54 protein-coding genes (2 of these 54 cut by a window edge) are annotated in these 55,655 nt (G+C 64.0%); 32 read left to right on the top strand and 22 right to left on the bottom strand.

Annotated elements, in window-relative coordinates:
- Positions 1 to 968, top strand: the 3' portion of a protein-coding gene (locus IVA75_RS18750) for a lysozyme inhibitor LprI family protein (RefSeq protein WP_247283268.1). The gene continues 157 nt to the left of window position 1, outside the view; 968 of the gene's 1,125 nt are visible here — the last part of the coding sequence; its start codon lies off the left edge, out of view; the stop codon is at positions 966 to 968.
- A gap of 185 nt (positions 969 to 1,153) precedes the next feature.
- On the opposite strand, the gene IVA75_RS18745 is transcribed toward IVA75_RS18750, so the two are convergent.
- The 6 genes from IVA75_RS18745 to IVA75_RS18720 form a co-directional block, all read right to left on the bottom strand.
- Complete coding sequence (locus IVA75_RS18745; protein WP_027570084.1) at positions 1,154 to 2,353, bottom strand: ABC transporter substrate-binding protein; 1,200 nt, start codon at positions 2,351 to 2,353, stop codon at positions 1,154 to 1,156.
- A 79-nt stretch (positions 2,354 to 2,432) separates the two neighbouring features.
- The gene (locus IVA75_RS18740) at positions 2,433 to 4,271 is read right to left on the bottom strand and encodes an AMP-dependent synthetase/ligase (RefSeq protein WP_247283267.1); all 1,839 of its coding nucleotides are present in this window, start codon (positions 4,269 to 4,271) and stop codon (positions 2,433 to 2,435) included.
- A 149-nt stretch (positions 4,272 to 4,420) separates the two neighbouring features.
- Complete coding sequence (locus IVA75_RS18735) at positions 4,421 to 5,209, bottom strand: ABC transporter ATP-binding protein (RefSeq protein WP_247283233.1); 789 nt, start codon at positions 5,207 to 5,209, stop codon at positions 4,421 to 4,423.
- Positions 5,210 to 5,213: 4 nt separating this feature from the next.
- The gene (locus IVA75_RS18730; RefSeq protein ID WP_247283231.1) at positions 5,214 to 5,972 is read right to left on the bottom strand and encodes an ABC transporter ATP-binding protein; all 759 of its coding nucleotides are present in this window, start codon (positions 5,970 to 5,972) and stop codon (positions 5,214 to 5,216) included.
- Positions 5,969 to 7,120, bottom strand: coding sequence for a branched-chain amino acid ABC transporter permease (locus tag IVA75_RS18725; protein WP_247283228.1), 1,152 nt, complete (start codon positions 7,118 to 7,120; stop codon positions 5,969 to 5,971). The genes IVA75_RS18730 and IVA75_RS18725 overlap by 4 nt, the downstream gene beginning before the upstream one ends.
- A 4-nt stretch (positions 7,121 to 7,124) precedes the next feature.
- Positions 7,125 to 8,000: a branched-chain amino acid ABC transporter permease gene (locus IVA75_RS18720; RefSeq protein ID WP_027570079.1), complete on the bottom strand. Its 876-nt coding sequence runs from the start codon at positions 7,998 to 8,000 to the stop codon at positions 7,125 to 7,127.
- A 263-nt stretch (positions 8,001 to 8,263) separates the two neighbouring features.
- Between IVA75_RS18720 and IVA75_RS18715 the strand changes: the two genes are divergently transcribed.
- From IVA75_RS18715 to IVA75_RS18690, 6 genes are all read left to right on the top strand, one after another.
- Positions 8,264 to 9,013, top strand: a complete 750-nt coding sequence (locus tag IVA75_RS18715; RefSeq protein WP_027570078.1) for an ABC transporter ATP-binding protein — start codon at positions 8,264 to 8,266, stop codon at positions 9,011 to 9,013.
- The gene (locus IVA75_RS18710) at positions 9,010 to 10,536 is read left to right on the top strand and encodes a permease (protein WP_247283226.1); all 1,527 of its coding nucleotides are present in this window, start codon (positions 9,010 to 9,012) and stop codon (positions 10,534 to 10,536) included. Before IVA75_RS18715 ends, IVA75_RS18710 begins: the two co-directional genes overlap by 4 nt.
- Positions 10,537 to 10,645: 109 nt before the next feature.
- Positions 10,646 to 11,458 (top strand): MBL fold metallo-hydrolase, encoded by an 813-nt coding sequence (locus IVA75_RS18705; RefSeq protein ID WP_027570076.1) that lies wholly within the window; start codon positions 10,646 to 10,648, stop codon positions 11,456 to 11,458.
- Between the two features lie 69 nt (positions 11,459 to 11,527).
- On the top strand, positions 11,528 to 12,472 hold the full coding sequence (locus tag IVA75_RS18700) for an EamA family transporter (RefSeq protein WP_247283224.1): 945 nt from the start codon (positions 11,528 to 11,530) through the stop codon (positions 12,470 to 12,472).
- A 75-nt stretch (positions 12,473 to 12,547) separates the two neighbouring features.
- Entirely contained in the window at positions 12,548 to 13,069 is a 522-nt protein-coding gene (locus IVA75_RS18695) for a hypothetical protein (RefSeq protein ID WP_247283222.1), read from the top strand.
- Between the two features lie 116 nt (positions 13,070 to 13,185).
- The gene (locus IVA75_RS18690) at positions 13,186 to 14,235 is read left to right on the top strand and encodes an amidohydrolase family protein (protein WP_247283221.1); all 1,050 of its coding nucleotides are present in this window, start codon (positions 13,186 to 13,188) and stop codon (positions 14,233 to 14,235) included.
- Between the two features lie 98 nt (positions 14,236 to 14,333).
- Here the strand turns inward: IVA75_RS18690 and IVA75_RS18685 are convergent, their stop codons facing one another.
- Positions 14,334 to 14,789 (bottom strand): cupin domain-containing protein, encoded by a 456-nt coding sequence (locus tag IVA75_RS18685; protein WP_247283219.1) that lies wholly within the window; start codon positions 14,787 to 14,789, stop codon positions 14,334 to 14,336.
- A gap of 235 nt (positions 14,790 to 15,024) precedes the next feature.
- On the opposite strand from IVA75_RS18685, the gene IVA75_RS18680 reads away from it, so the two are divergent.
- Positions 15,025 to 15,579: a hypothetical protein gene (locus IVA75_RS18680; RefSeq protein ID WP_247283217.1), complete on the top strand. Its 555-nt coding sequence runs from the start codon at positions 15,025 to 15,027 to the stop codon at positions 15,577 to 15,579.
- 159 nt (positions 15,580 to 15,738) lie between these two features.
- On the opposite strand, the gene IVA75_RS18675 is transcribed toward IVA75_RS18680, so the two are convergent.
- A complete protein-coding gene (locus tag IVA75_RS18675; protein ID WP_027570071.1) occupies positions 15,739 to 16,995 on the bottom strand; it encodes an aminopeptidase in 1,257 nt (418 codons plus the stop codon).
- Between the two features lie 113 nt (positions 16,996 to 17,108).
- A complete protein-coding gene (locus IVA75_RS18670; RefSeq protein ID WP_247283215.1) occupies positions 17,109 to 18,470 on the bottom strand; it encodes an adenylosuccinate lyase family protein in 1,362 nt (453 codons plus the stop codon).
- A gap of 420 nt (positions 18,471 to 18,890) precedes the next feature.
- On the opposite strand from IVA75_RS18670, the gene IVA75_RS18665 reads away from it, so the two are divergent.
- A complete protein-coding gene (locus tag IVA75_RS18665) occupies positions 18,891 to 20,450 on the top strand; it encodes a winged helix-turn-helix domain-containing protein (protein WP_247283213.1) in 1,560 nt (519 codons plus the stop codon).
- Positions 20,451 to 20,498: 48 nt separating this feature from the next.
- Here IVA75_RS18665 and IVA75_RS18660 read toward each other — a convergent pair whose 3' ends face one another.
- Both IVA75_RS18660 and mddA read right to left on the bottom strand, forming a co-directional pair.
- Positions 20,499 to 20,921 carry a GFA family protein gene (locus IVA75_RS18660; RefSeq protein ID WP_247283211.1) on the bottom strand — a complete coding sequence of 141 codons (423 nt, stop codon included), beginning with the start codon at positions 20,919 to 20,921 and terminating at the stop codon, positions 20,499 to 20,501.
- Positions 20,922 to 21,151: 230 nt separating this feature from the next.
- Positions 21,152 to 21,937 (bottom strand): methanethiol S-methyltransferase, encoded by a 786-nt coding sequence (gene mddA / locus IVA75_RS18655; RefSeq protein ID WP_027570067.1) that lies wholly within the window; start codon positions 21,935 to 21,937, stop codon positions 21,152 to 21,154.
- 134 nt (positions 21,938 to 22,071) lie between these two features.
- On the opposite strand from mddA, the gene IVA75_RS18650 reads away from it, so the two are divergent.
- The gene (locus IVA75_RS18650) at positions 22,072 to 23,622 is read left to right on the top strand and encodes a winged helix-turn-helix domain-containing tetratricopeptide repeat protein (RefSeq protein ID WP_247283209.1); all 1,551 of its coding nucleotides are present in this window, start codon (positions 22,072 to 22,074) and stop codon (positions 23,620 to 23,622) included.
- Positions 23,623 to 23,629: 7 nt separating this feature from the next.
- Here the strand turns inward: IVA75_RS18650 and irrA are convergent, their stop codons facing one another.
- Complete coding sequence (irrA, locus tag IVA75_RS18645) at positions 23,630 to 24,112, bottom strand: iron response transcriptional regulator IrrA (protein ID WP_247283207.1); 483 nt, start codon at positions 24,110 to 24,112, stop codon at positions 23,630 to 23,632.
- Positions 24,113 to 24,289: 177 nt separating this feature from the next.
- Here irrA and IVA75_RS18640 point away from each other — a divergent pair, with 177 nt between their 5' ends.
- The 5 genes from IVA75_RS18640 (at position 24,290) to IVA75_RS18620 (ending at position 29,891) form a co-directional block, all read left to right on the top strand.
- Complete coding sequence (locus IVA75_RS18640; protein ID WP_027570064.1) at positions 24,290 to 24,601, top strand: hypothetical protein; 312 nt, start codon at positions 24,290 to 24,292, stop codon at positions 24,599 to 24,601.
- Between the two features lie 218 nt (positions 24,602 to 24,819).
- Entirely contained in the window at positions 24,820 to 26,370 is a 1,551-nt protein-coding gene (locus IVA75_RS18635) for an ABC transporter substrate-binding protein (protein ID WP_027570063.1), read from the top strand.
- Positions 26,371 to 26,461: 91 nt separating this feature from the next.
- Positions 26,462 to 27,433 (top strand): ABC transporter permease, encoded by a 972-nt coding sequence (locus tag IVA75_RS18630; RefSeq protein ID WP_027570062.1) that lies wholly within the window; start codon positions 26,462 to 26,464, stop codon positions 27,431 to 27,433.
- Positions 27,430 to 28,269 carry an ABC transporter permease gene (locus tag IVA75_RS18625; RefSeq protein ID WP_247283205.1) on the top strand — a complete coding sequence of 280 codons (840 nt, stop codon included), beginning with the start codon at positions 27,430 to 27,432 and terminating at the stop codon, positions 28,267 to 28,269. The genes IVA75_RS18630 and IVA75_RS18625 overlap by 4 nt, the downstream gene beginning before the upstream one ends.
- 2 nt (positions 28,270 to 28,271) lie before the next feature.
- Positions 28,272 to 29,891 carry an ABC transporter ATP-binding protein gene (locus IVA75_RS18620; protein WP_247283202.1) on the top strand — a complete coding sequence of 540 codons (1,620 nt, stop codon included), beginning with the start codon at positions 28,272 to 28,274 and terminating at the stop codon, positions 29,889 to 29,891.
- 15 nt (positions 29,892 to 29,906) lie between these two features.
- Here the strand turns inward: IVA75_RS18620 and IVA75_RS18615 are convergent, their stop codons facing one another.
- Complete coding sequence (locus tag IVA75_RS18615) at positions 29,907 to 30,176, bottom strand: hypothetical protein (RefSeq protein ID WP_247283201.1); 270 nt, start codon at positions 30,174 to 30,176, stop codon at positions 29,907 to 29,909.
- A 339-nt stretch (positions 30,177 to 30,515) separates the two neighbouring features.
- On the opposite strand from IVA75_RS18615, the gene IVA75_RS18610 reads away from it, so the two are divergent.
- Together IVA75_RS18610 and IVA75_RS18605 are read left to right on the top strand one after the other, a co-directional pair.
- A complete protein-coding gene (locus IVA75_RS18610) occupies positions 30,516 to 30,680 on the top strand; it encodes a hypothetical protein (protein ID WP_197031214.1) in 165 nt (54 codons plus the stop codon).
- Positions 30,677 to 30,886: a hypothetical protein gene (locus IVA75_RS18605; RefSeq protein WP_027570060.1), complete on the top strand. Its 210-nt coding sequence runs from the start codon at positions 30,677 to 30,679 to the stop codon at positions 30,884 to 30,886. The genes IVA75_RS18610 and IVA75_RS18605 overlap by 4 nt, the downstream gene beginning before the upstream one ends.
- A 133-nt stretch (positions 30,887 to 31,019) precedes the next feature.
- Here IVA75_RS18605 and IVA75_RS18600 read toward each other — a convergent pair whose 3' ends face one another.
- A complete protein-coding gene (locus IVA75_RS18600; RefSeq protein WP_247283199.1) occupies positions 31,020 to 31,310 on the bottom strand; it encodes a hypothetical protein in 291 nt (96 codons plus the stop codon).
- 42 nt (positions 31,311 to 31,352) lie between these two features.
- Positions 31,353 to 32,120, bottom strand: a complete 768-nt coding sequence (locus tag IVA75_RS18595) for a helix-turn-helix transcriptional regulator (protein WP_247283197.1) — start codon at positions 32,118 to 32,120, stop codon at positions 31,353 to 31,355.
- A 115-nt stretch (positions 32,121 to 32,235) separates the two neighbouring features.
- On the opposite strand from IVA75_RS18595, the gene IVA75_RS18590 reads away from it, so the two are divergent.
- From IVA75_RS18590 to IVA75_RS18570, 5 genes are all read left to right on the top strand, one after another.
- Positions 32,236 to 32,640, top strand: a complete 405-nt coding sequence (locus tag IVA75_RS18590) for a Rid family hydrolase (protein WP_247283195.1) — start codon at positions 32,236 to 32,238, stop codon at positions 32,638 to 32,640.
- A gap of 84 nt (positions 32,641 to 32,724) precedes the next feature.
- Positions 32,725 to 33,045: a hypothetical protein gene (locus IVA75_RS18585; protein WP_247283193.1), complete on the top strand. Its 321-nt coding sequence runs from the start codon at positions 32,725 to 32,727 to the stop codon at positions 33,043 to 33,045.
- Between the two features lie 223 nt (positions 33,046 to 33,268).
- Entirely contained in the window at positions 33,269 to 33,994 is a 726-nt protein-coding gene (locus IVA75_RS18580) for an outer membrane beta-barrel protein (protein WP_027570056.1), read from the top strand.
- Between the two features lie 164 nt (positions 33,995 to 34,158).
- The gene (locus tag IVA75_RS18575) at positions 34,159 to 36,312 is read left to right on the top strand and encodes a methyl-accepting chemotaxis protein (RefSeq protein WP_247283191.1); all 2,154 of its coding nucleotides are present in this window, start codon (positions 34,159 to 34,161) and stop codon (positions 36,310 to 36,312) included.
- 94 nt (positions 36,313 to 36,406) lie between these two features.
- The gene (locus IVA75_RS18570) at positions 36,407 to 37,468 is read left to right on the top strand and encodes an MBL fold metallo-hydrolase (protein WP_027515291.1); all 1,062 of its coding nucleotides are present in this window, start codon (positions 36,407 to 36,409) and stop codon (positions 37,466 to 37,468) included.
- A gap of 88 nt (positions 37,469 to 37,556) precedes the next feature.
- Here the strand turns inward: IVA75_RS18570 and IVA75_RS18565 are convergent, their stop codons facing one another.
- Positions 37,557 to 37,823, bottom strand: a complete 267-nt coding sequence (locus IVA75_RS18565; protein WP_247359435.1) for a hypothetical protein — start codon at positions 37,821 to 37,823, stop codon at positions 37,557 to 37,559.
- Positions 37,824 to 37,879: 56 nt separating this feature from the next.
- Between IVA75_RS18565 and IVA75_RS40015 the strand changes: the two genes are divergently transcribed.
- The 3 genes from IVA75_RS40015 to IVA75_RS18550 all read left to right on the top strand — a co-directional run bounded on the left by IVA75_RS40015 (position 37,880) and on the right by IVA75_RS18550 (position 43,175).
- Positions 37,880 to 38,101 (top strand): HEAT repeat domain-containing protein, encoded by a 222-nt coding sequence (locus IVA75_RS40015; RefSeq protein ID WP_247359433.1) that lies wholly within the window; start codon positions 37,880 to 37,882, stop codon positions 38,099 to 38,101.
- Positions 38,102 to 38,291: 190 nt separating this feature from the next.
- Positions 38,292 to 39,521: a 5-aminolevulinate synthase gene (gene hemA, locus IVA75_RS18555; protein ID WP_247283189.1), complete on the top strand. Its 1,230-nt coding sequence runs from the start codon at positions 38,292 to 38,294 to the stop codon at positions 39,519 to 39,521.
- A gap of 144 nt (positions 39,522 to 39,665) precedes the next feature.
- A complete protein-coding gene (locus tag IVA75_RS18550) occupies positions 39,666 to 43,175 on the top strand; it encodes a PAS domain-containing hybrid sensor histidine kinase/response regulator (protein ID WP_247283188.1) in 3,510 nt (1,169 codons plus the stop codon).
- Positions 43,176 to 43,185: 10 nt separating this feature from the next.
- On the opposite strand, the gene IVA75_RS18545 is transcribed toward IVA75_RS18550, so the two are convergent.
- The 3 genes from IVA75_RS18545 to IVA75_RS18535 form a co-directional block, all read right to left on the bottom strand.
- Complete coding sequence (locus tag IVA75_RS18545; protein WP_247283186.1) at positions 43,186 to 43,737, bottom strand: cytochrome P460 family protein; 552 nt, start codon at positions 43,735 to 43,737, stop codon at positions 43,186 to 43,188.
- A gap of 76 nt (positions 43,738 to 43,813) precedes the next feature.
- Positions 43,814 to 44,845: an alpha/beta hydrolase gene (locus tag IVA75_RS18540; protein WP_247283184.1), complete on the bottom strand. Its 1,032-nt coding sequence runs from the start codon at positions 44,843 to 44,845 to the stop codon at positions 43,814 to 43,816.
- A gap of 37 nt (positions 44,846 to 44,882) precedes the next feature.
- The gene (locus tag IVA75_RS18535; protein ID WP_027570050.1) at positions 44,883 to 45,302 is read right to left on the bottom strand and encodes an organic hydroperoxide resistance protein; all 420 of its coding nucleotides are present in this window, start codon (positions 45,300 to 45,302) and stop codon (positions 44,883 to 44,885) included.
- Positions 45,303 to 45,502: 200 nt separating this feature from the next.
- Between IVA75_RS18535 and IVA75_RS18530 the strand changes: the two genes are divergently transcribed.
- Entirely contained in the window at positions 45,503 to 48,343 is a 2,841-nt protein-coding gene (locus IVA75_RS18530; protein WP_247283182.1) for a winged helix-turn-helix domain-containing protein, read from the top strand.
- A gap of 400 nt (positions 48,344 to 48,743) precedes the next feature.
- Here IVA75_RS18530 and IVA75_RS18525 read toward each other — a convergent pair whose 3' ends face one another.
- A complete protein-coding gene (locus IVA75_RS18525) occupies positions 48,744 to 49,415 on the bottom strand; it encodes a response regulator transcription factor (RefSeq protein WP_247283180.1) in 672 nt (223 codons plus the stop codon).
- Between the two features lie 343 nt (positions 49,416 to 49,758).
- Between IVA75_RS18525 and IVA75_RS18520 the strand changes: the two genes are divergently transcribed.
- Positions 49,759 to 51,384, top strand: coding sequence for an MFS transporter (locus tag IVA75_RS18520; protein WP_247283177.1), 1,626 nt, complete (start codon positions 49,759 to 49,761; stop codon positions 51,382 to 51,384).
- Between the two features lie 127 nt (positions 51,385 to 51,511).
- On the opposite strand, the gene IVA75_RS18515 is transcribed toward IVA75_RS18520, so the two are convergent.
- Together IVA75_RS18515 and IVA75_RS18510 are read right to left on the bottom strand one after the other, a co-directional pair.
- Complete coding sequence (locus IVA75_RS18515; protein ID WP_247283175.1) at positions 51,512 to 51,982, bottom strand: secondary thiamine-phosphate synthase enzyme YjbQ; 471 nt, start codon at positions 51,980 to 51,982, stop codon at positions 51,512 to 51,514.
- 122 nt (positions 51,983 to 52,104) lie between these two features.
- A complete protein-coding gene (locus IVA75_RS18510) occupies positions 52,105 to 52,641 on the bottom strand; it encodes a hypothetical protein (RefSeq protein WP_247283173.1) in 537 nt (178 codons plus the stop codon).
- A gap of 399 nt (positions 52,642 to 53,040) precedes the next feature.
- Here IVA75_RS18510 and IVA75_RS18505 point away from each other — a divergent pair, with 399 nt between their 5' ends.
- The 5 genes from IVA75_RS18505 to IVA75_RS18485 form a co-directional block, all read left to right on the top strand.
- Positions 53,041 to 53,415 (top strand): AtpZ/AtpI family protein, encoded by a 375-nt coding sequence (locus IVA75_RS18505; RefSeq protein ID WP_007599457.1) that lies wholly within the window; start codon positions 53,041 to 53,043, stop codon positions 53,413 to 53,415.
- 114 nt (positions 53,416 to 53,529) lie between these two features.
- Entirely contained in the window at positions 53,530 to 54,279 is a 750-nt protein-coding gene (locus IVA75_RS18500) for a F0F1 ATP synthase subunit A (protein ID WP_018459993.1), read from the top strand.
- A gap of 52 nt (positions 54,280 to 54,331) precedes the next feature.
- Positions 54,332 to 54,562: a F0F1 ATP synthase subunit C gene (locus tag IVA75_RS18495; RefSeq protein ID WP_007599451.1), complete on the top strand. Its 231-nt coding sequence runs from the start codon at positions 54,332 to 54,334 to the stop codon at positions 54,560 to 54,562.
- A gap of 60 nt (positions 54,563 to 54,622) precedes the next feature.
- Positions 54,623 to 55,186, top strand: coding sequence for an ATP synthase subunit B (locus tag IVA75_RS18490; RefSeq protein ID WP_027570044.1), 564 nt, complete (start codon positions 54,623 to 54,625; stop codon positions 55,184 to 55,186).
- Positions 55,187 to 55,191: 5 nt separating this feature from the next.
- Positions 55,192 to 55,655: the 5' portion of an ATP F0F1 synthase subunit B gene (locus tag IVA75_RS18485; RefSeq protein ID WP_027570043.1), read on the top strand. 22 nt of this gene lie beyond the right edge of the window; 464 of the gene's 486 nt are visible here — the first part of the coding sequence; its start codon is at positions 55,192 to 55,194; the stop codon falls past the right edge of the window.

The raw sequence follows: 55,655 nt of genomic DNA, 5'->3' as shown, positions 1-55,655 counted from the left end.
TCTGCGGTGATGCCGAGCTTGCCGCCGCCGCCGAGAAGCTGAGTACCGGAATCGAGGCGCGGCTTGCCCGCCTGCCCGATCGCCTGCCTGGGATCGAGGAGAACGCGATCTGGGTTCGCCAGCGCAACCTCGGTTGCGGCATCGTCGGCCAGACCGCGATCCGCACCGACGATTTCGACCGGGTGAAGGCATGTCTTCTCAAGGTGACCGATGAGCGCGCCGCGATCGTGCGCGATCCGGATTTCGACTGTCTCGCCGCCAACACCGCCGCGGGCGCGCTGATCTGCGCGGACCCTTCGCTGGCCCTTGCCGAGACCGAGTTGAACAGCCAGGTTCTCGGCCTGATCGGCAAGCTCGATCCGACCGCGGCCCGCTTTGCCTTCGCCGAATATGGCCGGTGGACGCGGGAGCGCGATCGCAAATGCAATCTGGTCGGCAAGGAGAACGTGCCGCTCGGGGAGCTCGAGTCCGCGGAGGACTGTCTCGCCGGCTATCTGAAGCACAAGGCCGACGAGATTGGCGCGGCGAAAGGCGATCCGAAGAAGGTGTTTGGCCGGCAGGTCGCAGCCCGCGCGCCCGACACCGATGCCATCGATTTCTGCGCCGCGCGAATCCACGCGGCCAATTCCTGCGGCAACTTCCTCCGCATCAACCGCGTCTACGCGCTCGACAGCCAGGTGGGCGAGCAGGAGGCGCAGGTCACGGGCGAAATCGAGATGGCCGTGCTGGCACCCTTCGCCACCTGCAGCAAGATCGCCACGACGTGCACTGGCACTTGCTGGAACGCCACAACGGGTCGTCCGCAGCCTGGCGTCGGCAACAAGGAGCGCTCCGCAGACGCCTTCAACGTCACACGCCGCCTGCGGATCCAGCGCACCTTTGCGTTTGTCAGAGCCGCCGACGGCTGGCGCTGCCGGGAAGACGAACTGGCCCCGGTGAATTCAGGCACCGCGGGTGGGGGATCGTAGGGGCTGTGTGCTCTCCCTCTCCCGGTTCTTAGGGGGTCGCGACGAGCTTCGCTCGCGCTGAGAGGGTTGGGGTGAGGGGCTGCTTCAGCGAATCCGGTGACAGTTGGACGCGCGGAGAGCCCCCTCACCTGGAATTTGCTGCGTAAATTCCGGCCTCTCCCCGCATGCGGGGAGAGGCAAAGAAATCAAAACATCAGATTGTCCTTCACCAGAACCCAGCGGCCGCCCTTGACCTGCTGCACCTGGGTGATGGTGTTGGCGAGGTGGTCGGTCTTGGAGAATTTGGTGGGCGGCGAGTTGAAGATGTCGAGGAATTTGTCGCCCGATTCCAGCGCGTCCAGCATCTTCTGCCCGGTCAGATCCTTGCCCGCCTTGTTGGCGTAGAACGCAAACGTCGTCACCGCGTTGTAGCCGATGATCGCCTGGGTGTTGGCATCGGTGTTGAACATCTTCTTGTAGTTGATGAGCCAGTCGTGGACCTTGCCCTTGGCGGTGTCCTCGTAGGGGATCTCGAAGCCGCTCGCCGCATAGAGGCCCTCGACGGCGTCCTTGCCGAGCGCCGGCACTTCCAGCACGTTGGTCGGCGTCGCCCCCAGGAAAGTAACGTCCCAACCGAGCTTCTTCGCCTCTGTCATCGCTCCGATGGTCTCGCGGATCACGGTGCCGAGCACGACGAGGTCGCAGCCGTCGGACTTCATCTTGGCGATCTGCGCGCTGAAATCGGAGGCGCCGCGCTTGTAGCTCGTCACCGATGCCGGCTGCAGCTTCATGGCCGTCAATTGCTGGGTGAAGCCGTCGAGCACGTTCTTTCCGTACTCGTCATCCTGATGCATGATGCAGGGCTTCTGGAAGTTCTTCCACTCCACCATGTATTTCAGCGCGGCGCGCGTGCTCTCGACATAGGGCAAGAGGTTGTTGAACTTCAGCCGCTCCTGCGGCTTGGCCGGGTCGAATTTGAAGGTGAACTCGGCGGCGGTCAGCGGGAAGAGCTGGAGCACGCCGGCATCGAACAGGATATCCTGCGCGGCGAGCGTCGGCGCCGATCCCATCGAGCCGATCATTGCAAATATCTTGTCGCGCTCGACCATCTTCTGGGACGCCAGCACGCCCTTCTTCGGATCGTAGCCGTTGTCCTCGAGGATCATCCTGATCTTGCGGCCATTGATGCCGCCGGCCGCGTTGATTTCCTCGACCGCCATCTTCATGCCGTTGGAGACCGGCACGCCCCAGACCTTGATCGGCCCCGACAGATCCTGATGGGTGCCGATGACGATCTCGGAGGCCGAGATGCCTTCATTGGTGACCTTGGTCTGCGCCGCGGCAGGCAAACAGGTGAGCACCACCGCGCCTGCCGCAAAGCCGAACGTTCTCAACGATCTCGACATTGACGTCTCCTCTCCTTGGGGCCCTTATGATGCGAAGGGTGGGGCCATCACTCCTTCGCTGTTATTCAAACAGGATTGTTCAAGCCACCGCCCGCGTCGGATACATTGCGTCGATCTCGGCGGCATAGCGCTTGTTCACGAAGCCGCGCTTCAGCTTCATGGTCGGCGTCAGCTCCTCGTCCTCCGGAGTGAGTTGCCGTTCGATCAGATAGAATCTCTTGATGGTCTCGACGCGGGCGAAATTGGCATTGACCGCTTCGATCTCGCGCCAGATCAGGTCCTGGATCTCCGCCGCGCGGCACAGGCTGGCATAATTGGTGAAGGGGATGTCGTGGTCCTGCGCGAACTTCTCGACATTCTCCTGGTCGATCATCACGAGGCAGGTGAGGTATGGCCGCTTGTCGCCAATCACCACGGAATCCGAGATGTAGGGCGAGAATTTCAGCTGATTCTCGATCTCGGACGGCGTGATGTTCTTGCCGCCCGAGGTGATGATGATGTCCTTCATCCGGTCGGTGATGCGGACGAAGCCCTCATTGTCGATGGTGCCGACGTCACCGGTATGCAACCAGCCGCGATGGTCGATGGTCTCTGCTGTCCTCTCCGGCTGGTTCAGATAGCCCATGAACAGGAAGTCGCCCCTGATCAGGATCTCCCCGTCGGGCGACAGCGCCACTTCACCCCACGACACCGCCTTGCCGACCGAGCCGAGCTTGATCCGCTCCGCCGGCATCATGGTGGCGACCCCGCAATTCTCGGTCTGGCCGTAGACCTCATGAATGTCGATGCCGAGCGCGAGATACCAGCGGATCAGCTCCGGCGCGATCGGCGCCGCGCCGGTGAAGGCGATGCGGCAACGGTCGAGCCCGATCATGCGGCGAATGTTGCGGAATGCGAGCCGATAAGCGATGCCGTTCGCGATACGCAACGACAGCGGCGGCGGTTTCCCTTCGATCCTGCAATCGACCATGCGATAGCCGATATCGATGGCGCGGCGGTAGACCCATTGCTGCAGCGGCGTCGCGTCCTTTAGGGCGATGGTGATCGCGGAATAGAATTTCTCCCAGATCCGCGGCACCGCGAGGAAGATGGTCGGCTGCACCTCGCGCAGATTGTCCGGCACGGTCTCCGGACTCTCGGCAAAATTCATCACCGAGCCGAGCGCGACCGAGATGTAATAGCCGCCAATCCGTTCGGCGACGTGGCAGAGCGGCAGGAAGATCAGCCGGTCCTCGTTCTCGCGCGCCGGAATGAAATCGTTGGCGTGCCGCATCTGGTGCGTGACGCTGCGATTGGCATGCATGGCGCCCTTGGGCGGGCCCGTGGTGCCGGATGTATAGACGAGGACCGCGAGATCGCTCGCACTGCGACTGTCGACCATTTCCTGCCATAGCGCGTCACGGCCGGCCATGTGGTTACGCCCGAGCGCGCGGAACTCTTCGAGCGACATCACCATGTCGTCGGAGAAACCGCTGAGGCCCTCCATGTCGAACACGATGATCTTTCGCAGAGAGGGACAGCGTGCGCGGCAGGCCAGGACCTTGTCGAGCTGCTCCTCGTCCTCGGCGAAGATCACTTTCGTCCGGGAATCGTTGACGAGATATTCGACCTGGGATGAGGCATCGGTCGGATAGATGCCGGAGGAGACGCCGCCGGCGCACAGAATGCCCATGTCGACATGGACCCATTCCGGCACTGCGTTGGCGATGATGGAAGCGACGTCGCCGGGACTGAAGTCGATGGCGTGCAGCGCGTAGGCGATCTCCTTCGAGATCTCCAGCCATTCGCGCCAGCTGGTCGGCTGCCAAATCCCGAATTTCTTCTCGCGTATAGCCGGCCTGTCGCCCCGCGTTTCCGCGGCGCGCAAAAAGCTCTTCGCGATCGTGTCAGCGACCGTCAGCACCGCCGGTCGGGCCATTCACGTCTCCTCCTTGTCGCATTCCCCTCCGCTGCCTGCCTTGCCGGCGGTCTATTGTTTCGGACGGGTCTCCCGATCTAACGCCAATTCTTCCTTCAACGCCAAGTCTTGCTTAAACGCCAAGTCTTGCTTCAACACCAAGTCTTGCTTCAACGCCAAGTCTTCTTCTTTTTCCAGCGCCGCTCGCCTCGTGCGCCCGCTTCCTTGGCGCCAAGGTAGAATTCCTGGATGTCCTTCGAATGCATCAAACGGTCGCAGCTGTCGTTCATCACGATCCGGCCGATCTCCAGCACATAGCCATAATGCGCCGTCTCCAGCGCCACCTTGGCGTTCTGCTCGACCAGCAGGATCGACATGCCCTGCTCCTCGTTGACGCGGCGTATGATGGCGAAGATCTCCTTCACCAGGATCGGCGACAGCCCGAGCGAGGGCTCGTCGAGCAGCAACAGCGTCGGCCGGTTCATCAGCGCGCGGCCGATTGCGAGCATCTGCTGCTCGCCGCCGGAGAGCTGTCCGGCCGGCTGGTTGATGCGCTCCTTCAGCCGCGGGAAATAGCCGTAGACGCGCTCCAGATCCTCGGCAACGCCGTCACGATCCTTGCGCGGATAGGCACCCATCATCAGGTTCTCGCGCACGGAGAGGAACGGGAACACCTCGCGTCCCTCCGGCACGTGGCTGAGGCCCAGCCGCACGATCCTGTCCGCCTCCATGCGCTGGATCGACTTGCCCATGAACTCGATGGCGCCCTTCTGCGGATCGAGAATGCCCGAGATCGTCTTGAGCACCGTGGTCTTGCCGGCGCCGTTGGCGCCCAGCAGCGTGACGATGCGGCCGCGCGGCACTTCAAGCGAGATGCCGCGGATCGCCATGATCGGCCCGTAATAGCTCTCGATGTTGGAGAGTTTCAGGATGATGTCTGGTGTCACCACGGCATCCATCGCGTCAGGCTCCCAGATAGGCGGCGACGACGTCGGGGTGCTCTTGCACTTCGGCGGGCGAGCCCATCGCCAGCACCCGGCCGTAGTTCAGGGCGATGACGCGGTCGGAGACGCGGTTGACCAGTGACATGTCGTGCTCGACCATGAGCACGGTGACGCCGAGCTCGCTCTTGAGGTCGCGGATCCAGAACGACATGTCGTCGGTCTCCTCCACGTTGAGGCCGGAGGACGGCTCGTCGAGCAGGATCAGCTTCGGCTCCGAGCATAGTGCGCGCGCCAGCTCGATCACCTTGCGCACGCCGTAAGGCAGACCCGAGATCAGCTTGTCGCGGTAGGGTTCGAGATCGAGGAATTCGATGACCTGCTCGACCCTGCGGCGATGCACCTTCTCGTCGGCCCGTACGCCCGGCAGGAACAACAGCTCCTGCCAAAGCTGCGTGGTCGAATGCCGGTGGCGTCCGACCAGCAGGTTCGACAACACCGTCGCGTTCTCGAACAGCTCGATGTTCTGGAACGTGCGGGCGATGCCGAGCCTTGCGATGTCGTGGGGCGGCTGCTCCGTGATGTCCTGATCCTCGAAGAGGATGCGGCCGGAGGTCGGCCGGTAGATCCGCGAAATCAGGTTGAAAATCGAGCTCTTGCCGGCGCCGTTCGGCCCGATGATCGAGAGGATCTCGCCCCTCTCGACCGCGAACGACACCGCATCGACGGCCTTCAGCCCGCCGAAATGCAGCGACAAGCTCTCGGCGCGAAAATAGCTCATCGGTTGCGCTCCGACTTCACGTAGATCTTCTGCCGCTTGAAAGTGGCGCGTTTGTAGAGCGGGAACAGCTGGAAGAAGAGTTTGATCTTGAGCCAGCGGCCGTAAAGCCCGAGCGGCTCGAACAGCACGAACAATACGATGATGATGCCGTAGATCGCTCCTTTCAGGCCGTTGAGTGAAGCAAAGGCCGCGACCTTGGACTGGACATTGGCGGCGGTCTGCGTGCCCGCTCCGAAGGTCGCGGCAATGCCGGCGATGATGCCGGGCATGTCGTCCTTGAGGTAGGTCAGGAACGGATCGATCATCACGATGAAGATCGCCCCCAGCACCGCGCCGTGCAGGCTGAAGGTGCCGCCGATCAGGATTACGATGATGAACTCGATCGAGAGTTGGAGCGTGAACATCTCCGGCGAGATGAAGGAGAGCTTGTGCGCGAACAACACGCCGGCGAAGCCGGTGATCGCCGCGGAGATCGCAAAGGACTTCACTTTGTAGAGCGCGACGTTGACGCCCATGCTGCGCGCCGCCGTCTCGCTGTCGCGGATCGCGACGAAGGCGCGCCCCGTGGGCGAGCGCAACAGGTTGAGCGTACCGACGATGGTCAGCACCAGCACCGCGAGGCAGAGGAAATAGAAAGTGGGACTGTCGCGCGAGACTGCTACTCCAAACAGCGACACCGCCTTGATCCGCATGCCCTCGTTGCCGTTGGTGACGCTCTCCCAACGCGCCAGAATCTCCTCGACGATGAAGGCGAAGGAGATGGTGGCGATGACGAGATAAATGCCTTGCAGCCGCAGCGCGGGGAAGCCGACCAGCGCACCGATCAGCCCGGTCAGGAGCCCGGCGGCGAGAAAGTAGACCGGGAACGGCACACCATATTTCTGCAGATAGGCCGCCGTATACGCACCGATCGCGAGAAACGCCGCATGCCCGAGTGAGGCCTGCCCGGTGAAACCCGTCAAGATCAACAACGCCACGCCGACCGTCGCGTAGATACAGACGAAGACGAGCTGGCTCATCAGATAGCTGGAGAGCACATAGGGCGCGATCAGCAGCACGGCCAGCAGGAGACCGTACGAGACGTAATAGCCCGAATGCGGAAACAGCCTGATGTCGTCCTCGTAGTCGGTCTTGAACAGGAAGCGCATGCGTTCAGACCTTCTTGCGGACGTGAAGGCCGAACAGGCCTTCGGGCTTGAGCAAGAGCACGGCGAGCAGCACGATATAGGGCGCGACGTCCTTCCAGCCCTCGGCCAGATAGAAGCCGGCCATGCTCTCGATGACGCCGATCAGAACGCCGCCGACGACGGCGCCGGGGATCGAGCCGAAGCCGCCGAGCACGGCGGCCGGAAACGCTTTCAGGCCCAGCACCAGACCGACATTGGAATGGATGAAGGTGATCGGCGCCAGCAGCACGCCGGCGCAGGTCGCAACCGCCGCGCTGATCGCCCAGACGATCGACACCACGCGCTTGACCGGGATGCCCATGTAATAGGCCGCCAGCATGTTCTCGGAACTGGCGCGCATCGCGGTGCCGAGCGTGGTCTTGTTGAAGAACAGCCAGAGCAGCGCGCAGAGGATGACCGTCGCCGCGATCACCGAGAGCTTGTCATGGGCGAGCACCAGCGAACCGATCCGCAGCACGCCCTGGCTGAAGGGCGTGTCGATCTTGAAATCGTCGGTGCCCCAGATCATGCCGGAGACCGAGCGCAGGAAATAGCCGAGCCCAATGGTGGCCATGATGATGGAGAATTGCGGATAGCCGAGGATCGGCCGCACCACCACGCGCTCGGCCAGCATGCCGAACAGCGCCATCGCCGCCACCGCGCCGGCAAAGCCGATCCAGTAGTTCAGGCCCATCATACCGATGAAGGTGAAGGCAAAGAAGCCGCCCAGCATCATCAGATCGCCCTGGGCGAAATTGACGACCTCGGTGGCCTTGTAGACGAGCACGAAGCCGAGCGCGATCAGGCCGTAGACGCAGCCGAGCGCAACACCGCTGACCAGCTGCTGAACGAAATCCAGCATCGTCGCGCATCCTCCCGATACAACCGGCGGTTCGTCCTGACCGCCTTGCCGCATCTTGTGTTCAGTCGCTACGCAGTCGTTTCGCTGCGTTCGCGCCATTCGTCCCTTCGCCAATTCAGCCTGAACCGCCAAGCGCTGTCAACAAACGGTGACTTGCCATTAGTCCAGTCCGGATGACGGAATTTGCCGCAGCGCGATTCACGGTGCCGAAACATCTTCGGGGCATGGTCGCGAGCGATGCAAAACCGCAAGGTGTGGCCGTGATGAAGCGGGACGATTCGGCGCTCGAAGTCCTGGGGTTAACGAAGCGTTTTGACCGTCTGGCGGTCGATAACCTCGATCTCACCATCCATGCCGGCGAATTCTATGCGCTGGTCGGCCCCAACGGCGCCGGCAAGACCACCACTTTGCGCATGGTTGCGGGCCTTTTGCGGCCCGATGCCGGCGCGGTCTCCATCTTCGGCATCGATGCGCTCCAAAACCCCGTTGCCGCCAAGCAGGTGATGGCGTGGGTCTCCGACGAGCCCATGATCTATGACAAGCTCACGCCGCTCGAATATCTCGAATTCGTGGCCGGTCTGTGGGGCATCGCACCATCGGCCTCGGAACCGGTCGCCGCGGAGCTCCTGAACTCGCTCGGGCTCGAGCCGCACCGGCACGAACGCTGCGAGGGTTTTTCCAAGGGCATGCGCCAGAAGGTCGCCCTCGCCGGCGCCCTGGTGCACGATCCCCGCCTCATCATCCTCGACGAGCCGCTGACGGGACTGGATGCTGTCTCCGCCCGCCATGTCAAGGGACTCCTCAGCGAGCGCGTCCGCGCCGGCTGCACCGTCATCATGACCACGCATATCCTCGAGGTCGCCGAACGCATGGCCGACCGCATCGGCGTGATCGCAGCCGGCCGGCTGGTTGCGGAGGGCACGCTGACCGAGCTGCGGCAGCAAAACGGGCATGCCGATACCAGCCTGGAAGATCTCTTCATCGCACTGGTGACGCTCCAGGAAGCCGCATGAGCTCGGCCACCGCGCTGTCCTGGTTCGCCCGCCACGAGCTCCGGCTCGCCTGGCGCGAATGGCTCGCCATGATGACCGGCGGGCGGCGCAAACGAACGCGTGCCGCGGTAATCGGCCTGCTGTTCTTCGCGGCGCTGCTGCACGTGCCGGCCTGGGCGGTGATCGGCCGCTTCGCGGACCTGCAATTGCCGCTCGACAAATCCTCGCTGATCGTGATCTCGGCGACGATTTTTCTGGCCTGGACGCTGATGCTGTCACAGGCGATCGAATCGGTGACCCGGGTGTTTTACGCCCGCGCCGATCTCGACCTCATCATGTCCTCACCCGCGACGCTGGCCAATCTGTTCTCGGTGCGCATCGCCGCGATCGCGCTCACCGTCACGGTAATGGCGCTGCTGTTCTCCACGCCTTTTATCGACGTGCTGGTGTTCGGGGGCGGCGCGCGCTGGCTCGCAGCGTTCGGCGTCGTCGTCGCCATGGGCCTGTCGGCCGCAGCGGTCGCGATCGCCGTCACTATCCTGCTGTTCCGCCTGATCGGTCCGGCGCGGACACGGTTCGTCGCCCAGATCCTCGCCGCGATCATCGGCGCCGGCTTCGTGATCGCGCTCCAGGTCGCGGCAATCATGTCCTACGGCACGCTATCGCGCTTCACCATCCTGACTTCGGGTAGCCTGGCCGCTTACGCGCCCGATGCCGACAGTATCTGGTGGTGGCCGGCGCGGGCGGCGATGGGGGACGCCGAGGCGCTGCTGCTGCTCCTGGCACTCGGGCTCGTGCTGCTCGGAAGCGTCATGGCTATCTTTTCGAGCCGCTTTGCAGACACGGCGATCGATGCCGCCGCCTATGGCACGTCCGGCCGTCGCAGCGCGAAGGAGCGCCCGTTTCGCGGCGGATCGCGGCAGCATGCCCTGCGGCGCAAGGAGTTTTCGCTGCTCTGGCGCGATCCCTGGCTGATCTCGCAGACGCTGATGCAGCTGCTCTATCTGGTGCCACCGGCGCTGCTGCTCTGGCGCAACTTTGCCGACAGCTCCGCGGCACTGACGCTGATCACGCCCGTCATCGTCATGGCGGCTGGACAACTCGCCGGCGGGCTTGCCTGGCTGACGATCTCGGGCGAGGACGCGCCCGACCTGGTTGCGACCGCGCCGCTGACGCCGTCCAGCGTCGTCCGCGCCAAGATCGAGGTGGTGCTGATCGCGATCGCCGTCATCTTCTGCCCGCTGATCGCGGCGCTCGCTTTCGCCTCGGCGTTCCAGGCCGCGGTCAGCGCCGGTGCGGTCATCGTCAGCGCGGCCTCCGCCACCGCAATCCAGCTCTGGTTCCGGGTGCAGGCCCGGCGCAGCCAATTTCGCCGCCGCCAGACCTCGTCGCGGCTTGCGACCTTTGCCGAGGCGTTCTCCTCGATCGGCTGGGCTGCCAGCGCTGCCCTGGTGCTCACGCTGCCCATCGTCGGTCTCGTCAGCGGCCTGATCACCGCGAGCCTCGTCGCCATCACCTGGAAGTTCAGCCCGCGGCGGGAGTGACAATGGGCCGGCGTGAGGGTGCGACACTGACGCGCTGTTGATCGCGCGCTGTTGGCCACGCGTTGCATTGCACGCTAGACTTTCCCCTGAAGTCATCGGGGATGGATTCATGCGGCGACTGGTTTCGGTGGCTCTGGCGCTGTTCGGCGCAACTCTGTCGCATGCCCTCGCCCAACAGCCACAGCGCAGCGAATGCCTGGCGATGGCCAATGCTGCGCCGCGCCTCATGTCGGTCGCGTTCAAGCAAGCGGCGGCCGCGGCCGAGGTCGAGATCACCTATGCCGGCCATTCCACCTATTTCATCGACACGCCCGGCGGCTTGCGCATCGCCACCGACTATAGCGGGGCCTACCAGGTGGGCCGGCTGCCCGATGTCGTCACCATGAACCGGGCCCACAGCACGCACTACTCTTTATATCCCGACAAGCGCATTCCACGTGTGCTGCATGGCTGGGGCGAGGACGGCAAGCCAGCCATCGTGTCGGAGCGCATCGGCGACACCTTCATTCGCAACGTCACGACCGACATCCGCCGCTATTTCGGCGACGATTCCGGCGCCGACATGATCCGTGACGGCAACTCCATCTTCATCTTCGAGGTCGCGGGCCTCTGCATCGGCCATCTCGGCCATCTTCACCACAAGCTCGACGACAGCCATTTTGCCCAGATCGGGCGGCTCGACATCGTGATGGTGCCGATCGACGGCACCTACACCATGTCGCTCGACGGCGTCTCCGAGATCACCAAGCGGCTGCGCGCCTCGGTGGTGCTGCCGATGCACCGCTTCGCCACCCCGCTCGACGATTTCATGCAACGCATCGGCCAGCAGTTCGAGATCGATCGCCGCATGGAACGAAGTTTCCGGATGTCCCGGGATGCGCTGCCGTCGAAGCCGACGGTGATCATCCTCGACGGGGTGTGAGGCGCGACGTCGGAACGCATCAGCCTCCTCCGACTTGGTTGCTTCGAGATCAGTTACATCGGAGCAATCATGAGCAGACGGTTGCTGGTCATAGGCTCATTTGCGGCCATTTACCTGCTGTGGGGTTCCACCTACTTCTCCATCACTTTGGGCCTGAAATCGATTCCGCCATTTCTGCTGATGGCGTTACGTTCGTTCTGTGGCGGCATCTTGTTGCTGGCCATGAGTGCCGGTGAGGTCGCGAACGTATCCGCGCAGGCATGGATAAGGGCGAGCCTGTGCGGGCTCCTGTTCTTTGTCGGTTGCCACGGCGTACTCGCCTTCGCGCAGCAATCGGTTCCGTCGGGCGTGGCGGCCATCGTGCTGGCCACGATCCCGTTCTGGATCCTGCTGATCGATATCTTGTTCCCCGATGATCAGCGGCCGAAGGCCCTTGCCCTGCTCGCTCTCGCGCCGGGCTTCTTCGGCGTCGGACGCGTGGCGTGGCAAAACGTCGAGCAGGCTGGCATCAGCATCTTTCCCGTCGTCTGGCTGCTGGCTGCGGCCTTGTCCTGGTCGGCCGCGACTGTCTTGTCCCGGAGCATGTCGAGCCAGGCATCCGCTATCCTGCTTTCGGGCATCCAGCTTTCGATCGGCGGCACCGTGTTGTTCGCGATCAGTTGGCTGACAGGCGAGATCGGAAACTTCAGGCCAAGCGAGGTTTCGCTGGTCTCGCTCGCAGCGGCGCTTTGGCTGATCATCGCTGGCAGCGTGATCGGATTCGTCGCCTACAACTGGCTTTTGGAAAACGTCTCGACCTCGTTGGTGTCGACCTACACTTTCGTCAACCCGGTGATCGCTGTGCTGCTCGGCACTGTCGTGCTGAACGAGCCATTTTCGCGCGTGATGCTGCTTGGTGCGGGTCTCGTCATTGTCTCCGTGATCGTCATTTGGCTCGCGGAACGTTCAACGAGCCGACCAACGAACGAAAAGTCTAATCCTGGCATAGGGCATCTGTCGCCCAACAAGACTTGACGGCGGGCGCCGCGCAATTTTCTCCAAGTCGGCTGCCGGCCGGTCGTGCTGATCTCCTCGCAACAGGAGATCGACATGACCGACTTTGCGAGATTATTGCACGCGGACGGACCGAACCCCGAGCACGCGGCGGCGCTGCGGCTTTACGGCCGTTTCGTCGGCGATTGGGACGCCGAGATCACCGCCCATGGACCCGATGGAACGAAACACACCGCGCCCGGCGAAATCCATTTCGGCTGGGTGCTGGAGGGCCGCGCCGTGCAGGACGTCTGGATCATTCCGCGCCCGGCTGGCAGTCCGGCCTTGCCGATCGCCGGCAATTGGTACGGCACGACGCTGCGGGTCTACGATCCGACCATCGATGCCTGGCGGATTTCCTGGTTCGATCCCGGTCGCTGCATATTCCGCCAGCAGATCGGCCGTCCACGCGATGCCGACATCGTGCAGGAAGGCACGACCGAAGCCGGCGACCTGACGCGGTGGAGCTTTACGGAGATCACCGAGGATTTCTTCCATTGGCTCGGCGAGGTCCAGCCGGCCACCGCAACCGATTGGCGGCTCGTGGTCGATGTAAGGGCGAAGCGGCGCAAGGGTTGACGACGGCGCCGCTGTGCCCGCGATGACGGGTGCGGTTGCGCAACGCGCGCTGCTGCGTGCGATGACGAGGTGCTAGGCTCCCCGAACAAGAAGCATTCAAAGGGGAGCGAACACCGATGGCCGCAAGCGGTCTGCCCGCCAACACGAGCGGGTTATTCGTCGAGCCGCGCAAGGACTGGCTCGCGCTGCATCAGGAGGAGATCATCGATCCCTTACGGCCGATCGTCGATCCCCATCACCATCTCTGGAATCGCGGGCACCGCTATCTGATCGAGGAGATGGCGGCCGATATCGCCTCCGGCCACAACGTCATCGCCACCGTCTATGTCGATTGCCGCTCGATGTATCGTGCGCACGGGCCAGAAGCATTCCGGCCGGTGGGCGAGGTCGAATTCGCCAATGGCGTCGCCGCGATGAGCGCCAGCGGCGGTTACGGCAAGGCCGCGATTTGCGCCGGCATCGTCAGCCACGTCAATCTGCTGCTCGGCGATGCCGCAAAGCCGGTGCTGGAGGCCGAGATCGCGGCAGGCAACGGTCGCTTCCGCGGCATCCGGCATTCCTCGGCCTGGGACCCGGATCCTGCTGTCGCCGGCATGTATGCGAACCGGCCGCAGGGATTGCTGCAGGACCCGACCTTCCGCAGGGGCTTCGCCTGTCTCGCGCCGCTGAATCTGAGCTTCGATGCCTGGCTGTTCCATCCGCAGATCGGCGAGCTGACCGAGCTCGCCCGCGCATTTCCCGACACCAGGATCGTGCTCGACCATTGCGGCGGCCCGGCCGGAATCGGCCGGTTTGCCGGGCGACGCGAGGAGGTGTTTCCGCAATGGCGGGCGTCGATCCAGGAGATCGCCAAATGCGAGAACGTGGTGGTGAAGCTCGGCGGGCTCGCGATGTGCCTGCTCGGCTACGACTTCCATTTGCGCGAGAGGCCGCCGTCATCCGAGGAGCTTGCCGCCGCGTGGCGGCCTTACGTCGAGACCTGCATCGAGGCGTTTGGACCCAAGCGCGCGATGTTCGAGAGCAACTTCCCGCCGGACAAGGGCCAGTGCAGCTACCAGGTGATCTTCAACGCCTTCAAGCGTATCGCGGCGCCCCTGAGCGAGACCGAGAAGACGGCGTTGTTCTCGCAGACCGCGAGCAACTTCTACCGGCTCGATTTGCCTTAAAAAGGATTGCCGTCATGACGAGAACAGGGGCCGGGATCTTGATCCCGGCCCCCGTTCCGTCGTGACCGCTGGGAAGCGTCCTTGAAACTGATTGAACTCTAGCCGGCGCCCATCAGCGAGGCCGGACGGCGCTCGCCGGTGGAGACGAAGATCTTCTTGAGCTTGTTGACGATGCGGATCAGGAAGCCGATCATCACGGGATTGGTCTTGCGGCAGAACGCGATCTTCTTGACGTGGCCTTCGACATGCCATTTGGCATGCGCGCCGTTGCGGAAGAAGATGACGTCGCCCGGGCCGTAGCGCTTCGGCGGCATGCCGTCGCTTTCGAGCACGATCGACCCTTCCATGATCATGATCGTTTCGTCGATATCGTAGTACCAGTTGAAGCGCCCTTCGGTGCAGGCCCAGATGATGGTCGAAGCGGTGCCGTCAGCGCTGGTGGACAGGATGTGCGAGCGCGACACCGGATTGCCTTCGATGATCCAGGACGGTTCGATCGGCCGCAGCTCGAGGTCTACATTGCAACTGCTGATTTCAATCAATGTACGCGACATCTGTTTCCCCAAGGGATAAAATATGATCCGCCGGGTCTCGGCCCGGATTGTTCAAAGATGGCGGGAACGCTAGTAGCCGGTTTTTAATTCTTTCTTACGCAGGGGCCGACAATCAGCCGCAAGTTGCAGACGCGAAACGGTTAACGTCGCAATTTCCCTGCAATTTCGCGCACATGAACCCTTCTTTTCCGGGGTGCGACAAAGTGCGCGAAGCTATCTGAAAGGAGCCATGCCGATGCCCCTCACCCCGGAGGTTCTCGCAACTCAAGGCGAGGTCGTCGCTTGGCTCGGCAGCCTTGATGTCTCCTTCGCAACCGAAGAGGAGCCCTGGTTCACGGTCGACGGAATCGACAGCCCCCGGCAGATCGGCAGTGACGGCTCCGGTGGCGCGTTCGTGCTGCTGCCGTCTCAGAACGTGCTCTACGTCTCATCGGAAGGCCGCGCGGGAATCATCGCGGAAAGTTTCGAGGCTTTCGTCCAGCTCGTCGTGGCGCGCCCCTATTGGCTCGACATCCTCAAATTTTCCGCCGGCGGTGACCTCCATGAAATGCGGCGGGCGGCCGACGCGCTGGAGGCCACACTCGACGACGAGGACGACGTCAACGAGGCCCGCGAGCAAATCCGCAACGGCCTCGACTTGCCCGAGGCGAATGATCCGGTCGGTGCGCTCTACGACGCGGTGGCGGCCTCCGACGCCGTCGTGCGGGCCACCGACGGCAGCCCGTTCACGACGCTGTTCAACCGCTTCAGCATCGACAACAGCCCGATGCTGTGCAACGCGGCGGCGTAAGGCGGGCTTTGAGAATAGGAACGTGCTCGGCCTTCATGGTTCGAGACGCGCCGTGAACGGCGCTCCTCACCAGGAGGGTCTAATATCTCACCGCAAGAAGAAACCTCATCCTGAGGAGCCCGCGAAGCGGGCGTCTAGAAGGATGGACTGCAAGACGCGTTACTTCGCCCATTCGCCCTTGCGAAACACCGGCACTTTGCTGCCGTCGGCCAGAATGCCGTCGATGTCGGTCTCGGCCGAGCCGATCATCCAGTCGATATGGATCAGGCTCTGGTTGCCGCCTTGCGCCGCGATCTGCTGCGGCGTGAGCTGGGCGCCGTTGACGAAGCACTTCGAATAGCACTGGCCGAGCGCGATGTGCGAAGCTGCGTTCTCGTCGAACAGCGTGTTGTAGAACAACAGCCCACTCTGCGAGATCGGCGAGGAATGCGGCACCAGGGCCACCTCGCCGAGACGGCGCGCGCCCTCGTCGGTGTCGAGCACCTTGTTCAGTACCTCCTCGCCGCGCGAAGCCTTGGCGTCGACGATCCTGCCGTCCTCGAAGCGCACCGCGATGTTGTCGATCAGCGTGCCCTGGTAGGACAGCGGCTTCGAGCTCACAACATGGCCGTAGACGCGCCGGCAATGCGGCGTGGTGAAGACCTCTTCGGTCGGGATATTGGCGTTGCAGCTGATGCCGTTCTTGGAGAGCGAAGCACCGCCCTCCCATTCATGGCCGTCGGCGAGGCCGATCGTGAGGTCGGTGCCCGGTCCTGAATACTGGAGCGCGCGGAAACGCTGGCCGTTGAGCCAGTTGGTGCGCTCCCGCAGCACCGCGTTGTGGCTCGCCCAATTGGCCGGCGCGTCCTCGCGATCGACGCGGGACGCCGCGAAGATCGCGTCCGCGAGCTTGCCGATCGCGACCTCTTCAGGATCGTTCGGAAAGACCTGCTTCGCCCAGGACGGGCTCGGATAGGCGATGATGTTCCAATTGGTGTCGAAATTGACGATCTTTTCCAGTGCGGGCTGATAGGCCATGGAATTGGCCTTGCTGGCGCGCGCGACCTTGGATGCATCTTCGCCCGACAGCAGCATCGGATTGTCGCCGACGATGGCGAGACGCGCGGTGTTGTTCGAGAACGCCTTGGCCATGCCCTCGTAGAGCCAGTTGGCGGCGCGATCGAAGCTGTCGTCGTGGCCGTGGCGGTAGCGCGCCAGCGTCATCTCTTCGTCGGAGAGAATGGGCGTCACGATGCCGGCGCCGGCCTTGTAGGCATGCACGGCGATCCGCCGCACCAGCGGCAACGCGATCGCAGGCGCCGTCAAGAGCAGATCCTGGCCGGGCCGCAAGCCCAGGCCCACCTTCACCGCAACCTCGGCCAGCCGGTCGAGCTTCACGGGATCGATGGGAGTGGAGGTGATGCGTTGATCAGTCATGCCGAATCCTCTGCCGAACGTCTCTCGCTCAATCTAAGTCTAGCATCGCGAGACACAAGTGCGCGAGTGCCTTGCGACACCCCAAAGATACGCAGTTTCGCGCATTTTGGTTTTCAACGCGTTGCCGATTTCAGCACCCGGTCGACCATGGCGGGAGCAAGGCCGAGGTAATTTTTCGGTGATGTCAGCGCCTCGATCGTAGCACGATCGATTCTGACGGAGACGCGGGAATCGGACGACAGTGCGTCCGCCAATGTCAGACCTTTCTCATTGGCGAGCCGGCAGGCGTCATAGACCACGTCATGGGCCTCCTGCCGCCCGATCTGCGGCGCGAGCCCCATCATGACGGCTTCGGCCACGATCAGACCGCGGCTGACGGCGAGATTCTCGTTCATCTTGCTTTCGTCCACGATGAGGCCGGCGAGCGCGAACTTCGCCTGATGCAACGCGCCGGCGGTCAGCACGAAACTCTCGGGGATCGCCATCCATTCGGCGTGCCAGGGCCCGGTGGCGCGCTCGAAATCCTGCACCATGGCATCCAGCATGAGGCCGGCGTGCTGGCGCACCGCCTTGGACGCCGCAAGCATCAGTTCCGAGGAGATCGGGTTGCGCTTCTGAGGCATGGTCGAGGAAGCACCGCGTCCCTTGACGAAGGGCTCGTAGACCTCCGCGAATTCGGTCGAGGCCATGATCATGACGTCGAGCGCGATCTTGCCGAGCGAGCCGGTGACGAGCGCCAGGAAATTGACGGCCTCGGCAAAACCGTCGCGTGCGACGTGCCAGGTCGAGGCGGGAACGCCGAGCCTCAGTTCGGCGCAGAGCGCTTCCTGCACCTCGAACCCCTTGTCGCCGAGCGAGGCCAGCGTGCCGGCGGCGCCGGCGAACTGGCCGACCAGAACGCGCGGCTTCAATTCACTGATGCGCTCGGCGTGGCGGTCGAACATCGCGAGCCAGATCGCGGTCTTGTAGCCGAAGGTGACCGGCAGCGCCTGCTGGAGATGGGTGCGCCCCGCCATCGGCGTGTCGCGGTAGCGCTTCGAGAGGTCGGCGAGGATCTTGCGCAAGCCCGCGATATCCTGTTCGACGATCTCGAGGCCTGCGCGCAGTTGCAGCACCACGGCCGTGTCCATGATGTCCTGCGTGGTCGCTCCCCAATGCACATAGCGGCCGGCATCGCCGCATTGCTTCACCATCTGATGCACCAGCGGCAGGATCGGATAGCCGACGACATCGGTCTCCTGCCGCAACAGGTCGAAATCCAGCGCGGCAACGTCAGTCCGCGCCGCGATCTGATCGGCGGCGTCCTGCGGAATCACCCCGCATCTCGCTTCCGCCTTCGCCAGCGCCACCTCGACCTCGGCATAGCGCGCGACCGTCGCGATATCGGAAAACACCTCCCGCATCTGCGGCGTGCCGAAGGCATCGCGGAACAGCATGGAATCGAGCACGGTGGTTGAGGCATGAAAAGCGGGCATGGGCGTTTCTTCGTGGTTGGTGTTTTGTGTGAGGGCAGCTTACGCACACGGAACTGTTCGGCAATGGACATTCACTATTCGTCAGGTATTCGATGCTGTCGCGAAGGCCAGGACAACATGGGAAGCTGCCGCACGCCATTGCCTGAACACCGCCATTGCGAGGAGCCCTTGCGACGAAGCAATCCACGCTAGCTCCGCGACGGCAGGATGGATTGCTCGCAACGCCGTGACGAAATCGCGACAATCCGGCCGAAACGGCTTTATTCTAATCCAGGTTGCATTCCTCCCCGTAAATCGCATGGCTGCCATCACGCGATCGTGGTGAACCGGACAGGCCCCTTGGCGGACTCACAGACATCAGCCGAAATCCGTTTTGCTTTCATCATTGCCCGATGTTGCCTTGAGGTCTGAGTTTTCGACGTGCAGTTTCTGTTCCGGGATCACCTGCTCGATACCGACTTGCGCGAGCTGAGCCGCGAGCAGGTTCCCGTTGCCGTGGAGCCTCAGGTGTTCGATCTCGTTGTCCACCTCATGGAGAACCGCGATCGGGTGGTCAGCAAGGACGAACTGATCGACAAGATCTGGCACGGGCGCAGCGTCTCCGAATCCACGCTGACCAGCCGGATCAATGCGGCACGCAAGGCAGTCGGAGACAGCGGCGCGAGCCAGGCGCTGATCCGAACCATCTCACGCAAAGGTTTTCGTTTCGTCGGCGACGTCGAAACCAAGCGTGGGGCAACCGCGCCGGAATCCGATTTCGGAGCGAAGCTTCTGCGGGCTCCGCTGCCGCTACCGGACCGGCCGGCGATCGCGGTGCTGCCCTTCACCAACATGAGCGGCGACCGCGAGCAGGATTATTTCTCGGACGGAATCAGCGAGGACATCATCACCGCGCTGTCGAAGCTGCGCTGGTTCTTCGTCATCGCGCGCAACTCCTCCTTCGTCTACAAGGGCCGCGCGGTGCACATGAACGAGGTCGCGCGCGAGCTCGGCGTGCGCTACGTGCTCGAAGGCAGCGTGCGGCGGAGCGGCGATCGCGTGCGTATCTCCGCGCAGCTCAACGACGTCTCGACCGGCAGCCATCTCTGGGCCGAACGTTACGACCGCGAGCTTGCCGACATCTTTGCGGTGCAGGACGAGATCACCGAGGCGATCGTCGCCGCGATCGAGCCGCAGCTCTATACCGCCGAGAGTTTTCGCGCCCAGCAGAAGCCACCGGGAAGCCTGGATGCCTGGGACCTCGTGATGCGCGCATTGTCGCATTACTGGCGCATCACTCGCGAGGACAATGCCGCCGCGCAAGGACTGCTCGAAGAGGCCGTCGCGCTCGATCCCGCCTATGGCAAGGCACTCGGCCTGCTCGCAACCAGCCACATCTTCGGCGCGCATATGGGCTGGTCCGAGATGGCCCCGACCGTACCGATCGCCGAGCGCGCCGCGCTCGCGGCGGTGGAGGCCGATCGCGAGGATGCCTGGGCTCATCACGGCCTGGCATACACTTATTTATTCCGCCGCCGCTTCGACGACGCACTGGCGGAATTCGAGCTGGCGCTGAACCTCAATCCGAACTTTGCGATGGCGCACGCCTTCTATGGCGTGACGCTGTGCTACGCGGGACGATGGCAGAACGGCGATGTCGCGGCGCGCCGCGCGCTGCGGCTGAGCCCGCGCGACCCGCTCGCGGCGATCTATTGCGGCGTTGCGGCCTATGCCCGATTCATCGGCCGCGATTACGAAGGCGCCGCACAGATGGCGCGCGAGTCGATGCGGCAGCGCGCCGATTTCGTCGGCGCGCATCGCGTGCTGACGGCCGCCGCCGGAATGTCGGGCGATCCCGCGCGCGCGGCTTCCGCCCTGGAAGGCTTGCGCCGCGCCCAACCCGGCATCTCGCTCGCCTGGATCACGCGCGAGCTGCCGATGCTGCGGGACGAGGATCGCGAGCATTATCTCGAGGGATTGCGGCGCGCGGGGATGAGGTAGCGAATCTCTCCTCTCCCCGCTTGCGGGGAGAGGAGAGAAGAAAGCGCATCATTCCTGCATCATCTCGCCGCTGCCGCCAAACTCCGCCGGGAAATCCTTGAGTTTGGGCAGGCCGTCGCGCATTGGCAGCACCGTCTCGGCGTAGTTGACGTGGACGCCGGGCGCGAAGGCGAGGGTGGGAATGGTGGCGGTGAAGACGTCGACCAGGCCGAGCGGCGGATGGTTGGTCATGAGGTGGCCGCCGCACTTCTTACAATATTTGCGCTGGCTGAGCGGCGTCTTCGCAAAGGTCTCGACATTCTGAGCACCTTCGGTGATGCCCACGGCTTCGGGCTTCCACAGGCTGAAGGCGTTCACCGGACCGCCCGACCACGAGCGGCACGAGTTGCAATGGCAATAGCCCATCGCCTCCGGCGCGCCCGTGACCTCGATCGTGACTGCGCCACAGAAGCAGTTTCCAACATGTTTCATTAGGTCGTCTCCGTTGATGATTGTTCAGATTCCTCTCCCCGCTCCTGTTTGCCGATAACTCGGCAAAAACGAACGCGGGGGGGCGCGACGAGCTTCGCTCGCGCAGGTAACGCCGGGGTGAGGGGGATCACCCCGGGAAGCGTTGAAGGTTGCGTCCGGCAGGATCCGTTACGCGCCTCGGCGCCGCCGCGCATCCTCCTTTCGGCGGACGCGGCCGAACGACGCGCAAGCTATACCGACTTGCGCCAGGGAATAAGCATCGAGACCCGTTGTTTGTACTGCCGGTACTCGTCACCGAAGAGATCGATGAGGTCGTGCTCCTCCAGCGCGATGCCGACGAAGATGTAGAGCGTGGTCACGGCGGCGAACAGCAGATGGCCCGCGGTCATGACCGGCGCTGCCCAGAACGCGATGATGAAGCCGAGATAGATCGGATGACGGACGAACTTGTATAGCAACGGCGTCTTGAAGCGCGGCGGCGACGCCTCCTTGCCGACGAGATGATTGGTCACCTGATGCAATCCGAACAACTCGAAGTGATTGATGATGAAGGTCGAGGTGAATACCAGGACCCAGCCCACCAGCGACAGCGTGACGATCGTCACAGCAAGATCCGGGTTCGCGACGTCCCATACGACCGTGGGCAGCGGACGCCACTGCCAGAACAGGAGGAGCAATGACAGGCTCGCAAACAGCACATAGGTGCTGCGCTCGACCGGCTTGGGGACGTACTGCGTCCACCAGGCCTTGAATTGCCGGCGCGCCATCACGCTATGCTGGACCGCAAACAGGGCCATCAGGAGCAGATTGATGATGACGGCCTCGGCCACGGGCGTGTCGGTCCCGGTGTCGATGGTCTTCGGCACCACCAGCCCCATGACGAAGCCGATGGCGTAGAGAATGGTGACGAAAAACACGAGATACGCCGCAATTCCGTACAGAAATGCGATGAACTTGAAAATGCGTGAGCCCGCAACCGGGCCGATAGGATGAACCTGATGATCAATTTGGGTCATAAACAGCTCCGTTGTGCCAAAACGCCGGCACTTCATTGGTCGCTGCACCATGCCGCACCGGAGGTCTCAAGACTTTCGCGGACGGTTGATTTTCGCCTGAGACGACTTTGATTTTTGCTTGAGACGACAGAAACGTGCGATTTCGCTTTGAAAACAACGTGCTCGACGGCGACCTGCGGGAACTCACCTGCAGCGGCGCCGCCGTGCCGTTGCAGCCGCAGGTGTTCGATCTCCTGCTCTATCTGGTGGCGCAGCGCACCCGTGTGGTCAGCAAGGATGACCTGATCAGCCAGATCTGGAGCGATCGGATCATCTCTGATTCCGCCCTGAACAGCCGGATCAACGCCGCGCGCAAGGCGCTCGGCGACGACGGTGCGAGCCAGCGCCTGATCAAGACCATTCCGCGCAAGGGCTTTCGTTTCGTCGGCGAAGTTCGGGAAGAAGTGGCAGCCGCGACGGCGCCTGCGCAACCCGTCGCTGTTCTGCCGCGCGCCCAGGCGGACCGTCCGGCGGTCGCGGTGCTCGCTTTCGAGAACATGAGCGGCGATCCCGCACAGGACTATTTCGGCGACGGCATCAGCGAGGACATCCTCACCGCGCTGTCGAAGCAGCGCTGGTTCATGGTGATCGCCCGCAACTCGTCCTTCACCTACAAGGGCCGCGCGGTCCACATCCGGCAGATCGCCGAGGAACTGGGCGTCCGCTACGTCGTCGAAGGCAGCGTGCGCAAGTCGGACAACCGGGTGCGCATCACGGCTCAGCTCAACGACGCCACGACCGGCAGCCATCTCTGGGCCGAACGCTACGACCGTGAGCTGGTCGACGTGTTCGCCGTGCAGGACGAAATCACCAACGCGATCGCCGCGGCGATCGAGCCGCAGATTCATGCGGCGGAAAGTTTTCGCGCCCATCGCAAGCCCCCCGCGAGCCTGGATGCCTGGGATCTCCTGATGCGAGCGCTGTCGCATTACTGGCGCGTGACGCGGCGGGATCACGAGACCGCACGGGTGCTGCTGGAACGCGCGATCGGGATCGACCCGAACTACGGTCAGGCGCTGTCGGTGCTCGCGGCAAACCACATGTTCGGCGTGCATCTCGGCTGGGCCGAGCTTGCGCTGGTGGCGCCGGTGGCGGAAGCCGCCGCGCTCGCCGCGGTGCGCTGCGACCACGAGGATGCCTGGGCGCACGCCGCGCTCGGCAGCGTCTACTTCTCGACGCGAAGGCTTGCAGACGCACTGTCCGAGTTCGAGCAGGCGCTCGCGCTCAATCCAAACTTCTCGCTGGCGCAGGGCTATTACGCACTGGCGCTGTCCTATGCCGGGCGACCGAAGGATTCATTCGAGGCAGCGCAGAGGGCAATGCGGCTCTCGCCGCGCGATCCATCCCTGGCGATCTATCATGGCATCGCCGGCTATGCCCGCTTCACCGAGCGGCGCTATGGCGAGGCCATCGCGCTCGCGCGCGAGGCGATCCGCCACCGCGGCGACCTCACCGGCGCCTACCGCGTGCTGGCGGTTTCTGCCGGTATGACCGGCGACGGCATGGTTGCGGAGATGGCGCTGGGCGAGCTCCGCCGCACCCAGCCCAACATCTCGTTGCACTGGATCGCGACGCAATTGCCGTGGGCCAACGAGGCCGACCGCGAGCACTATCTGGAAGGATTTCGGCGGGCGGGCTTGCGCTAGACGATCCTCATGCCGGGTCTGCGTCGCGCTTCCGGCGCAGATGGACGACGACGTCGAGCCGCGCGATCTCGTGGCCCGGAAGCGCCCCGGGTATCCTGGTGAAGGTCAGGCGGTCGGTGACGTCGACCAGCACATCCTCGCCTTCGAGGTAGAAATGCGGATGCACGGACGTATCGGTGTCGAAGAACGACTTGATGCCGTCGGCCGCGATCCGGCGCAACAGGCCGGCTTCGGTGAACTGGTTCAGCGTGTTGTAGACGGTCGCAAGCGACAGCCGCAGATTGGCGGCCGTCGCTTCTTCATAAAGCCCCTCCGCTGTCACATGACGATGGGGGCAGAGGAACAGCATTTGACCAAGCGCCAGACGGTGGCGCGTCAGCCTGAGGCCGGCATCGCCGAGCAGTTGCGCGCAACGTGCCGACGCCTCGTCCGCGAAGGAGATGGCGATATCGTCTGAATCCGCTTCGGGTGGGGTGGAATGGACGTTCATCGCCGATGCACTCGCAGTTGACCGGGCACGCGGGGCTTCACGCGTCCTGCCATCAGATCGCAGAAGCGGCAGCCCGGCTTTGATCCCGATCAAATCCGGAACGAGCCCGCCTCTGACCTATCGCAAGGCGGCCGAGTTTATTCCCGGCCAGAATAGCCTGACATCAATGAGGCTCGCATGTCCAAGCCGGTTCCCGACAAGGCAGAGATCGCGCTCGAATATCCCGACAAGTTCTATGTCGGCACCTTCGGGCATTCATCGCGGTTCGAGGCTCGCCTCGACGGCAGCGGCGTTGCGCTGGTGCTGCAGCATCCGGGGACGGCGGAGGAACGCAAATCGGTGCACCTGCACCTCAATTTCGGCCTGCTCGCCGGAATCCTGCGCGAGCTCGCGGGCAGTGTCGCAGCCATCCCCAAGGACGACATCGCGCACCGGGAGCAACTCGCGGATGCGCTTGCCGAGTTGCAACGGGTGCTGCGGCCCTCCTGAAGCCGTGCGGCGCGGCGGCGCCGGCTTGGCCGTCAAATGCCATAACAGGACGCGCTGTACATTTTTTGTGCGAACACTGTCGAGACTTTCATCTTGCGGCGCCGAACGAGACTGTGTGAGCCTCGATCCCGGATGGGGACTGGGATGGGCCGGCCATAGCTTTGCGCGCCATGACGTGCGAAGCGTTTGCGGCTGGTCTCGCTTGAGAAAGATACGACATGTCAAAACGAGTGTTGCTTGGTGTCCTCCTGGCTTGTGGTCTCGCGGCCCCGGCACTGGCGCAAGAGCCGAAAGCGGGTGGAGCGATCAATGCCGTGATTCAGCCCGAGCCGCCCGGCCTGATGCTGGCAATGGTCCAGAACGGCCCGGTGCAGATGGTGTCGGGCAACATTTTCGAAGGCCTGCTTCGCTACAGCCCCAAGCTCGAACCGCAGCCGGAGCTCGCCGAGAGCTGGAGTGTCAGCGAGGACGCAAAAACCTACACATTCAAGCTCAGGAAGGGCGTGACGTGGCATGACGGCAAGCCCTTCACCGCCGCCGACGTGCTGTTCTCGCTCGAGATGCTGAAACAGACCCACGCGCGCGCCCGCAACAATCTGGCGCAGGTCGACAAGGTCGAGGCTCCCGACGACTACACGGTGGTGTTCACTCTGAAGCAGCCGTTCGGCCCGTTCCTCGGCATCTTCGAGGTCGGCTCGATGCCGATGGTGCCGAAGCATCTTTATGAAGGCACCGACTGGAAGACCAATCCCTACAACAACGCCCCCGTCGGCACCGGCCCCTTCATGTTCAAGGAATGGCAGAAGGGCTCATTCATCCGCCTGGTCAAGAACCCGAACTATTACGAGAAGGGCAAGCCCTATCTCGACGAGATCTACTGGCAGATCATTCCCGATGCCGCGGCGCGCTCGGTGGCGTATGAGACCGGCAAGGTCGACGTGCTGCCCGGCGGCTCGGTCGAGAATTTCGACGTGCCGCGGCTGTCCAAGCTGAAGGACACCTGCGTCACCGGCGCCGGCTGGGAGTTCTTCTCGCCGCTGGCCTGGCTGTGGCTCAACAATCGCCAGGGTCCGCTCGCCGACAAGCGGGTGCGGCAGGCGGTGATGTTTGCGATCGACCGCGACTTCGCCAAGGACGTGATCTGGAACGGGCTCGGCAAGGTCGCAACCGGCCCGTCGGCCTCGACCATCAAATACTACACCGACGACGTGCCGAAATACCCTTACGATCCCGCCAAGGCCAAGGCGCTGCTGAAGGAAGCCGGCTACAAGGGCGAGAAGATCCGCCTTCTGCCGCTCGCCTATGGCGAGACCTGGCAGCGCTGGGGTGAAGCCGTGAAGCAGAACCTCCAGGACGTCGGCATGAACATCGAGACCATCGCCACTGACGTCGCCGGCGGCAACCAGAAGATCGGCGACTGGGACTACGACATTGCCTTCACCTATCTCTACCAGTACGGCGATCCGGCCCTCGGCGTCGGTCGCAACTACGTCTCCAGCGCCATCGCCAAGGGCCAGGTGTTCAACAACGTCGAGGGTTACTCCAACCCGGAAATCGACAAGCTGTTCGCCGACGGCGCGGTGGCGACGCCCGACTCCAAGCGCAAGGAGATCTACGAGAAGGCGCAGAAGATCCTGGTCGAGGACGTGCCGGTGGCCTGGATGCTCGAGCTGCAATTCCCGACCATCATGCGCTGCAAGGTCAAGAACCTGATCACGACCGGCATCGGCGTCAATGACGGCTTCAAGGATGCATGGCTGGACAAGTGAGGGCTGCCTCCGTCACCTCTCCCCGCTCGCGGGGAGAGGTGATCGCTCCATCTCTGTCGCTCCAGGTCACGTCACCGATATGATCCTCTAGATGCTCTCCTTTGTCGCTCAGCGTATCGCGAAGGGCGTGATCGTCCTGCTTGCGATCGTCGTCCTCAATTTCTTCCTGATCCGGCTCGCGCCCGGCGATCCCGCCGTCGTGATGGCGGGCGAGGCGGGCGCCAGCGACCAGATCTTCGTCCAGCAGCTCAGGGAGAAGTTCGGTCTGGACAAGCCGCTGCCTGAGCAGCTCTTCATCTACGTCAAGGGCATTGCTACCCTCGACCTCGGCTTCTCGTTCCGCCAGCAGGCACCGGTCGCGAAGCTGATCGGCGAACGACTGCCCGCGACATTGCTGCTGACGCTGACGGCGTTTGCGATCTCGCTCGTACTCGGCATTCTCTTCGGCACCTTCGCCGCGCGCTTTGCCGGAACCTTTCTCGACACCGCGATCACCGTCTTTGCCCTGATATTCTACGCAATGCCGATCTTCTGGGTGGCGCTCATGAGCATCCTGCTGTTTTCGGTCACCATGGATTGGCTGCCGAGCTTCGGCTACGAGACCGTCGGCGCCAACTTCACCGGCTTCGCTCATGCCGTCGATGTGGCAAAGCACCTGATCATGCCGGCGATGACGCTCGGCCTGTTCTTTATGGCGACCTACACCCGCATGACGCGCGCCTCGATGCTGGAGGTGAAGCGTCTCGACTTCGTCAAGACCGCGCGCGCCAAAGGCCTCTCCGATGCCGTGATCCAGCGTCGCCACGTCCTGCGCAACGCGCTGCTCCCCGTCGTGACGCTCGCCGGCGTCCACTCTGGCACCCTGATCGGCGGCGCCGTCATCACCGAGACCGTGTTCGCCTGGCCCGGCATCGGACGCCTGATGTACGACGCCCTGCTCCAGCGCGACTACAATCTGCTGCTCGGCGTCTTCGTGATCTGCTCCGCCATGGTCCTGATCTTCAACCTCATCACCGACCTGGTTTATCGCCTGGTCGACCCGCGCATCGAATTCACCACATGAACCAGTTCTGGAAATCGATGCTGAGGAGCCCGAGCGGCGTCATCGGGCTCATCATCCTGCTCCTTGCGATCTCGGTCGCGTTGTTTGGTCCGATGCTGTTCCCGAACTCGCCCTGGCGCATGGTGCAGCGGCCGTTCCTGCCGCCGTTCACGCTCGCGACCGTGCCGCTCGGCACCGATGCACTCGGCCGCGACGTGTTCGCGGGAATGATCTTTGGCGCACGCGTCTCGCTGCTCGTCGGCATGGTCTCCACCTTGGTGGCGCTGGTCGTCGGCGTTCCCATCGGCGCCATGGCCGGCTATTTTGGCGGCAGGGTCGACGACGCCCTGATGCGCTTCACCGAGTTCTTCCAGACCATTCCGAGCTTTGCGCTCGCGATCGTGCTGGTCGCGATCCTGCAGCCCTCGATCTATTCGATCGTCGCCTCGATCGCGCTGGTAAGCTGGCCGCCGGTCGCGCGCCTCGTCCGCGGCGAGGTGCTGTCGTTGCGCACGCGGGAGTACGTCCAGGCCGCGGTGGTCACGGGCCAGAGCAACACCTGGATCATCCTGCGCGAAATCCTGCCGAACACGTTGTCGCCGGTGATCGTGCTGGCCTCGCTGATGGTGGCGACCGCGATCCTGCTGGAATCCTCGCTGGCGTTCCTCGGCCTCGGCGATCCCAATCTGATCTCCTGGGGCTACATGGTCGGTGCCGGCCGTACCGTGATCCGCCAGGCCTGGTGGATCACCGTATTTCCCGGCGTCGCGATCCTGATCTCGGTGCTCGGCCTCAATTTGATCGGCGAAGGCCTCAACGACGCGCTCAATCCGCGGCTGTCACGGGAGGGCCGCTGATCATGACCGCACCGCCCGCCGTCTCCATCAAGAACTTGCGGATCGCGCTGCCCAAGGGCGCGGAACGGCCATTCGCGGTCGACGGCGTCTCGCTCGATCTGCGGCCGGGCAAGATCGTCTGCGTCGTCGGCGAATCCGGCTCGGGCAAATCGATGTGCGCGCATGCGCTGATGGGCCTGTTGCCTGACACGGTCACCGTCACCTCCGGCGAGATCGAGTTCGAAGGCCGCGACCTGCTCAAGCTCGACGACGACGGCTGGCGCGATCTGCGCGGCCGCCGGCTCGCGATGATCTTTCAGGAGCCGATGACCGCGCTCAATCCGTTGATGCGGATCGGCGACCAAATGGCGGAGATGTTCGAGGCGCACGGGTTGCTCACGCCGAGGGAACGGCGCGCCAAGGCGCTGTCGCTGGCGCGCGAGGTCGGCCTCCCCGATCCCGAGCGCATCGTGCGCGCCTATCCACACCAGCTCTCCGGCGGCCAGCGCCAGCGCGCCATGATCGCGATGGCGCTCGCGCTCGAACCGGCGGTGCTGGTCGCGGACGAGCCGACAACAGCGCTCGACGTCACCACGCAAGCGCAGATCCTGAAACTGATCCGCAACCTCCAGCGCAATCGCAACATGGCGGTGATGTTCATCACCCATGATTTCGGCGTGGTCGCCGACATCGCCGACCAGGTCGTCGTGTTGCGCCACGGCAAGGTGGTCGAGGAAGGCCCCGCCTCGGCCGTCTTCAACGCGCCGCAGCACGACTACACCAAGGCGCTGCTCGCCGCCGTGCCCTCGATGGACCCGCCCGCCCGCAGCGCCCTCGACGACCGGGCCAAGGCGGTCGAGGTGATCGGACTGGACAAGACCTACGTCACCTCGGGCGGCTGGTTTCGCGAGGACCGCCGCGTCGATGCCGCGCGCGAAGTCAACTTCACGATTCTCAAGGGCGAGACGCTCGGCCTGGTCGGCGAATCCGGTTCCGGGAAATCGTCGGTGGCCCGGCTTGTGATGCGGCTGATCGAGGCTGATCGCGGCACCGTGCGGATCGGCGAGACCGATCTCACAAAGCTCGCGGGCAAGGCGCTACGCGCCGAGCGCCATCGCATCCAGATGATCTTCCAGGATCCGTTCGCTTCGCTCAATCCGCGCCGCAAGGTCGGTCATATCATCGCCGACGGCCCGATCGCGGCCGGTACCGATCCGAAAGTCGCGTTCGACCGCGCCCGCGATCTCCTCAAGATGGTCGGCCTCGATGCCGGCGCCCTCGAGCGCTATCCGCATGAATTCTCCGGCGGCCAGCGCCAGCGCATCGGCATCGCGCGCGCGCTCGCGCTCGAGCCCGAGATCATCGTCGCGGATGAGGCCGTCTCGGCGCTCGACGTCTCCGTGCAGGCGCAGGTCCTGAGGCTGCTCGAAGACCTCAAGGCCCGCCTCGGCCTCTCGATGCTGTTCATCACCCACGATCTACGCGTTGCCGCCCAGATCTGCGACCGAATCGCCGTGATGCAGCGCGGCGTCATAGTCGAGCTGAAGCCGACCGCGCAGCTGTTCGCCGCGCCCGAACATGCCTATACGCGCGAACTGCTCGCGGCGGTGCCGGGGCGCAAGGAGCGCGCGCCGGCAGCGTAAGTCAGCCGATTGCGGCTACTTCGGTCGAGGATTCGTGTTGTTCCAGGAGGGGACTGAGTTTGTTACGCCGACGGAGGGCTGGTTGGACGTTCCGACCGAGGGCGCTGTCACGGTCCCGACGGTCTGCCCGGAACTTCCGATAGTCCCTTGCTGTACCGGCGCTCCGGTGCGTCCGCTCGTGCTGCCTGGTGTACCTGTCGCCGACGTCTGTGCGTTGACAGCGAGTGGCGCTGCGGCCAATCCGAGAGCAATGAGTGCAGCAATGGAGCGTTTCGTTGTTGTCATGGCTGATCCTTTCGGGCGGTCTCTCAATCGCAATGCCGTTCGTCAGGCGCACGTGCACTGAGTGATCTACAACTCCGCGCGCGAGAAAATGTGCCGCAATGCCCTCACACCGCAGAGCTCAACACGTCATCACGAAGCTGAAGCGATCCGGCCGAACAGATGCGTCGTGAGACCGGCGCATCGCTGAAGGTATCTCGTTCCACTTCAGGAACGGAATACTCACGGGCTTTTTATCCCTCGTGACCGCCCGCACGGCTGCAAAGCCGAAGCCGGCACCCCACATCCGCATGAAATGATTTCCATCATGTGATGATGGATTGAGGATCTATTGGAGCCGACATGGGCCAGGTTATTGAGTTTGTCTCGAAATCCGAGCGCGAGCGCATTCGCCTCATCCAGGAAGCGCGCGCGATCTACGACAGCATCTTCCCGCCGGCTGATCCGGTAGGCGAACGATCGAGCGGAGCCTCCGCGCGTCGCAGCGACGGAGGAAACCTCGCGTGATCAAGATCATTGCCGTGCTCTGCAACCTCGCCTCTCCAGCGAACTGTCATGAGCAAACCGTCACCACATCCGACTTCGCCGACGTCTCGATGCAATCGTGCCTGATGGGTGCGCCACAGCTCGCCGAATGGATGAACCAGCATCCAGCCGAGCGCCTCGCCGGATGGCGCTGCGTGATCGGCCAACAGGTCGGTCGGGGAATTTAGGATCGGGCTGCGCTGTCCCTGAACGATCCGAAATGCCTGGTCCACCGCCATGAACATTGCTGGTCGCGCTTGATCTTCTCTGGCCTTGCGACCGGCGCAGGGTGACCGGCATTGGCTCGCCGGACAGGCGCGCCTATCGGATGGGCGGGTTGGTGTTGTTCCAGGTCGGGACTGCGTTGGTCACGCCGACGGACGGCCAATTATACGTACCGATCGATGGCGCCGTGACCGTCCCGACCGACTGTCCGCTCGACCCGTAGGCTCTGGGCTGTGCTGCCAACGATCCGGCGCTCCCATAATTCGGAGCCACCACGCCGGTGCTGTAAGATCGGATTGACCGGTGCTTTTTGGCTTCAGCCGCGAACGGCGCGGCAAGCAGCCCGATGGTGACGAGGGCGGCGATGGCGGGTTTGATGCTTGTCATGGCTGATCACTTCATTCTGCCGCCCCCTTGGCATTTGTTCATTCAGCGGCGAATTTCCATGGGCACCCCATTCATAACTTCGTGCGCGGGCGAAGATGCCGCGGACCGGTTGCCGTTACCGCTCAGATGGATGCCGAATGTCTTGCGCAAGCCGATTTGTCCGGCTGGCGTGACGTGCACGATCCGCGTGTCGCGGTCCCGTCTCAGCCAGCCGCGCTCCAGGCAGCAACGTTGAATCTCTGCGCCGACGTGACCGGCGACGTGAAAGCGACGCTCGCTCCAGTCCAGGCATGGGCGGCAGAAGATTCGCCTGCTTCCGGATTTCGGCTCCAGCACCGCGCCGAACGCGGAGAGGAAATGCGTTCCGGAGGCCGTTACCTCTCCGCCGTCATCGGTGAGCACGACGTGCGCTTTGGCGACGAGGGCGTCGGCGATGGCGACGCCGAGATAGCCGGCCAGATGGTCGTAGCAGGTGCGCGCAAAGCGAAGTTGATCGTCGGCGATCGAGCGTGACTGATGACGCGGCGGAACCTCGATGGCGGCGACGGCCTTGATGCTCTCCAGCATCCTGGCCACCAAAGGAGACGCGATGCGGTAATAGCGGTTGCGACGTTTCTGCGTCACGATGAGCAGCCGCGCCCCGACCAGCTTGCCGAGATGTCCGCTTGCCGTCGACCTCGATATTCGCGCGCGCGCCGCCAGTTCGCTCGCGGTCAGGGCCTGCCCGCCCATCAGCGCCGCCAGCATCGTGGCCCGCGCGGTATCGCCGACCAGTGCCGCCACCTCGACCATGTTTGCCGCTGCGACCATGGAGAAAGCGTATCGCGACCGTCCCGGCACGACAACGGTGATGGTTTGGCCGCGGCCGAACCATTGGACGCCGAGCGCGCTCTACCGTGGCTCCGACACAATCCGGAGGCCCAGCATGAAACGCATCCGCGTGGAGCCGATATCGACCTATCTGGAGCGCCGCCGCAGAGGCCCGATCTATCCGGTCGTCGTCGTCGAAGGCTTCGTCTATCTATCCGGCCTGCCGCCATTCGATCCCGAAACGGGCGAGGTCCGAACACTACCGTTCGAGCGGCAGGCCGAGATCGTGCTCGACCAGATGAAATGCTGCCTGGAAGCGGCGGGGTCGTCGCTGGCGGAGGTGATCAAGTGCAATGTCTATTGTACGCCCGATCCCGCGCATTTCGCCACGTTCAACGAGGTCTATGCCCGTTACTTCCAGGACTGTTCACCGGCGCGCATCTTCCTGCACGTTCCATCTTGGCCTGGGCCATTTGACATCGAGGTCGATTGCGTCGCGCTGGCGAGGCAACATGGATGAGGTCAGGCGCGGATTGCCCGCCTTCGGATGGACCCGAATCAGCGCTAGTGCATTCACCTCATCGACTTCGCGTATTGAGGCGACATGACCGGTCCCGAACTAAAGCAACTCCGCCACGATCTCTCGGAGGTCCTCGAGCGCAAGCTCACCGCGGCCGACATGGCCCGGCTTTGCGGATTGCCGGAGAAGGGCGGCGCCGACACCATCCGGCGCTGGGAGGTGAGCGGCCCGACACCGTCGGCGACCAAGGTGCTGCGCGTGCTCGCGATGGCGAGCGAGCGCTATCCGATCCTGGAGAAGTTCGACGTGTTCGATCGTCACGACGTGCGCGAGGAAGACCGGCCCGCAAAGCGCGCTGCATTCCGCGAACAGATGCGCGATGAGGCGCGGCGCCGCCTTGGTTAACGAGATGCGCGCGCAAGTTACCCTGATAGCGCCGAGTTAAGCCTTCCTTCACCACTTCTTAAGCCGCCATTAAGCACGAAAATCATTTACAGCCCAATAAGTTAGGTTGGCTGCCGCTGTGCCACGGATGTGACAGCATTTTCGTCAAAAGCGAGCTATCTGCAGAACCAACGACGGCGCGGAAAGCGCGCCTGCCGCGGACCTAAGTGTTGGAGTTTGGACGATGAAGAAGATTCTGTTTGCGACCGTTGCGCTGCTCGTGGTGGGCGCTGCCGCGCCGGCGGTCGGTGCCGATCTCGGTAACCGCAATTACTATAAGGCGCCCGCGCCCGCCTATGCCGCGCCGATCTACAACTGGACCGGCTTCTACATCGGCGGCCATGTCGGCGGCGCGTTCTCCAGCGACAACAATTTCAGCGGCCTCTCCACCGGCAACAACGGCAACGGCCGTTTCCTCGGCGGTCTGCAGGCCGGCGCGGACTGGCAGTTCAACCCGAACTTCGTTGTCGGCGTCGAAGGCCAGTATTCCTGGCTCTCCGGCAGCGTCGGCGCGGTGTTCCCGGGCGGCGTCGCCTACACCAACGACCAGCGCGGTCTCGGCTCGATCACCGGCCGCGTCGGCTACACCTGGGGTCCGGGCCTGCTCTATGTGAAGGGTGGCTACGCTTATTCGGACAACAACGAGAAGGTCACTGTTGGCGGCGTGCCGGCGGCCTTCGTCATCACGGGCGATCACCGCAACGGCTACACCGTCGGCGCCGGCCTCGAATACATGTTCGCCCCGAACTGGTCGGCCAAGGCCGAGTACCAGTACTACAATTTCGGCGACGCGCACTTCACCGGTGGTCCGCTGGCGGGCACCGGCAACTTCACCACCGACGACCACACCATCAAGGCGGGCGTCAACTACCGCTTCAACTGGGCCAACTCGGCGGTCGCGCGCTACTGAACGGTTACCAAGATCTTATCATGATGAAGGGCCGGCATCATTGCCGGCCCTTCTTTTTTCGCTGTGCGGAACGTACGCAACCGATTGAGCAACTTGCGATTTTTTAACCTGGCCCGAGGATACTCCGCGGCGAAAACATAAAGATCACGCGTGGGGGAATTTCGATGGCGATCCGTCTGGGCCTTGGCCGCTTGCTTGGTCGTATCCGGCCTCGTTTCAAAATGCCGACATGGGGCGTGCGCGGCAGCCTGTTCACGGCCTTCGCGGTGATCGCGGGCATGGGCCTCGTGATTGCAGCCGGCGCCGGCTTCGTCTTCAACCATCTCGGCAGCACCATGATGGACCTGAGCGGCCGGGACATCCCGCGCCTTTCCGCCAGCCTTCAACTCGCATCGCAAAGCGCAACGCTTGCGGCACAGGGGCCGGGCCTCCTCGCGTCGCCGTCCGACGAGGCGCTGAACGAACGCACCAAGAAGGTGCAGGAGATCCAGCAGCTCGCCATGGCCAAGCTCGGCGAGATCATCGAGCTCGGCGCCGACAAGCAGATCGCAACCGCGTTGCGCGACACTGCCAAGAGCATCGACGAGGCGACCCAGAGCCTGGTGTCGGCCGCGCGCGAACGGCTGGATACCGGCGCACTGCACGACAAGCAATATGAAGCGCTCCGCAAGGCGCAGCTCACCTTCGTCGGTGCGGCCGGTCCTGCCATGCTGGATGCGCAAACGCGCCTGAACGCGATCCTCGGCGCGGCGGAAGTTTCCGCCGACGATGCCACCGAAGCCGCCCGCACCGTCTCCCAGGTCGCGACCATCTCCGCCAACGGCAATCTGATGGCCGCCGACATGATGGCGGCGCTGTCGGCCAACAACAGCGATACGCTGGAGGCGATCGAGAAGGAGTTCAAGGCGACGCGCGACCGCGTCAAGTCGAATCTCGAGGACCTGCCGAACATGGCCTCGATGCAGGCGGTGCGCGACACCGTGCAAAAGCTGTTCGCCTTCGGCGAAGGCAAGTCCGGCGTGTTCAAGATCCGCCAGAAAGAGCTCGACGCGATCGACTACGGCCAGACCATCCTGGACGAGACCCGCAAGCTCAATGTCGGCCTCGGCATCAGCGTGCAGCAGCTCGTCGAGGGCGTGCAGAAGGAGACCAACGCGTCGACCTTCCAGGCGCGGCATGAGATCTCGCTTGCGACCACCGCGATGCTGGCACTCGGCGCTCTGACGCTGGTCGGCTCGGCGCTGTTCGTCTGGCTCTATGTCGGCCGCAACATCCTGCGCCGCATTCGCGAGCTTCAACGCGCCATGCAGTTGCTCTCGGCCGGCGACCTCGACACCGAGATCGTCCGCTCCCGGCAGAACGACGAGATCGGCGCGATGAAGGAAACGCTGACGGTGTTCCGCGACAGCATGATCGAAGCTCGCGCGCTTGCGAGCGAGCAAGACAGGGATCGCGTCGCCAAGGCCGAGCGTGCGGCGCAGATGGAAGCGAAGATTGCAGAATTCGAGGGCGCGGTCCGCACCGCACTCGACAATCTCGCGCAGTCAGCCAATTCGATGCAATCGACCGCGCAGAGCATGTCGAACACGGCAGACCAGTCCAATGCGCTGGTGAACGCGGTTGCCTCCGCAGCCGAAGAGACCTCGGTCAACGTGCAGACCGTATCATCAGGCACCGAGCAGCTCTCATCCTCGATCGAGGAGATCAGCAAGCAGGTCGTGACCTCGGCCGCGATCGCCAGGAAGGCGGTCGACGAAGCCGGCGCGACCGATGCCACGATGCAGAGCCTCGCCGACAGCGCGAGCCGCATCAGCGTGGTGGTCGACCTGATCCAGACCATTGCCTCGCAGACCAATCTGCTGGCGCTCAACGCCACCATCGAGGCGGCGCGCGCGGGTGAAGCCGGTCGTGGCTTCGCGGTGGTCGCCTCCGAGGTGAAGAGCCTCGCGAGCCAGACCGCCAAAGCGACGGAGGAGATCCGCAGCCAGATCGCCAGCATGCAGTCAGTGACGACTTCGGCCGTCGGCGCCATCCAGGGCATCGGCCGGATCATCGGCGAGATCAACGACGTCACCACGACCATCGCCGCCGCGGTCGAGGAACAGGGCGCGGCGACCCGCGAGATCGCCCGCAACATCCAGCATGCCGCCGGCGGCACCAGCGAGGTTTCCAGCAACATCGTCGGCGTCTCCACGGCTTCGGCGGAGGCCGGCGCAGCGGCGAACGAGGTGCTCGGCGCCTCCGACGCGCTCCGCCGCGAGGCCGACATGCTGCGCGGAGAGATCGACGCGTTCCTCAACAACATGCGGGCGGCGTAGGCGCCGTTCCGTAACCCGGAATGACCGCTATGCGGACCCCGCCAGCGTCCTTTTTCGGCTGGCGCGGCGGGGGCGGCGGGTTTAAGTCGGTAGCATGAACGCAAAGACCGACACCGTGCAGTCCTCCGCCGACGCCCTGCGCTATCCCTGGGAACAGCATCCCGGCCCCGAACAGGTCGTCGAGGTGAAGCCCGGTGTGTTGTGGGCGCGGCTGAAACTGCCGTTCCGCCTCAACCATGTGAACATCTACCTGCTCGCCGACGGCGACGGCTATGCCATGATCGATGCCGGCTTCGGCAATGAGGAGACGATCGAAGCCTGGACGAAGCTGTTCGACGGGCCGCTGAAGGGCGTCAACATCACGCGCCTGATCGTGACCCATTCCCATCCCGATCATGTCGGTCTGGCCGGGTGGATCGTCGAGCGGTTCAACTGCCCGCTGGTGATGTCGCAGGTCGAATATCTGCAATCGGTCTATCACCAGAACCGCGGCACCGAGGAGCGGCAGGAAGCGCAGCGGCTGTTCTTCCGCCGCCACGGCATGGACGAGTCGCTCACCGAAAAACTGCTCGGCCGCGGCCAGGATTACCTCAAGCGCGTCTCGGTGCTGCCCCCGTCCTACCGCCGCATCTCGCATGGCGAGGACGTCGTGATCGGCACGCGCCGCTTCAAGGTGATCACCGGCGGCGGTCACGCGCTCGACCAGGTGATGCTGTATTGCGCCGACGACAAGCTGTTCCTCTCGGCCGACCAGGTGCTGAGCAAGATCTCGCCGAACGTCAGCGTGTGGGCGGTCGAACCCGATCAGAACTCGCTCGGCGAATATCTGGCCTCGCTCGCCAGCCTTACGACGACTCTCCCCTATGACGTGCTGGTGCTGCCCGGCCACGGCGTGCCGTTCTACGGCCTGAAGACCCGCATCAAGCAGCTCGCCGATCACCACGAGGAGCGCTGCCGCCTGATCGCGGAAGCCTGCCGCGAGGTGCCGCAGACCTCGCGCGCCCTGGTGCCCGTGGTATTTAACAAGCACGTGCTGGACGAACACCAGATGGGCTTCGCCGCCGGCGAACTGGTCGCCCACGTCAACTACATGATCGTGGAAGGCCGGCTGACGGCGGAGATGAAAGACGGCGTGTTGCAGTTCAGGACGACTTGAGTTTCAGGGGCCGCCGATGACCCATGAGGCCATCCGCGACCTGCTAGCACGGGACGACGACGAAGCGCTGGGCGAGCTTCGGACACTGTCAACGGCGAGCGATGCCTTTGTGCGGCGAACCGCAATCGAGGTCATCGGACAACACAAGCGGGGGCATGAACTCCGCACGAGCATTGCCGCTGCCTTTTCCGACACGTCGGATTACGTCAGGCGCACCGCCTGCGGCATCGTCGAGCAATGGAAGCTTGCCGAAGCTCATGATCTCGTGCTGCCCCTTCTGAGGGCGCCCGAAGCATCGACGCGGGGGTGCGCGCTTCGCGCCCTTGCTGAGATTTGGCATGAGGCGGATTTCCATTCGATCTTCAATCTCTACAGGCGCGATCCGGAAATCGGAGTTCGGAAGGAAGCCGCGTGGACCTTGCGGCGAGGCGCCGCTGCGGGCAATTGGCGGCTGCTGTTCGATGCTTTTTCAGGGATGAGCTTCCCCGGCATCGATTGTGGGCCTGCGAGATCGCCAACACTTTCGGCGATCCGGACGTCCTGCCTGCGCTGACCCCGCTGCTGAACGATGACGACGGACATGTGCGCAAGTCCGCCGCGCAGGCCCATCAGGCGATCGGGGCGCGCAGTTAGCCCGGGCGCAATGGTGCAGAGCAACATTGAGCCTCGCGCGAACTTGATCCGGATCAAGTTTCAAATCGCACGATAGGGCATTTTGCCCAAATGCCCCGCAGGTCCAAATGTGGGATAGCGCATAGACATTGGAGCTGGAAAAGCTCTAAGGATATGCGGGTCTTTGGTCGGTTCCGCTGCAGGTTTGACGATGGATTACGCCCAGTTCTTCAATTCCGCCCTTGATCGTCTCCACACCGAGCGGCGCTACCGCGTGTTCGCCGATCTCGAGCGCATCGCCGGCCGGTTCCCGCATGCGCTCTGGCACTCGCCGAAGGGCAAGCGCGACGTCGTGATCTGGTGCTCGAACGATTATCTCGGCATGGGCCAGCACCCGAAGGTGGTGGGCGCAATGGTCGAGACCGCGACCCGCGTCGGCACCGGCGCCGGCGGCACCCGCAACATCGCCGGCACGCATCATCCGCTGGTGCAGCTCGAGGCCGAGCTCGCCGATCTCCACGGCAAGGAAGCCTCGCTGCTCTTCACGTCCGGCTACGTCTCGAACCAGACCGGCATCGCGACCATCGCAAAGCTCATTCCGAACTGCCTGATCCTGTCCGACGAGCTCAACCACAATTCGATGATCGAGGGCATCCGCCAGTCCGGCTGCGAGCGGGTCGTGTTCCGCCACAACGACCTCGCCGATCTCGAAGCGCTGTTGCAGGCTGCGGGCCCGAGCCGACCCAAGCTGATCGCCTGCGAGAGCCTCTATTCGATGGACGGCGACATCGCCCCGCTCGCCAAGATCTGCGACCTCGCCGAGAAGTACGGCGCCATGACCTATGTCGACGAGGTCCATGCCGTCGGCATGTACGGCCCGCGCGGCGGCGGCATCGCCGAGCGCGACGGCGTGATGCATCGCATCGACATTCTCGAGGGCACGCTCGCCAAGGCGTTCGGCTGCCTCGGCGGCTACATCGCCGCCAACGGTCAGATCATCGACGCGGTGCGCTCCTATGCGCCGGGCTTCATCTTCACCACCGCGCTGCCGCCGGCGATCTGCTCGGCCGCGACCGCCGCGATCAAGCATCTGAAGACGTCAAGCTGGGAGCGCGAGCGTCACCAGGATCGCGCCGCCCGGGTCAAGGCGATCCTCAACGCGGCCGGCCTGCCGGTGATGTCGAGCGACACTCATATCGTCCCGCTGTTCATCGGCGATGCCGAGAAGTGCAAGCAGGCCTCCGACCTCCTGCTCGAGCAGCACGGCATCTACATCCAGCCGATCAACTATCCGACGGTCGCCAAGGGCTCCGAACGCCTGCGCATCACGCCCTCGCCCTATCACGATGACGGCCTGATCGATCAGCTCGCTGAAGCCCTGCTGCAGGTGTGGGACCGCCTGGGTCTGCCGCTGCGCCAGAAGTCGCTGGCGGCGGAGTAGCTCCGGGTCGTCCTGCTTAACGACAACTCCAGTTCCCGCACCCGCACGGCATTTCGCTGTCGCCTGCGACCGTCCAACGCGCTAGATTTACAGGGAAAATGAGATCGGGCGCGGCCAGCGCGCCCAGAGAGAAGCACGCTCGCCATGCTGCACGATTGGGGCGTGATCGCCGCCGCCTTCGGCTATATCGGCTTCCTTTTCCTGGTGGCGAGCCATGGCGACCGCCGCTCGCCGGCCGGGCGCGGCCGCGCCTCGGGGCTGATCTATCCGCTGTCGCTGGCGATCTACTGCACCTCCTGGACCTTCTTCGGCTCGGTCGGCTTCGCCACCCGCACCTCCACCGACTTCCTCGCGATCTATGTAGGCCCGATCCTGATGATCGGGTTAGGGGCCGGCGTGCTCCGCCGCGTGATCCAGCTCGCGAAGGCCCACAACATCACCTCGATCGCCGACTTCATCGGTGCGCGCTACGGCAAGAGCCAGGCGGTGGCGGCAACCGTCGCGCTGATCGCCATCATCGGCTCGGTGCCCTACATCGCGCTCCAGCTCAAGGCGGTCGCCTCCTCGCTCGAAACCATCCTGAGCGAAGACCAGGCCTTCTCCCACATCCCGATCGTCGGCGACGTGGCGCTGATGGTGACGCTGGCGATGGCGGCCTTCGCAGTGCTGTTCGGCACGCGGCAGACGGACGCCACCGAGCACCAGCACGGCCTGATGCTCGCGGTCGCGACCGAATCCATCATCAAGCTGGTCGCCTTCCTCGCCGCGGGCATCTTCGTCTCGTTCTGGATGTTCTCGCCGCACGAACTGATCGAGCGCGCGATGAAGACGCCGGAGGCGGTCCGCCTCATCAACTATTCGCCGTCGATCGGCAACTTCCTGACCATGACGCTGCTGTCGCTGTGCGCGATCATGCTGCTGCCGCGCCAGTTCCACGTCAGCGTAGTGGAGAATTCCTCGGACGCCGAGGTCGGCCGCGCGCGCTGGCTGTTTCCGCTCTATCTCGTCGCCATCAATCTGTTCGTGATCCCGATCGCGTTCGCCGGCCTCGTCAGCTTCCCGTTCGGCGCTGCCGATCCTGACATGTACGTGCTGGCGCTGCCGATGGAGGGCGGCGCGGATCTGCTCAGCGTCGCCGTCTTCGTCGGCGGGCTGTCGGCGGCGACCGCGATGGTGATCGTCGAATGCGTCGCGCTCTCCATCATGGTCTCGAACGATCTCGTGGTGCCCCTGGTGCTGCAACGACGGCCCGAGGGGCGCACCGGCGGCGCCGATTTCAGCGACTTCCTGCTGCGCTCGCGCCGGCTCGCGATCTTCGCCATCATGGTGATGGCCTATTTCTACTATCGCGCGCTCGGCAACACCCAGCTCGCGGCGATCGGGCTCCTGTCTTTTGCCGCCATCGCCCAGCTTGCACCAAGCTTCTTCGGCGGATTGCTGTGGCGGCGAGCGACCGCGCGCGGCGCGATCGGCGGCATGCTGGTCGGCTTCGCGGTGTGGCTCTACACGCTGTTCATCCCGAGCTTCATGGATACTTCCACGGCGGGCATCCTGCTGCTCCAGCACGGCCCGTTCGGGATCGAGGCGCTGCGGCCGCAGGCGCTGTTCGGCGCCGATTTGCCGCCGCTGATGCACGGCGTGGTCTGGTCGCTGTCGCTCAACATCCTCACCTATGTGCTGCTGTCGCTGGCGCGCCGGCCGTCTTCGATCGAGCTGGTGCAGGCCGATCTGTTCGTCCCCAACACGCTCGCGCCGATCTCCCCGAACTTCCGCCGTTGGCGCACCACCGTCACGGTGCAGGACATCCAGACCACGGTGGCGCAATATCTGGGGCCTGACCGCGCGCGGCATTCGTTCGAGGCATTCTCCGCGCGGCGCAATGTGCGGCTGGAATCCGGGGCGCCCGCCGATTTCGAGCTGCTGCAGCACGCCGAGCACCTGATCGCCTCCTCGATCGGGGCGGCCTCCTCGCGTCTCGTGATGTCGCTCCTGCTGCGCAAGCGGACGGTCTCCGCCAAGGCGGCGCTAAAACTGCTCGACGATTCCCATGCGGCGCTTCATTTCAACCGCGAGATCCTCCAGACCGCGCTCAACCATGTGCGCCAGGGCATCGCGGTGTTCGATGCCGATCTGCAACTGATCTGCTCGAACCGGCAGTTCGGCGATCTCCTCAACGTTCCCCCGCATTTCATCCAGTTCGGCACGCCGTTGCGTGAAATCCTGGAATTCATGGGCGTGAGCGAGCCGGCCGATCCGATCGAGCGCGAGGCCATGCTGGAGCGCCGGCTGGTGGCTTACACCACCGACGGCGAGCCTTATCTCGAGCGCCTGCCCGACCGCCACATGGTGATCGAGATCTTGACCAACCGCATGCCCGGCGGCGGCTTCGTCATCACCTTCACCGACGTCACACCCACGTTCGAGGCGGCCGAAGCGCTGGAGCGCGCCAATGCGACACTGGAAAAGCGGGTGCGCGACCGCACCGAGGAGCTGACCCGGCTGAATTCCGAGCTGGCGTTGGCCAAGAGCGCGGCCGAAGACGCCAGCATCTCCAAGACGCGCTTTCTCGCCGCCGCCAGCCACGACATTCTCCAGCCGCTGAACGCGGCGCGGCTCTATGTCACGAGCCTGGTCGAGCGCCAGCACAGCGGCGAGGAGACGCGACTGGTCGAGAATATCGACGAATCGCTCCAGGCGATCGAGGAGATCCTCGGCGCGCTGCTCGACATCTCCCGGCTCGACGCCGGCGCGATGACGACCTCGATCTCGAGCTTCAAGATGGCCGATCTGATGCGCTCGCTGGAGATCGAGTTCGCTCCGATCGCACGCGCCAAGAATCTGGCGCTCGTCTTCGTGCCGTGCTCGCTGCCCGTCGAGTCGGATCGTCTCCTGCTGCGGCGGCTGCTCCAGAACCTGATCTCCAACGCGATCAAATATACCCCGCGCGGGCGCGTGCTGGTCGGCTGCCGCCGCCGCGGCGCCTCGCTCAAGATCTGCGTCTACGACACCGGTGTCGGCATCCCGACGGTCAAGCGCAGCGAGATCTTCAAGGAATTCCACCGCCTCGAGCAGGGCGCGCGGATCGCCCGCGGCCTCGGCCTTGGCCTGTCGATCGTCGAGCGGTTGGCGCGCGTGCTCAAGCACGACATCGCCATCGATTCCAATGTCGGCGGCGGCTCGGTTTTTTCCGTGACGGTGCCGACGGCGAAGGCGATCACCCACACAGCGGCCGTGACCAGCGCAACGCCGCTCGCACGCACCTCGATCTCGGGGACCCTGATCGTCTGCATCGAGAACGACGCCGCGATCCTCGACGGCATGCGCACGCTACTGAAGGCGTGGGACGCCGAAGTGATCGCGGTCGCCGATCCCGAGGGTGCGATCGCCGCGATCGAAACTGCCGGCCGCCGCGTGACCGGCCTGCTGGTCGACTACCATCTCGACCGCGGCAACGGCATCGCCGCGATCCGCGACATCCGCCGCCGCTTCGGTGACGGCATTCCCGCGATCCTCATCACCGCCGACCGTAGCCCCGCCGTGCAAATGGCTGCGCGCGACGAAAAGGTCGCGGTGCTCAACAAGCCGGTCAAGCCGGCTTCGCTCCGCGCCCTGCTCGGCCAGTGGCGCACGCAGCAGATGGTGGCGGCGGAGTGAGCCTCCGCTCTCAGGGCGCAAGCCTCGTAAACACGTAGTCGCGGCTCTTCACACGAGCTTCGTGGCAGGCGAAGCAGGTGCGATGCTGAGCCTCGTCGACCGGCCTGCCGTTGACGAAGCGACCAAATCCCCAGCCGCCGGTCGAGGCATATTTTCTGGAATCCTTGACCATCACCTGGACGGTGGTGGCCTCACCGGGAATCGTCGCGGACGCAAATTCGGGGGATTGCTTCCGCTTCCAGGCGCGTTTGACCAGAATTGTGCCGTCCGGGAACGGAAGCTTGCCGCCTTGATAGGCATCGATCGCGGTGCTGTTGCCGACGACGGCACGCAGCTCGTCCAAGGGAGCCGCCTCTTCGGCCGGCGCGATCAGCTCCCACTGCTTGTAGCCTTCCGGGACAGTTACGCCGAAGATCGGCGAGGCATCGGCCTCGCCCTGCGCGAAAGCGATCGTGACCAGATACGGCACGCAGGTCAGGACAACGACGAGGAGGAGCACGGCCACCACGATCATCGTCGTAGACGATGGAAATTTTGACTTTTCAGATTTCATTGTCGTCATGACGCCTCACTGAGCTGCGATCGCATATCAGGCCTGGGCCCGGCCTTGCCGGACCGAGGTGCTGCCAAAAAAATTCTCAGGCACCGCCGTCGGCGTCGATCACGGCCTTGGCAAAGGCTTCCGGTGCTTCCTGCGGCAGATTGTGGCCGATGCCGCCGGTAATCAGGCGATAGTCGTACCGGCCCGAGAATTTCTTGGCATAGGCGCTTGGATCGGGATGCGGCGCGCCGTTGGCGTCGCCTTCCATCGTGATCGCCGGGACGCTGATGACGGGAGCTGCGGCGAGCTTCTTTTCGAGCTCCTCGTACTTCGCTTCGCCCTGGGCGAGCCCGAGCCGCCAGCGGTAATTGTGAATCGTGATCGCGACATGATCCTTGTTGTCCAGCGCCGCCGCGCTGCGATCGAAAGTGGCGTCGTCGAACTTCCACTGCGGCGAAGCCAGCTTCCAGATCAGTTTTGCGAAATCATGCGTGTACTTCTCGTATCCGGCGCGGCCGCGCTCGGTCGCGAAGTAAAACTGGTACCACCATTGCAGCTCGGCCGACGGCGGCAGCGGCGCGTTGCCTGCGGCCTGGCTGGAGATCAGATAGCCGCTGACCGACACCAGCGCACGACAGCGATCCGGCCACAGCGCGGCGATGATGTCGGCGGTACGCGCGCCCCAGTCGAAGCCGGCGACAACCGCCTTCTTGATGTCGAGCTTGTCCATCAGTGCGATGATGTCGACGGCCATTGCTGCAGGTTCGCCGTTGCGCGGCGTCTCGGCGGAGAGGAAGTGGGTCGAGCCGTAACCACGGAGATAGGGAATGATGACGCGATAACCGGCCTTTGCCAGGATCGGCGCGACGTCGACGAAGGCGTGAATGTCGTAGGGCCAGCCGTGCAGCAGGATCGCGACGGGACCGCTCGCGGGACCGGCCTCGGCGTAGCCGACGTTGAGGACGCCGGCATCGATCTGCTTGATCGCGCCGAACGGCGCATTCGTCGCGGCCGAGCGCGGCGCTTCCGATTCGGCGCGGGCGAGGCCGATCACGCCGAGGCCGGCGGCGACAGTTCCCGCGGCGATGCCGAAAAACTGGCGGCGGTGCTGGTCGATGATCTGTTTCATGATGGTGCTACCTTGTTGATGGTTGGAGGTGGTGCCGTCAGATCAGCGCGACCGTGACGTCGATGTTGCCGCGGACGGCCTTGGAATAGGGACAGGTCTGATGCGCCTCATCGACGATCCCGCGCGCGATCTCGCGATCGAGGCCGGGCAGGCTGACATCGAGGCGTGCCCTGAGGGAATAGGCGCCCTCGTCGAGCACCAGGTCGATCTCCGCATCTATCGCGCATTTCCTGGGGAGCTCGATCTTCCGCTTGCGGGCCGCGATCTCCATCGCGCCCTCGAAGCAGGCCGACCAGCCGGCCGCGAACAATTGCTCGGGATTGGTACCGATGCCGGTGCCGCCCGGCGGCGACAGCTTGACATCCAGGCGGCCGTCGGAACTGCGAGATATCCCGTCCTGTCGCCCGCCGCTGGTGTGGGTCCGGGCCGTGTAAAGCAACTTTGCCGCCTGGGTCATGAAGGTCTCCTTGCCGTCGCACAAGTGACTAGCAGCGGCTGCCGCGACACACCCGTTGGGACTTGTGAGAAGTTGTGAGGTCTCCGCTCGCGCGCCTCACAGGGGCCTGCAAGCGCAGTCTGATCGCGACGCGGGGAACGGTCTTGCCGGATTGCGGTCATCTGGCTATCCGGTCCGTTCGAAAGGATCAGGATTTCGCCATGACCGAGCCGGCCGACACCGCAACGGGAACCCTCTCGTTTGGGCCATTCACCGTGATGCCAAATGAAAGACTCGTGACCCGCGATGGCGTCGCGCTGCCGCTCGGCGCAAAGGCCTTCGACACGCTGCTCGCACTGATGTCGCGGCCGAACCAGGTCGTCAGCAAGTATGATCTGATGGCGCTGGTGTGGCCCGGCATGACGGTCGAGGACGCCAATCTCCGCTTTCACGTCGCGGCGCTTCGTAAGGCCCTTGGCGACGGCAAGGACGGTGCCCGCTACATCACCACACTCTCCGGCCGCGGCTATTGCTTCGTGGCGCTAATCTCGCAGGTGAATATCCCGGCAGAGCGGCGCACCGCCGCGCGAACGGAATTGCCGCCCGTCAAACTGCCGAACCGGCTGCAACGGATGGTCGGGCGCGACGATGCGGTCGCCGCCGTCTACGACAGGCTCGTCGGCTCCCGCTTCGTCACGATCACCGGCCCGGGCGGTGTCGGCAAGACCGCCGTTGCGGTTGCGATTGCTCACGATCTGCTCGCGACATTTTCCGACGCCGCACATTTCGTCGATCTTGCCGCGCTGAGCGATCCCGATCTCGTGATCACCTCGATCCTGCTGATGCTGGGCTTGCCGGCGCAAACCGAGGATCCCCTGCCTGCGCTGCTCGCGCATCTCAGGGACAAACGGATGCTGCTGATCCTCGACAATTGCGAACACGTCATCGCCACGGCGGCGCCGCTGGCCGCCGACATCTTCCACGCCGCACCGCATGTCCATATCCTGGCGACGAGCCGCGAAGCCCTGCGGGTCGAGGGTGAGCAGGTCTATCGCTTGGCGCCGCTCGCCGTTCCGCCCGACAATCCTGGGCTGACGGCGGCCGCTGCGCAGACTTATCCCGCGCTTCAACTCTTCCTCGAACGTGCCACGGCCGGCGGCGCGCAGATCGCGCTCGACGATGCCAATGCCGCGATCGTCGCCGGGATCTGCCGCAAGCTCGACGGCATGGCGCTGGCGATCGAACTCGCCGCCGGCCGCGTCGAAGCCTACGGCCTGGAGCAGACCGCAGCACTGCTCGACGAGCGCCTCAATCTGCTCTGGCAGGGCCAGCGCACGGCGCCGCCGCGACAAAAGACGTTGCAGGCGACGCTGGCATGGAGCTACGGGCTCTTGTCCGACATCGAACGCCTCGTGCTACGCAGGCTCGCGGTTTTCGCCGGTCACTTCACCATCGACGCCGCACTCGAGATCGTGCCGGACGAACGTGTCGACCGCTCCCGCCTGTTCGACGCCATCGACGGCCTGGTGGCCAAGTCGATGGTCGCGGCGCGGCCGATCGGCGCCATGATGCGTTACCGTCTGCTCGACACGACGCGCGCCTATCTGCTCGAGATCGAGCCTGATGACGCGGCGCTCGCCGCCCGGCATGCGACCTATTACCGGCAATGGCTGGAGCAGGCCGGCACGACGTGGGCCACGGTGCCGAGCGCCGACGAGCGCGCGATCCACTTCTCCGCGCTTCACAACGTGCGCGCGGCGCTGGACTGGTGTTTTGGCACGGACGGCGATGCCAGCATCGGCATTGCACTGGCCGCAGCTGCAGCGCCAATTTTTCTCGCGATGTCGTTGCTGGTCGAGTGCCGGCGCTGGTCTGAACGGGCGCTGCTTGCGATCGATCCCTCCTCGCGCGGCGGCGCCGAGGAAATGCACATCCAGGCCGCTCTCGGACTGACCTTGATGTTCACGCGCGGCGGCAGCGAAGCGGCGCGTGCCGCGTTGAGCCGGAGCCTTGCGATCGCCGAGGCGCGCGGCGACGCGCCGAACCAGCTCCAGCTGCTCGGGCGCATGCATATCTTCCACGAGCGCATGGGACAGTTCGACGCCGCGCTCGGCTATGCGCAGCAAAGCCTTACGGTCGCCGGGACACTCGGCGGGGCCGCCTCCCTCGCCCTCGCCCATTCGCTCCTCGGTGTCTCCTTGCATCTTGCCGGCGAGCATCGCGACGCGCTGACGATGCTGGAGGCCGCCTGGCATGGGCCGGGCACGGAACGGATCAGCACCGTCTACGGCTTCGATCACCGCAACCGGACCGGCATCTCGCTCGCGCGCGAGTTCTGGTTGCAGGGCCGCCCCGCGGATGCGCTGCAACTGGCCCGACAGACGGTCGTCGAGGCCGCGCAGATGGACCATCCGATCACGCTCTGCATTGCGTTGATCTGGGCGGTCTCGATCGATCTCTGGAGCGGAGACCTCGATGCCGCGGAAGAGAACATCGACCGCTTCATCGCCCATGCCGAATCGCGCTCCATGGGCCCCTATCTTGCGGTAGGCCGCGGCGTCAAAGGCGAACTGGCGATCCGGCGCGGCCATGCCGCCGAAGGCGTCGAGACGATCGGGACGTGTCTGCGTGAGCTCCACGATGCCGGCTACGAGCTGCTCACCACGACGTTCAACATCGCGCTTGTTCAGGGCTTGATGGCGCTTGGGCAGATCGAGCGGAGTGCGTCCCTGATCGACGATGCGATCCGCCTCGTCGAGCAAAGCGGCGATCATCTGTACATGCCCGAGCTGCTGCGCATGAAGGGAAGGGTTCTCTTGGCGAGGCCCAAGCCCGACGCTGATCAAGCAGAAGCCCACTTCGTCCAATCACTGGAATTGAGTCGTCGCAAAGGCGCCAAAGCCTGGGAGCTGCGGGCCGCGATCGATCTCGCCGGTCTCCTTGCCGAACGCGGCCGGCGCGAGGAAGCGAGGCGGTGGCTTCAATCTGCGTATGAAGGCTTCGCCGCGGGCTCGGAGACAGCGGATATCCGGGCCGCCGACAAGTTGTTGCAAACATTATGACGCGGACTCGGTGCCGCTCGTGTCCCGGGCGCACTGCAAGGCTCTTGCGCTGCTGCGCAGAGCCGGGATCCACAAGCGACACGGTACAATGCAGCGACATGGGCCCCGGCTCTGCAGCGCACCGTCGAAGCCTAGCAGCGCCGCTCGTCGGAACGCAGCCTTGGGCTCACGGAGAGCAATCCGCCCTGCCCTTAGCCTCTCGCACCCAAACGCTGCCGCGTCCACCGCAAGCCCGGCTCGCGAACATGACGACCACAAGATCGCCCCTCAAGAATGAGCCGGGATGGCCGACACATACGTCAAAACCGAATTTCGGTAAAGTGGAATATTTTTGCGAGCGCGGACTGACAGAAGGGCGACACAGCGAGCGCATCCGGGCTACGGGACGCTCGCTCCATACTCACCCCGTCTGGGTGCCCTGCTTCCATTGGCCGCCGGCGATCTTCGCGGCGGCGATCACGGCTTGGGTCCGGCTTTCGACGCCGAGCTTTTGCAGGATCGCCGAGACATGCGCCTTGATGGTGGCCTCGGAGACGCCAAGCTCATAGGCGATCTGCTTGTTGAGCAACCCCTCCGACAGCATCATCAGGACCCGGACCTGCTGCGGCGTCAGCGTCACCAGCCGGTCGCGCAGGCGCGTCATGTCGGGATCGGCGACGGCCGACAGATCGGTGTCTGCCGGAACCCAGACGTCGCCCTCCATCACCTTGAGGATGGCGTCGCGCAAGGTCTCGACGCCGAATCGCTTCGGAATGAAACCGGAGGCGCCGAAATCGAGCGAGCGGCGGATCGTGGCGCTATCGTCGGAAGCGGAGACGATCACCACCGGGATCGCCGGATATTGCGCGCGCAGATAGATCAGGCCTGAAAAGCCGGAGATCCCGGGCATTGAGAGGTCGAGCAGGATAAGGTCGACGTCGGAGGTCTGTTCCAAAAGCTTGGTCAAATCCTCGAACGATCCAGCCTCGTCGATCTTGGCCGAGCTCAGGACGCCCGCCACCGCCTGCCGCAGCGCGGCGCGGAACAATGGATGGTCATCGGCAATGACGAGATGGGTCGAGGGAGCGTTCATCGTTCTCTTGCTGGCAATCGCACCGGGCCAGTAGGCCGGCGCGGGGCCTCGGTCAATTGTTTCCCGACCAGCCGTGGCATGCAAGTGGACATTATCCCTTTGCGGCAACGGGGTTAATCCACATGCCGGCACTATGTTGCCGAATGGAACGCCCGCGACGTCAGGTGCGCGTCAGTGCGAAAGGCCGAAAGTCGTATTGGGGCGGGTTTCACGCCAATGTTACCTTGGGGACAAGGCTTGGGTTGATCCGGCATGACCGGACATCCAGGACGCGAGGAAACGATTTTTTGGGGAGCGACTCAATATGTCGACAATGGCTGTGTCTCAAGCAGGCGCGGGAGGGATGACGAAGGACGAACGGTTCGTCATTCTCGCCTCCTCGCTCGGTACCGTCTTCGAGTGGTACGATTTCTATCTCTACGGTTCGCTGGCCGGCATCATCGGCGCGCAGTTCTTCTCGGCCTATCCGCCGGCAACCCGCGACATCTTCGCGCTGCTGGCCTTCGCGGCGGGCTTCCTGGTGCGCCCGTTCGGCGCGATCGTGTTCGGCCGTGTCGGCGACATCGTCGGCCGCAAATACACCTTCCTCGTCACCATCCTGATCATGGGTCTGTCGACCTTCATCGTCGGCCTGCTGCCCAACGCGGCGACCATCGGCATCGCGGCCCCGATCATCCTGATCGCGCTGCGTCTCGCCCAGGGCCTGGCGCTCGGCGGTGAGTATGGCGGTGCGGCCACCTACGTCGCGGAGCATGCTCCGAACGGCAAGCGCGGCTACTACACCTCCTTCATCCAGACCACGGCGACGCTCGGCCTGTTCCTGTCGCTGCTGGTGATCCTGTTCACGCGCTCCGCGCTCGGCGAACCCGAGTTCGCGGCATGGGGCTGGCGCATTCCGTTCCTGGTCTCCGTGCTGCTGCTCGGCGTTTCGGTCTGGATCCGGCTTCGCCTCAACGAATCCCCGATCTTCCAGAAGATGAAGGACGAGGGGAAGAGTTCGAAGGCCCCGCTGACGGAAGCCTTCGGCAACTGGCAGAACGGCAAGCTCGTGCTGCTGGCGCTGCTTGGCGGCGTGATGGGCCAGGGCGTGGTCTGGTACACCGGCCAGTTCTACGCGCTGTTCTTCCTGCAATCGATCCTCAAGGTCGACGGCTACACTGCCAACCTGCTGATCGCCTGGTCGCTCCTGCTCGGCACCGGCTTCTTCATCGTGTTCGGCATGCTCTCCGACAGGATCGGCCGCAAGCCGATCATCCTCGGCGGCTGTCTGATCGCGGCGCTGACCTTCTTCCCGATCTTCAAGATGATCACCACCAACGCCAACCCGGCGCTGGAAAAAGCGATCGAGACGGTCAAGGTCGACGTGGTGGCGGATCCCGCAGGTTGCGGCGACTTGTTCAACCCGGTCGGCACCCGCGTCTTCACCTCGCCTTGCGACACCGCACGTGCCTATCTGTCGCAGTCGTCGGTCAAGTACTCGACCACGCCGGGTGCGGCAGGCTCCGGCGTGAAGGTGATGGTCAACGGCAAGGAAGTTGCCTACGCCAACGCCAAGGACGGCAACCCGGCAGTCCTCGCCGCCGTGCAGGGAGCCGGCTATCCGAAGCCCGGCGATGCGGGCATCGTGAAGATGGCGCATCCGTTCGACATCTTCCGTCCGCAGGTGGCCGCGGTCGTCGGACTGCTGTTCGTCCTGGTGCTCTTCGTCACCATGGTGTACGGCCCGATCGCCGCGATGCTGGTCGAACTGTTCCCGACCCGCATCCGCTACACCTCGATGTCGCTGCCCTACCACATCGGTAACGGCTGGTTCGGCGGCCTGCTGCCGGCGACCGCCTTCGCCATCGTGGCCTCGACGGGCGATATCTATGCGGGCCTCTGGTATCCGGTCATCTTCGCGTCGATTACCGTCGTGATCGGCTTGTTCTTCCTGCCGGAGACCAAGGACGTCGATATCAAGTCGACCTGATCGACGCAGATCCAGATCAACACCAACCGGCCGCGGTCTCCGCGGCCGGTTTTGTTTTGATCTCCAAATTCTTTGTTTTGACGCGTTTTCTTGACGCGAACCGGTATCCACTTCGCTCGAAAACGCTCTACGGATTGCCGATGAATTGCAGCACGATTTCGCGTCGGTGCGGGCGCTTGCGGTGCTCGATCAGGTAGATCGCCTGCCAGGTGCCGAGCGCGAGCTTGCCGCTCAGGACCGGCACATGAAGCGAAGCCTGGGTCAGCATTGTCTTGACGTGCGCCGGCATGTCGTCCGGTCCCTCGGCATCATGCGTCCAGCCGGCGTTCTCCGGCGCGAGCCGGGACAATGCCGTGGTGAGATCCACGAGCACGGAAGGGTCGGCGTTCTCCTGGATCGTCAGCGATGCCGAGGTGTGACGGACGAACAGCGTCAACGCGCCATCTCGCGCGCCTGCCTCGGCAACGAACTTCGCAGCTTCGCCCGTGAGGTCGGTGAAGCCGCGGCCCGGCGTCTGCACGGTCAACAGCGACGATGTGAGGGTGGTGGCCTGCACCGACGATGGCGCCGAGCGCGTGATGGATTTGGCTGATGTCATGAAAGTCTCGCCTGATCGAAAGCTGCCGTAGGGTGAGCAAAGCGTGCCCACCCTGCATAGTCGGATAGATGGTGGGCACGGCGCGTCGCGCCTTTGCCTACCCTACGGCATCTCGCCGCGCGCTAAATCTTCCCCGACACGTCCTTCTGCACGCGATCGGCCATGTCGATCAGCCGGCGCCAGGCCCTTTCCAGGAACGACATCACGCGATCGACGTCCTTGTCGCTCGGCAGCGGGATCTCGATCCTGCGCTCGCCCTCGGCGGCCTTTGGTTCTCGTGCTTGCGGCTCCGCCTTCTTGAGCGGATCGGTCTTCGGCAGCGCCTCGTCGATCTTGCCCGAGACGGTCGGACCCGCCGCGAGCCGTCCCTTCAGCGTCTCGACTTCGGCCTGGAGCCTGCCGATCTCGGCGTCGAGCGCGGTACGTTCATCGGGCACCGCGTAGCAGGCCCAGCCGGCGCCGCTGCGGGTGCAGGTCGACACGGTGCCGGTGCGGCTGTCGAGCCGCAGCACGCCCTCGGGAATGGGGGTCATGCTGTAGCGGCCGTTTTCGCCGTCGGGCGCGGATTGCGCGGCGAGGCCGCCGGTGCTGACCGCCATCACCGCCGCGAACGCCGCCGCCGCAAGCCATGATGCTGTGGATGAATTCGCTGGTCTCATCGCGTTCTCCGCCACCGGTAGCACGTCCAAAGATGGCGCTCATAAAGGTGGCACTCATAAGGGTGGCACTTCTTGCAAATTCTACACCCCGGCGAGGAGATCCGCCGCTCAAAACGCGCCTCTGATATGAACGATCACGGCGCCCCCTTTGATCCTGGCAGCCGCGCGAAATGGCGACTGCGTCCGCCGATCAAGCGGAGACCTGCTGCGGTGCGGCGTCACGCTGTGTGCAGCGCTGCCGCTTGCGCCAATATTGTCAAATAAATCAGTCACATAACTGGAATGGACACAATCGTGACTTGGCTTGACTTGATTATGGGCCATCAGTATGGTCCGCGCGGCTTTTGAGGGTGGCGGGCGTAATTTCCATTCAGCCGCGGCGTTTCGGGTCTTCGTTGCATGACACAGGGCACGGGACACGGCGAGAATGGAGATCGCGATAGATCGCCCGAGGAAGCTGCGCTTTCCGATCGGCTCGGAAATCTTGATCAGCGGTTGTCCGAATTTCGCGGCCGCCACGTCAAGACCGAGCAACCCGCAGGTGACGGTGAGGACAGAGCGGCCAGAGCCTCGGCGATGGCGCTTGGTTTCCGGTTATCCTCCGAGTTGGTCGCCGGGGTCGTTGTCGGAGCGGGGATTGGCTGGGGTTTCGACCGCTTGCTGTCGACGTCGCCTTTCGGATTTATCGTGTTCCTGCTGCTGGGCTTCGTCGCCGGCGTGGTGAATGTGGTGAGAACGGCAGGCGCGGGTCAAAACAGGCGCGGTGGTTCTTAAGCGATCCACACCAGGAGAGGAATGACCGTGCCGGCTCGTGCCGGTACGGGCCGGGCCCGACCGGCAGACCGAGACCCGCCGGCATCGCCCGGCAGACCAAGAGATGCCGCGCTGATGAAAATCGATCCGATCCACCAGTTCAACATCGAGCCTCTCTTCACCCTGGGCCATATCGGCAACCACACGATCGCCTTCACCAATTCGTCGCTCTACATGCTGGTGGCGGTCGCGATCATCTCGATCCTGATGCTCGCCAGCGGCACGCAACTGGTTCCCGGGCGCCTGCAGTCGGTCGCCGAAATCTCCTACGAGTTCGTGGCCTCGACCATCCGCTCGACGGCCGGCGCGGAAGGCATGAAGTTCTTTCCGCTGATCTTCTCGCTGTTCATGTTCATCTGCGTTTCGAACCTGGTCGGCATCATCCCCTACACCTTCACGATCTCGAGCCATCTGATCGTCACCGCCGCTCTGGCGCTGCTGGTCTTCTTCACGGTCCTGATCTACGGCATTGCCAAGAACGGCCTGAAATTCTTCTCGATCTTCGTGCCGCACGGCGTCCCCGGCTACATCCTGCCCTTGGTGATGTTCATCGAGATCCTGTCGTTCTTCCTGCGGCCGGTCTCCCACAGCGTCCGTCTCTTCGCCAACATGCTGGCCGGCCACATCGCGCTGAAGGTGTTCGCGGGCTTCGTCGCCATGCTCGGCTTCTCGCTCGGCGCCCTTGGCTGGGTCGGCGGCGTGCTGCCGCTGGCGCTCACGGTCGCGCTGTACGCTCTCGAAATTCTGGTCGCGTTCCTGCAAGCCTATGTGTTTGCGATCCTGACCTGCATCTACCTCAACGACGCCATTCATCCGGGACACTGAGCGGTCCGGGGAATTCCACCCAAAACCCAATCTTTCTTCCAAGGAGTCTAAAATGGATCCGGCAGCAGCAAAACTTATCGGCGCGGGCATCGCATGCATCGGCATGGGCGGCGCGGGCGTCGGCGTCGGCGTGATCTTCGGCAACTACCTCGCCGCAGCCGTTCGCAACCCCTCGGCCGCTCAGGGCCAGTTCGGCAATCTGATCTTCGGCTTCGCCGTGACCGAAGCGCTCGGCATTTTCTCGCTGCTGATCGCGCTGCTGCTGCTGTTCGTTCCGCTCTGAGGACGATTTTTCGCGCCGCTTCGACCGAAGCGACGCGCATGACAGCAACAGGAGTAATCCATGGCTGAAAGTCATGGCGGCGCAAAAGGTCCGGCGGCGGGCGCCCACACCGGGTCCGAAGGCGGTCACGGTGGCGGCTTTCCGCCGTTCGAGAGCGGCACCTATGCTTCGCAGCTGGTGTCGCTCGCGATCTTCTTCGTCGCGCTTTACGTGATCGTGTCCAAGCTCGCTCTGCCGCGCGTCGGCGGTGCGATCGAGGCGCGTCAGAACAAGATCGAGGGCGACCTCGCCGAAGCGCAGAAGCTGAAGGACCAGTCCGAAGCGGCGCTGAAGGCCTATGAAAGCGAGCTTGCTTCGGCGCGCTCGCGCGCGCAGGCCATTGGCAACGAATCCCGCGACAAGGCGAATGCGCAGGCGGACGCCGAGCGCAAGGCGCTGGAAGAGCAACTGGCGGCCAAGCTCGCCGAGGCGGAGAAGACCATCGCCTCGACCCGTGCGACCGCCATGAGCAACGTCCGCGGCATCGCGGCCGATGCGGCAGGCACCATCGTGCAGCAGCTCACCGGCGTGGTTCCGGACGCGGCATTGGTCAATGCCGCCGTTGATGCGTCCTTGAAGGGTTAATCGATATGTTCTTCGATCCTGAAACCTGGGTCGCCATCGCCTTCGTGATCCTGATGGTCGTGTTCGGCTATCTCGGGGTCTTCAAGAAGGCCATGACTGCGCTCGACCATCGCGCCGATCGCATCAAGGCCGAGCTCGACGACGCGACGCGCCTCAAGCAGGAAGCCGCCAAGGTGCTCGCCGACTACAAGGCGCGCACCGCCTCGGCCGAACGCGAGGCCGCCGACATCATCGCGAACGCGAAGAGCGAAGCCGAGCGCATCGCAATCGAGGCCAAGGCCAAGGTGGAAGATTTCGTCGCTCGCCGCACCAAGACCGCGGAGGGCAAGATCGCGCTCGCCGAGGCCCAGGCAGTGGCCGATGTTCGCGCCGCAGCCGCGGAAGCCGCCGTCCAGGCCGCCTCCACGATCCTGTCGCAGTCGGTCAGGGGCCAGGTCGCCGACGATCTGCTCGCCAAGGGCATCACCGA

Source organism: Bradyrhizobium sp. 134, assembly GCF_023074155.1.
GTDB lineage: Bacteria > Pseudomonadota > Alphaproteobacteria > Rhizobiales > Xanthobacteraceae > Bradyrhizobium.
Note: the sequence above shows the minus strand (reverse complement) of the source record. Positions and strands in the feature narration are given on the sequence as shown.

What these genes read in the sequence shown, in the direction of transcription:
- IVA75_RS18570 (WP_027515291.1), top strand. Translation starts at nt 36,407, where the DNA reads ATGAACGCAAAGACCGACACCGTGCAGTCCTCCGCCGACGCCCTGCGC.
- IVA75_RS18580 (WP_027570056.1), top strand. Translation starts at nt 33,269, where the DNA reads ATGAAGAAGATTCTGTTTGCGACCGTTGCGCTGCTCGTGGTGGGCGCT.
- IVA75_RS18565 (WP_247359435.1), bottom strand. Translation starts at nt 37,823, where the DNA reads ATGGAAATCCGCCTCATGCCAAATCTCAGCAAGGGCGCGAAGCGCGCA.
- IVA75_RS18530 (WP_247283182.1), top strand. Translation starts at nt 45,503, where the DNA reads ATGACCGAGCCGGCCGACACCGCAACGGGAACCCTCTCGTTTGGGCCA.
- IVA75_RS18700 (WP_247283224.1), top strand. Translation starts at nt 11,528, where the DNA reads ATGAGCAGACGGTTGCTGGTCATAGGCTCATTTGCGGCCATTTACCTG.
- IVA75_RS18635 (WP_027570063.1), top strand. Translation starts at nt 24,820, where the DNA reads ATGTCAAAACGAGTGTTGCTTGGTGTCCTCCTGGCTTGTGGTCTCGCG.
- IVA75_RS18625 (WP_247283205.1), top strand. Translation starts at nt 27,430, where the DNA reads ATGAACCAGTTCTGGAAATCGATGCTGAGGAGCCCGAGCGGCGTCATC.
- IVA75_RS18675 (WP_027570071.1), bottom strand. Translation starts at nt 16,995, where the DNA reads ATGACTGATCAACGCATCACCTCCACTCCCATCGATCCCGTGAAGCTC.
- IVA75_RS18710 (WP_247283226.1), top strand. Translation starts at nt 9,010, where the DNA reads ATGAGCTCGGCCACCGCGCTGTCCTGGTTCGCCCGCCACGAGCTCCGG.
- IVA75_RS18520 (WP_247283177.1), top strand. Translation starts at nt 49,759, where the DNA reads ATGACGAAGGACGAACGGTTCGTCATTCTCGCCTCCTCGCTCGGTACC.
- IVA75_RS18500 (WP_018459993.1), top strand. Translation starts at nt 53,530, where the DNA reads ATGAAAATCGATCCGATCCACCAGTTCAACATCGAGCCTCTCTTCACC.
- IVA75_RS18685 (WP_247283219.1), bottom strand. Translation starts at nt 14,789, where the DNA reads ATGTCGCGTACATTGATTGAAATCAGCAGTTGCAATGTAGACCTCGAG.
- IVA75_RS18615 (WP_247283201.1), bottom strand. Translation starts at nt 30,176, where the DNA reads ATGACAACAACGAAACGCTCCATTGCTGCACTCATTGCTCTCGGATTG.
- hemA (WP_247283189.1), top strand. Translation starts at nt 38,292, where the DNA reads ATGGATTACGCCCAGTTCTTCAATTCCGCCCTTGATCGTCTCCACACC.
- IVA75_RS18550 (WP_247283188.1), top strand. Translation starts at nt 39,666, where the DNA reads ATGCTGCACGATTGGGGCGTGATCGCCGCCGCCTTCGGCTATATCGGC.
- IVA75_RS18725 (WP_247283228.1), bottom strand. Translation starts at nt 7,120, where the DNA reads ATGCGCTTCCTGTTCAAGACCGACTACGAGGACGACATCAGGCTGTTT.
- IVA75_RS18695 (WP_247283222.1), top strand. Translation starts at nt 12,548, where the DNA reads ATGACCGACTTTGCGAGATTATTGCACGCGGACGGACCGAACCCCGAG.
- IVA75_RS18660 (WP_247283211.1), bottom strand. Translation starts at nt 20,921, where the DNA reads ATGAAACATGTTGGAAACTGCTTCTGTGGCGCAGTCACGATCGAGGTC.
- IVA75_RS18730 (WP_247283231.1), bottom strand. Translation starts at nt 5,972, where the DNA reads ATGAGCTATTTTCGCGCCGAGAGCTTGTCGCTGCATTTCGGCGGGCTG.
- IVA75_RS18515 (WP_247283175.1), bottom strand. Translation starts at nt 51,982, where the DNA reads ATGACATCAGCCAAATCCATCACGCGCTCGGCGCCATCGTCGGTGCAG.
- IVA75_RS18630 (WP_027570062.1), top strand. Translation starts at nt 26,462, where the DNA reads ATGCTCTCCTTTGTCGCTCAGCGTATCGCGAAGGGCGTGATCGTCCTG.
- mddA (WP_027570067.1), bottom strand. Translation starts at nt 21,937, where the DNA reads ATGACCCAAATTGATCATCAGGTTCATCCTATCGGCCCGGTTGCGGGC.
- IVA75_RS18590 (WP_247283195.1), top strand. Translation starts at nt 32,236, where the DNA reads ATGAAACGCATCCGCGTGGAGCCGATATCGACCTATCTGGAGCGCCGC.
- IVA75_RS18595 (WP_247283197.1), bottom strand. Translation starts at nt 32,120, where the DNA reads ATGGTCGCAGCGGCAAACATGGTCGAGGTGGCGGCACTGGTCGGCGAT.
- irrA (WP_247283207.1), bottom strand. Translation starts at nt 24,112, where the DNA reads ATGAACGTCCATTCCACCCCACCCGAAGCGGATTCAGACGATATCGCC.
- IVA75_RS18585 (WP_247283193.1), top strand. Translation starts at nt 32,725, where the DNA reads ATGACCGGTCCCGAACTAAAGCAACTCCGCCACGATCTCTCGGAGGTC.
- IVA75_RS18535 (WP_027570050.1), bottom strand. Translation starts at nt 45,302, where the DNA reads ATGACCCAGGCGGCAAAGTTGCTTTACACGGCCCGGACCCACACCAGC.
- IVA75_RS18525 (WP_247283180.1), bottom strand. Translation starts at nt 49,415, where the DNA reads ATGAACGCTCCCTCGACCCATCTCGTCATTGCCGATGACCATCCATTG.
- IVA75_RS18715 (WP_027570078.1), top strand. Translation starts at nt 8,264, where the DNA reads ATGAAGCGGGACGATTCGGCGCTCGAAGTCCTGGGGTTAACGAAGCGT.
- IVA75_RS18540 (WP_247283184.1), bottom strand. Translation starts at nt 44,845, where the DNA reads ATGAAACAGATCATCGACCAGCACCGCCGCCAGTTTTTCGGCATCGCC.
- IVA75_RS18495 (WP_007599451.1), top strand. Translation starts at nt 54,332, where the DNA reads ATGGATCCGGCAGCAGCAAAACTTATCGGCGCGGGCATCGCATGCATC.
- IVA75_RS18610 (WP_197031214.1), top strand. Translation starts at nt 30,516, where the DNA reads ATGGGCCAGGTTATTGAGTTTGTCTCGAAATCCGAGCGCGAGCGCATT.
- IVA75_RS18690 (WP_247283221.1), top strand. Translation starts at nt 13,186, where the DNA reads ATGGCCGCAAGCGGTCTGCCCGCCAACACGAGCGGGTTATTCGTCGAG.
- IVA75_RS18745 (WP_027570084.1), bottom strand. Translation starts at nt 2,353, where the DNA reads ATGTCGAGATCGTTGAGAACGTTCGGCTTTGCGGCAGGCGCGGTGGTG.
- IVA75_RS18670 (WP_247283215.1), bottom strand. Translation starts at nt 18,470, where the DNA reads ATGCCCGCTTTTCATGCCTCAACCACCGTGCTCGATTCCATGCTGTTC.
- IVA75_RS18740 (WP_247283267.1), bottom strand. Translation starts at nt 4,271, where the DNA reads ATGGCCCGACCGGCGGTGCTGACGGTCGCTGACACGATCGCGAAGAGC.
- IVA75_RS18720 (WP_027570079.1), bottom strand. Translation starts at nt 8,000, where the DNA reads ATGCTGGATTTCGTTCAGCAGCTGGTCAGCGGTGTTGCGCTCGGCTGC.
- IVA75_RS18705 (WP_027570076.1), top strand. Translation starts at nt 10,646, where the DNA reads ATGCGGCGACTGGTTTCGGTGGCTCTGGCGCTGTTCGGCGCAACTCTG.
- IVA75_RS18680 (WP_247283217.1), top strand. Translation starts at nt 15,025, where the DNA reads ATGCCCCTCACCCCGGAGGTTCTCGCAACTCAAGGCGAGGTCGTCGCT.
- IVA75_RS18490 (WP_027570044.1), top strand. Translation starts at nt 54,623, where the DNA reads ATGGCTGAAAGTCATGGCGGCGCAAAAGGTCCGGCGGCGGGCGCCCAC.
- IVA75_RS18505 (WP_007599457.1), top strand. Translation starts at nt 53,041, where the DNA reads ATGACACAGGGCACGGGACACGGCGAGAATGGAGATCGCGATAGATCG.
- IVA75_RS18735 (WP_247283233.1), bottom strand. Translation starts at nt 5,209, where the DNA reads ATGGATGCCGTGGTGACACCAGACATCATCCTGAAACTCTCCAACATC.
- IVA75_RS18545 (WP_247283186.1), bottom strand. Translation starts at nt 43,737, where the DNA reads ATGACGACAATGAAATCTGAAAAGTCAAAATTTCCATCGTCTACGACG.
- IVA75_RS18620 (WP_247283202.1), top strand. Translation starts at nt 28,272, where the DNA reads ATGACCGCACCGCCCGCCGTCTCCATCAAGAACTTGCGGATCGCGCTG.
- IVA75_RS18640 (WP_027570064.1), top strand. Translation starts at nt 24,290, where the DNA reads ATGTCCAAGCCGGTTCCCGACAAGGCAGAGATCGCGCTCGAATATCCC.
- IVA75_RS18575 (WP_247283191.1), top strand. Translation starts at nt 34,159, where the DNA reads ATGGCGATCCGTCTGGGCCTTGGCCGCTTGCTTGGTCGTATCCGGCCT.
- IVA75_RS18600 (WP_247283199.1), bottom strand. Translation starts at nt 31,310, where the DNA reads ATGACAAGCATCAAACCCGCCATCGCCGCCCTCGTCACCATCGGGCTG.
- IVA75_RS18510 (WP_247283173.1), bottom strand. Translation starts at nt 52,641, where the DNA reads ATGAGACCAGCGAATTCATCCACAGCATCATGGCTTGCGGCGGCGGCG.